Annotated in this window: 49 protein-coding genes (1 of these 49 running past the window's edge); 23 read left to right on the top strand and 26 right to left on the bottom strand. The window is 38.9% G+C overall.

Going from position 1 to position 57,671, the window contains the following annotated elements:
• Window positions 1-358 precede the first annotated feature (358 nt).
• The 7 genes from U859_RS0114805 (at window position 359) to U859_RS0114840 (ending at window position 12,130) form a co-directional block, all read left to right on the top strand.
• Entirely contained in the window at window positions 359-1,432 is a 1,074-nt protein-coding gene (locus tag U859_RS0114805; RefSeq protein ID WP_025144135.1) for a FecR family protein, read from the top strand.
• 186 nt (window positions 1,433-1,618) lie between these two features.
• Window positions 1,619-4,897: a SusC/RagA family TonB-linked outer membrane protein gene (locus U859_RS0114810; protein WP_240183054.1), complete on the top strand. Its 3,279-nt coding sequence runs from the start codon at window positions 1,619-1,621 to the stop codon at window positions 4,895-4,897.
• Window positions 4,898-4,915: 18 nt separating this feature from the next.
• Complete coding sequence (locus tag U859_RS0114815) at window positions 4,916-6,511, top strand: SusD/RagB family nutrient-binding outer membrane lipoprotein (RefSeq protein WP_025144137.1); 1,596 nt, start codon at window positions 4,916-4,918, stop codon at window positions 6,509-6,511.
• A 194-nt stretch (window positions 6,512-6,705) separates the two neighbouring features.
• Window positions 6,706-7,107, top strand: a complete 402-nt coding sequence (locus tag U859_RS0114820) for a hypothetical protein (RefSeq protein ID WP_025144138.1) — start codon at window positions 6,706-6,708, stop codon at window positions 7,105-7,107.
• 523 nt (window positions 7,108-7,630) lie between these two features.
• Window positions 7,631-8,659, top strand: a complete 1,029-nt coding sequence (locus U859_RS0114830; RefSeq protein WP_025144139.1) for a glycosyl hydrolase family 18 protein — start codon at window positions 7,631-7,633, stop codon at window positions 8,657-8,659.
• A 163-nt stretch (window positions 8,660-8,822) separates the two neighbouring features.
• Window positions 8,823-10,382 (top strand): S10 family peptidase, encoded by a 1,560-nt coding sequence (locus tag U859_RS0114835; RefSeq protein WP_025144140.1) that lies wholly within the window; start codon window positions 8,823-8,825, stop codon window positions 10,380-10,382.
• Between the two features lie 785 nt (window positions 10,383-11,167).
• Window positions 11,168-12,130 (top strand): acetyl-CoA carboxylase carboxyltransferase subunit alpha, encoded by a 963-nt coding sequence (locus tag U859_RS0114840; protein ID WP_084153076.1) that lies wholly within the window; start codon window positions 11,168-11,170, stop codon window positions 12,128-12,130.
• Between the two features lie 270 nt (window positions 12,131-12,400).
• On the opposite strand, the gene U859_RS0114845 is transcribed toward U859_RS0114840, so the two are convergent.
• Window positions 12,401-15,448 carry a DUF2723 domain-containing protein gene (locus U859_RS0114845; protein WP_025144142.1) on the bottom strand — a complete coding sequence of 1,016 codons (3,048 nt, stop codon included), beginning with the start codon at window positions 15,446-15,448 and terminating at the stop codon, window positions 12,401-12,403.
• A 217-nt stretch (window positions 15,449-15,665) separates the two neighbouring features.
• Window positions 15,666-18,692 carry a DUF2723 domain-containing protein gene (locus U859_RS0114850; RefSeq protein WP_025144143.1) on the bottom strand — a complete coding sequence of 1,009 codons (3,027 nt, stop codon included), beginning with the start codon at window positions 18,690-18,692 and terminating at the stop codon, window positions 15,666-15,668.
• 370 nt (window positions 18,693-19,062) lie between these two features.
• Here U859_RS0114850 and U859_RS0114860 point away from each other — a divergent pair, with 370 nt between their 5' ends.
• From U859_RS0114860 to pth, 3 genes are all read left to right on the top strand, one after another.
• Window positions 19,063-20,004, top strand: coding sequence for a ribose-phosphate pyrophosphokinase (locus U859_RS0114860; RefSeq protein ID WP_025144144.1), 942 nt, complete (start codon window positions 19,063-19,065; stop codon window positions 20,002-20,004).
• A 150-nt stretch (window positions 20,005-20,154) separates the two neighbouring features.
• On the top strand, window positions 20,155-20,739 hold the full coding sequence (locus U859_RS0114865) for a 50S ribosomal protein L25/general stress protein Ctc (protein ID WP_025144145.1): 585 nt from the start codon (window positions 20,155-20,157) through the stop codon (window positions 20,737-20,739).
• A gap of 208 nt (window positions 20,740-20,947) precedes the next feature.
• Window positions 20,948-21,508 carry an aminoacyl-tRNA hydrolase gene (gene pth / locus U859_RS0114870; RefSeq protein WP_025144146.1) on the top strand — a complete coding sequence of 187 codons (561 nt, stop codon included), beginning with the start codon at window positions 20,948-20,950 and terminating at the stop codon, window positions 21,506-21,508.
• A 532-nt stretch (window positions 21,509-22,040) separates the two neighbouring features.
• On the opposite strand, the gene U859_RS0114880 is transcribed toward pth, so the two are convergent.
• Both U859_RS0114880 and U859_RS0114885 read right to left on the bottom strand, forming a co-directional pair.
• Entirely contained in the window at window positions 22,041-22,706 is a 666-nt protein-coding gene (locus U859_RS0114880; protein ID WP_025144148.1) for a tetratricopeptide repeat protein, read from the bottom strand.
• A gap of 124 nt (window positions 22,707-22,830) precedes the next feature.
• Window positions 22,831-23,238 carry a hypothetical protein gene (locus U859_RS0114885; RefSeq protein ID WP_025144149.1) on the bottom strand — a complete coding sequence of 136 codons (408 nt, stop codon included), beginning with the start codon at window positions 23,236-23,238 and terminating at the stop codon, window positions 22,831-22,833.
• 108 nt (window positions 23,239-23,346) lie between these two features.
• On the opposite strand from U859_RS0114885, the gene recF reads away from it, so the two are divergent.
• Window positions 23,347-24,450, top strand: a complete 1,104-nt coding sequence (gene recF, locus U859_RS0114890) for a DNA replication/repair protein RecF (protein ID WP_025144150.1) — start codon at window positions 23,347-23,349, stop codon at window positions 24,448-24,450.
• Complete coding sequence (locus U859_RS0114895) at window positions 24,443-24,733, top strand: DUF721 domain-containing protein (RefSeq protein WP_025144151.1); 291 nt, start codon at window positions 24,443-24,445, stop codon at window positions 24,731-24,733. Before recF ends, U859_RS0114895 begins: the two co-directional genes overlap by 8 nt.
• Window positions 24,734-24,926: 193 nt before the next feature.
• Here U859_RS0114895 and U859_RS32215 read toward each other — a convergent pair whose 3' ends face one another.
• The 3 genes from U859_RS32215 to U859_RS0114910 form a co-directional block, all read right to left on the bottom strand.
• Window positions 24,927-25,103 (bottom strand): hypothetical protein, encoded by a 177-nt coding sequence (locus U859_RS32215; protein WP_187592959.1) that lies wholly within the window; start codon window positions 25,101-25,103, stop codon window positions 24,927-24,929.
• A 309-nt stretch (window positions 25,104-25,412) separates the two neighbouring features.
• On the bottom strand, window positions 25,413-26,186 hold the full coding sequence (locus tag U859_RS0114905; RefSeq protein ID WP_029985798.1) for an FKBP-type peptidyl-prolyl cis-trans isomerase: 774 nt from the start codon (window positions 26,184-26,186) through the stop codon (window positions 25,413-25,415).
• A 107-nt stretch (window positions 26,187-26,293) separates the two neighbouring features.
• Window positions 26,294-26,713 carry a nucleoside-diphosphate kinase gene (locus tag U859_RS0114910; protein ID WP_025144153.1) on the bottom strand — a complete coding sequence of 140 codons (420 nt, stop codon included), beginning with the start codon at window positions 26,711-26,713 and terminating at the stop codon, window positions 26,294-26,296.
• A gap of 243 nt (window positions 26,714-26,956) precedes the next feature.
• Between U859_RS0114910 and U859_RS0114915 the strand changes: the two genes are divergently transcribed.
• The 3 genes from U859_RS0114915 (at window position 26,957) to U859_RS0114925 (ending at window position 30,176) form a co-directional block, all read left to right on the top strand.
• The gene (locus tag U859_RS0114915; RefSeq protein WP_025144154.1) at window positions 26,957-27,967 is read left to right on the top strand and encodes a DHH family phosphoesterase; all 1,011 of its coding nucleotides are present in this window, start codon (window positions 26,957-26,959) and stop codon (window positions 27,965-27,967) included.
• A gap of 44 nt (window positions 27,968-28,011) precedes the next feature.
• Complete coding sequence (locus U859_RS0114920; RefSeq protein WP_025144155.1) at window positions 28,012-29,010, top strand: FKBP-type peptidyl-prolyl cis-trans isomerase; 999 nt, start codon at window positions 28,012-28,014, stop codon at window positions 29,008-29,010.
• Between the two features lie 197 nt (window positions 29,011-29,207).
• Window positions 29,208-30,176 carry an FKBP-type peptidyl-prolyl cis-trans isomerase gene (locus U859_RS0114925; protein ID WP_025144156.1) on the top strand — a complete coding sequence of 323 codons (969 nt, stop codon included), beginning with the start codon at window positions 29,208-29,210 and terminating at the stop codon, window positions 30,174-30,176.
• A gap of 91 nt (window positions 30,177-30,267) precedes the next feature.
• On the opposite strand, the gene U859_RS0114930 is transcribed toward U859_RS0114925, so the two are convergent.
• The 11 genes from U859_RS0114930 to yiaA all read right to left on the bottom strand — a co-directional run bounded on the left by U859_RS0114930 (window position 30,268) and on the right by yiaA (window position 41,845).
• Window positions 30,268-30,684: an SH3 domain-containing protein gene (locus tag U859_RS0114930; RefSeq protein ID WP_025144157.1), complete on the bottom strand. Its 417-nt coding sequence runs from the start codon at window positions 30,682-30,684 to the stop codon at window positions 30,268-30,270.
• Window positions 30,685-30,692: 8 nt separating this feature from the next.
• A complete protein-coding gene (locus U859_RS0114935; RefSeq protein WP_025144158.1) occupies window positions 30,693-31,157 on the bottom strand; it encodes a BON domain-containing protein in 465 nt (154 codons plus the stop codon).
• A 451-nt stretch (window positions 31,158-31,608) separates the two neighbouring features.
• Complete coding sequence (locus U859_RS0114940; RefSeq protein ID WP_025144159.1) at window positions 31,609-32,079, bottom strand: CYTH domain-containing protein; 471 nt, start codon at window positions 32,077-32,079, stop codon at window positions 31,609-31,611.
• A 50-nt stretch (window positions 32,080-32,129) separates the two neighbouring features.
• Window positions 32,130-34,079, bottom strand: coding sequence for a beta-N-acetylhexosaminidase (locus U859_RS0114945; RefSeq protein WP_025144160.1), 1,950 nt, complete (start codon window positions 34,077-34,079; stop codon window positions 32,130-32,132).
• 448 nt (window positions 34,080-34,527) lie between these two features.
• Window positions 34,528-34,917 (bottom strand): STAS/SEC14 domain-containing protein, encoded by a 390-nt coding sequence (locus U859_RS0114950; protein ID WP_025144161.1) that lies wholly within the window; start codon window positions 34,915-34,917, stop codon window positions 34,528-34,530.
• Between the two features lie 3 nt (window positions 34,918-34,920).
• Complete coding sequence (locus U859_RS0114955; protein ID WP_025144162.1) at window positions 34,921-36,285, bottom strand: aldehyde dehydrogenase family protein; 1,365 nt, start codon at window positions 36,283-36,285, stop codon at window positions 34,921-34,923.
• 27 nt (window positions 36,286-36,312) lie between these two features.
• Window positions 36,313-37,032, bottom strand: a complete 720-nt coding sequence (locus U859_RS0114960; RefSeq protein ID WP_025144163.1) for a gamma-glutamyl-gamma-aminobutyrate hydrolase family protein — start codon at window positions 37,030-37,032, stop codon at window positions 36,313-36,315.
• 120 nt (window positions 37,033-37,152) lie between these two features.
• Window positions 37,153-38,301, bottom strand: coding sequence for an iron-containing alcohol dehydrogenase (locus U859_RS0114965; RefSeq protein ID WP_025144164.1), 1,149 nt, complete (start codon window positions 38,299-38,301; stop codon window positions 37,153-37,155).
• 266 nt (window positions 38,302-38,567) lie between these two features.
• Window positions 38,568-39,929: a glutamine synthetase family protein gene (locus U859_RS0114970; RefSeq protein ID WP_025144165.1), complete on the bottom strand. Its 1,362-nt coding sequence runs from the start codon at window positions 39,927-39,929 to the stop codon at window positions 38,568-38,570.
• Window positions 39,929-41,242 carry an ethanolamine permease gene (gene eat / locus U859_RS0114975; RefSeq protein WP_025144166.1) on the bottom strand — a complete coding sequence of 438 codons (1,314 nt, stop codon included), beginning with the start codon at window positions 41,240-41,242 and terminating at the stop codon, window positions 39,929-39,931. The genes U859_RS0114970 and eat overlap by 1 nt, the downstream gene beginning before the upstream one ends.
• Window positions 41,243-41,437: 195 nt before the next feature.
• A complete protein-coding gene (gene yiaA / locus U859_RS0114980; protein WP_025144167.1) occupies window positions 41,438-41,845 on the bottom strand; it encodes an inner membrane protein YiaA in 408 nt (135 codons plus the stop codon).
• Between the two features lie 196 nt (window positions 41,846-42,041).
• On the opposite strand from yiaA, the gene U859_RS0114985 reads away from it, so the two are divergent.
• Complete coding sequence (locus U859_RS0114985) at window positions 42,042-43,538, top strand: bifunctional ADP-dependent NAD(P)H-hydrate dehydratase/NAD(P)H-hydrate epimerase (RefSeq protein ID WP_025144168.1); 1,497 nt, start codon at window positions 42,042-42,044, stop codon at window positions 43,536-43,538.
• A 116-nt stretch (window positions 43,539-43,654) separates the two neighbouring features.
• Window positions 43,655-44,356, top strand: coding sequence for an AIM24 family protein (locus tag U859_RS0114990; RefSeq protein ID WP_025144169.1), 702 nt, complete (start codon window positions 43,655-43,657; stop codon window positions 44,354-44,356).
• Window positions 44,357-44,851: 495 nt separating this feature from the next.
• Here U859_RS0114990 and U859_RS0114995 read toward each other — a convergent pair whose 3' ends face one another.
• Together U859_RS0114995 and U859_RS0115000 are read right to left on the bottom strand one after the other, a co-directional pair.
• Entirely contained in the window at window positions 44,852-45,709 is an 858-nt protein-coding gene (locus U859_RS0114995) for an anti-sigma factor domain-containing protein (RefSeq protein ID WP_029985800.1), read from the bottom strand.
• 2 nt (window positions 45,710-45,711) lie between these two features.
• Window positions 45,712-46,263 carry an RNA polymerase sigma factor gene (locus U859_RS0115000; protein ID WP_025144171.1) on the bottom strand — a complete coding sequence of 184 codons (552 nt, stop codon included), beginning with the start codon at window positions 46,261-46,263 and terminating at the stop codon, window positions 45,712-45,714.
• Window positions 46,264-46,494: 231 nt separating this feature from the next.
• Between U859_RS0115000 and U859_RS0115005 the strand changes: the two genes are divergently transcribed.
• A complete protein-coding gene (locus U859_RS0115005) occupies window positions 46,495-48,054 on the top strand; it encodes a TlpA family protein disulfide reductase (protein ID WP_025144172.1) in 1,560 nt (519 codons plus the stop codon).
• Window positions 48,055-48,204: 150 nt separating this feature from the next.
• On the opposite strand, the gene lipA is transcribed toward U859_RS0115005, so the two are convergent.
• Together lipA and U859_RS0115015 are read right to left on the bottom strand one after the other, a co-directional pair.
• Complete coding sequence (lipA, locus tag U859_RS0115010) at window positions 48,205-49,098, bottom strand: lipoyl synthase (protein ID WP_025144173.1); 894 nt, start codon at window positions 49,096-49,098, stop codon at window positions 48,205-48,207.
• 175 nt (window positions 49,099-49,273) lie between these two features.
• Window positions 49,274-49,705 (bottom strand): GNAT family N-acetyltransferase, encoded by a 432-nt coding sequence (locus tag U859_RS0115015; RefSeq protein ID WP_025144174.1) that lies wholly within the window; start codon window positions 49,703-49,705, stop codon window positions 49,274-49,276.
• Window positions 49,706-50,082: 377 nt separating this feature from the next.
• On the opposite strand from U859_RS0115015, the gene cysS reads away from it, so the two are divergent.
• The 4 genes from cysS to U859_RS0115040 all read left to right on the top strand — a co-directional run bounded on the left by cysS (window position 50,083) and on the right by U859_RS0115040 (window position 53,007).
• Window positions 50,083-51,543, top strand: coding sequence for a cysteine--tRNA ligase (cysS, locus tag U859_RS0115025; RefSeq protein WP_025144176.1), 1,461 nt, complete (start codon window positions 50,083-50,085; stop codon window positions 51,541-51,543).
• Window positions 51,544-51,592: 49 nt separating this feature from the next.
• Window positions 51,593-52,273, top strand: coding sequence for an aspartate/glutamate racemase family protein (locus U859_RS0115030; protein ID WP_025144177.1), 681 nt, complete (start codon window positions 51,593-51,595; stop codon window positions 52,271-52,273).
• A 102-nt stretch (window positions 52,274-52,375) separates the two neighbouring features.
• The gene (locus U859_RS0115035) at window positions 52,376-52,726 is read left to right on the top strand and encodes a hypothetical protein (protein WP_162799939.1); all 351 of its coding nucleotides are present in this window, start codon (window positions 52,376-52,378) and stop codon (window positions 52,724-52,726) included.
• 92 nt (window positions 52,727-52,818) lie between these two features.
• The gene (locus tag U859_RS0115040; RefSeq protein ID WP_025144179.1) at window positions 52,819-53,007 is read left to right on the top strand and encodes a hypothetical protein; all 189 of its coding nucleotides are present in this window, start codon (window positions 52,819-52,821) and stop codon (window positions 53,005-53,007) included.
• 53 nt (window positions 53,008-53,060) lie between these two features.
• Here U859_RS0115040 and U859_RS0115045 read toward each other — a convergent pair whose 3' ends face one another.
• The 4 genes from U859_RS0115045 to tilS all read right to left on the bottom strand — a co-directional run bounded on the left by U859_RS0115045 (window position 53,061) and on the right by tilS (window position 56,809).
• Window positions 53,061-53,507 carry a KTSC domain-containing protein gene (locus U859_RS0115045; RefSeq protein ID WP_025144180.1) on the bottom strand — a complete coding sequence of 149 codons (447 nt, stop codon included), beginning with the start codon at window positions 53,505-53,507 and terminating at the stop codon, window positions 53,061-53,063.
• A 221-nt stretch (window positions 53,508-53,728) separates the two neighbouring features.
• Window positions 53,729-54,871, bottom strand: a complete 1,143-nt coding sequence (gene bshA, locus U859_RS0115050; protein ID WP_025144181.1) for an N-acetyl-alpha-D-glucosaminyl L-malate synthase BshA — start codon at window positions 54,869-54,871, stop codon at window positions 53,729-53,731.
• A gap of 117 nt (window positions 54,872-54,988) precedes the next feature.
• Window positions 54,989-55,477 carry a hypothetical protein gene (locus U859_RS0115055; protein ID WP_025144182.1) on the bottom strand — a complete coding sequence of 163 codons (489 nt, stop codon included), beginning with the start codon at window positions 55,475-55,477 and terminating at the stop codon, window positions 54,989-54,991.
• On the bottom strand, window positions 55,478-56,809 hold the full coding sequence (tilS, locus tag U859_RS0115060; protein WP_025144183.1) for a tRNA lysidine(34) synthetase TilS: 1,332 nt from the start codon (window positions 56,807-56,809) through the stop codon (window positions 55,478-55,480).
• 65 nt (window positions 56,810-56,874) lie between these two features.
• On the opposite strand from tilS, the gene U859_RS0115065 reads away from it, so the two are divergent.
• Window positions 56,875-57,671: the beginning of an OstA-like protein gene (locus U859_RS0115065; protein ID WP_025144184.1), read on the top strand. 1,549 nt of this gene lie beyond the right edge of the window; only the first 797 of its 2,346 coding nucleotides appear in the window; it begins with the start codon at window positions 56,875-56,877; the stop codon falls past the right edge of the window.

A 57,671-nucleotide genomic window follows, 5' to 3' on the forward strand; every position in this document is an offset into this window, starting at 1 on the left:
CTGACTTTAAGAAGTAAAAAAGGGAGGATAATCCTATCACGTCGACATCTTTAATATTTCGTGTCTAGCAGGACCTCAACTTGCCTCCCTTTTTCTGATTGTTATATTATAAATATAAAGATATGAGCAGGAGCATTTTTTGCTAATTGCTTCTGTTCTTGCTTTCCAAAAAAATGTGCTTAACTATTTTTGAGACTGATAAATCAGCCCTTTTAACTTCGAAATCTGCATTCTTGCAAATTAAATTTCTTCATTCTACTGGCATTCAGGGTATATATTCCGTCGTGTTAAAAAAAAGTTAAAATTTCCTTAGGAAAAAGTAAAGCTTTTGGGCACTGATATATAAAAGGCAAAAAGAATGGTTGATAGAAGTAAATTCAATGCAGAAGACTTTCTTGTTGATAGCACTTTCCAGCAATACTGCGCTGGAACGGATAAGCTATGCATTGGATATTGGGAGAAGTACATTAATGCACACCCTGAACAGGTGGAAGTAATTGCAGAGGCAAAAAAGCTTTATGTGATATTGAGCGGAAACAAACGTCCGCTGGCGAAACAGGTAGAACACTTTAAGGAAAATATGTTTCCAGCCACTGAAGACAAGGTGATTAAACTGAAGCGTTATTTATGGGTAAAAATTGCCGCAGCCATAGTTTTGGTGCTTGGAGGGGTTCTAGTTTATAACACGTATTATAAAAGCACCGGTATAAATAACATTGTACCCGGGGTTTATACTTTCGCTACAAAAAATGGTGAGCGCAAAAAAATTATGTTGCCTGATGGTACCTCGGTGCTGTTAAATGCCATGAGTGTTTTAACCCTTGCTAAAGATTTTAATGATAAATATCGCGAAGTTACTTTAACCGGTGAAGCATTTTTTGATGTAAAACACAATAAGGAAAGACCTTTTAAAGTACATACCAACGATTTTAACATCAATGTACTGGGTACCGCTTTTAATGTAAAAGCTTATCCGGATGAAATTAGCTCTGAAGCAACTTTGATCCGCGGTTTAATTACCATGGAAGGGGTAAACGGAAATGGTGGCGTAATTACCTTAAAGCCAAGTCAGAAGGTTACGTTTTACAAAGTTATAGCTCAACAGGAAAAAAACAGGTTGGTTAAGCCTGTAACGCCACAGCCAGAAATAACCATTAACCATTATACCAGAATAAAGGATAGTACCATCGTAGAAACTGCCTGGACGCAAAACCGGATCGAAATTTACGATCAGAATTTTGATGAGATTAAAAACGTGCTCGAGAAATGGTATAACGTAGAGATCAGTTTTACCGATCCGGCATTAGAGAAATACCGTTTTACAGCAACCATTACCAACGAGAGTATTGAAGAAGTATTACACGCATTAAAAGCAACCGAAAATAATTTTAAATATGAGATAAAGGGAAAACAGGTAATCATCTCGAAATAGGAAGAAAAAAGGACGGTGTTGGAGCACCGCCCTCTTGAATTTCTTTTTTGATCAATTAATGGCAGTTTATGCGCAAACAGATTGCTGCCAAGAACTTATGCAACCAAAAAAAACAAAAATATGATTTATTATTACTTACTGCAAGGGCGCCCAAAATATAAAGCGCTCCTAAAATTCATTATGCTAATGAAACTAGCCTGTATTATGGTTTTCATTACCTGCCTTAATGTTTCCGCATCGGTTTTTTCGCAGGAAAAAATTTCTTTAGATGTTAAGAAAACAAAACTGGCCAGGGTTTTACAGATTATTGAGCAGCAAAGCAGTTACCATTTTGTTTACAGCTCTTCTTACGTTCCTGTTAATAAGGATGTGAGCATTACGGTAACCAATACTTTGGTTACCGACGTTTTGGCAGCCATTTTAAACAGAACCAACCTGAAATATTCTGTTTCTGATGGTGGCTTAATTGTCATTAGCAAAAATAAAGAAGTTCCGATTTCCGGAACTGTAAAAGATGCACTTGGAGGTGCTTTGCCTGGCGCAACCGTTAGGGTTAAAGGAACAGGTATCGGCACTTCTACCGATATTAACGGTAAATTTGCCTTAAATGCCCCCGAAAATGCAATTTTGGTGGTTTCTTATGCCGGTTTTCAGACAAAAGAAGTGGCCATCGGCTCTCAGACCAGTATCAACATCGTTTTAACAGAAGATACCAAACAACTTACCGATGTGGTGGTTACGGCTTTGGGCATTAAAAAAGAAAGAAGGGCATTAGGCTATTCGGTTACGCAGGTGAGTGGCGAAACCTTAACCCAGGCCAGGGAAAATAATGTGGCCAACTCGTTAGTAGGAAAAGTGGCTGGTTTAGATATCAGCTCAACATCAGGTGGTGTGGGCGCGGCAACCAGCGTAACCATCCGCGGGGTTTCTAGCTTAAGCCAAACCAATCAACCGTTATACGTAATTAATGGCGTACCCATGGAGAATAAGCCTGTAGGTTTAAATAATCTGAATGGTAATGGCAACTCGGGTAGTCAATATGATAACGCACCCGATTTAGGCGATGCCGTTGGAAACTTAAACCCTGATGATATTGAGAGTATTTCTGTACTAAAAGGTGCTGCTGCCGCTGCTTTATATGGTTACCGTGCAAAAGCCGGGGTGATTCTGATTACCACGAAAAGTGGAAAGGGCAACAGCATCGAATTTAACACCAATTATGTTGCAGAACAGGTAATGGACAGAACCAATTGGCAATATGTTTACGGACAGGGCGCTAATGGGGTAAAACCGACTGATGCTGCTGCCGCTGCACAGGTGGGCGGATCGAGCTGGGGTGCAAAATTAGATGGATCCAATGTGGTTCAGTTTGATGGGGTAAGCAGACCTTATAGTGCACAGAAAAATAATATTGAAGATTTTTACCGCACAGGGGGCACATGGTCTAATACCCTCGCTTTAAACAAAAGTTTTGATGGCGGTACCATCCGTTTATCTGCCAACGATGTACACAATACTTCAGTTGTGCCAAATTCTGGTTTAAACAGACAATCTTTTAACCTGGTAGGTACCTTTAATCCAATTAAACGGTTAACCATTGATGCCCGCATGAACTATATTTTAGAGCAGGCTAAAAACAGACCGATGGTATCAGATGGTGCAGGTAATGCCAATTATAATGTGGCTTTTCTACCAACCAGTGTAAGTGTAAAAAACCTCGATCCATGGAAAGATGCCAATGGAAATGAAATTCAGTACAATAAAGGTAATGCTTATGCAACCAACCCCTGGTTTGCAGCAAACGAATTTGTAAACGATACCAAACGCGATCGTTTGATCAGTTCTTTTAATGCCCGCTATACTTTTGATAATGGTTTGTTTGTACAAGGACGTGCTGGTCGCGATGCTTATAACGACACCTATAAAAATGTGGTGCCATCAGGTACAGCTTATTATGCTCCTGGTAAAATTGTAGAGCAGGCCACCAAATTTGCAGATGTTAATGTCGATGTATTAATCGGTAAGCCTTTTAAAGTAGATGAAGATTTCTCTATCACCCCTAATATTGGTGCCAGTTACCGCAGAACAAGTGTAACTCAAACCACCAACAGCGGATCTGATTTTGCCGTATTCGGCGTTTATAATATTCTAAATGCTAAAAATAAATCGGTGGCTTATGTGGCATCCGAAGCCGAAACACAATCGGTATATGGTACTTTAGAACTTGCCTATAAAGATATTTTATATTTAACCGGTAGCGGACGTACCGACTGGTTTTCTACTCTCGCTACCCCAGGGAAAAACAATGATTTAGATGTGATTTATCCTTCCATTAGCGGTTCATTTGTTTTCTCAGAACTTTGGAAACCATCTTTCTTAAGTTTTGGTAAAGTTAGAGCTGGTTATGCAGTGGTTGGCCAGGCAACAGATCCTTATCAAACTTTGTTAACCTATAGCTTAAGAAGTGAAGTTTTAAACGGATTGCCATTGGGTACCATCTCGAACGTAAACATCCCTAATTCTGCATTAAGAGCTTCAAAAGCATCCGAATTGGAAATCGGAACAGAAATGCGCTTCTTAGGAGATCGTTTAAATCTCGATTTTACCTGGTACAAAAAGATATCTAAAGATGAAATTACTTTTGTAACCACATCTACATCAACTGGTTATAGTGGTGCGGTTTTGAACTCTGGTAAAATTCAAAATAAGGGAGTAGAGTTGTTGTTATCGGGTCAGGTGGTAAAAAACAAAGATTTCGTATGGACTTCTTCTTTAAACGGATCATATAACGACAATAAAGTAATCTCACTTGCTGATGATGTTACCTCAAATCTTATTGCCACTTCAAGATCTGGCGTTGGCTTTTTACAGAATATCCCGGGCAAAGCCGCCTCTCAGGTAATGGCTTACGATTATAAATATGATGCTTCAGGAAATGTTATGCTGGGTGCAAATAACGCTCCACAGCGTGGCGACCTGGTTGCTTATGGTTCTGCTTATAACAAATGGTTTGCGGGCTGGAACAACGAGTTCAATTATAAAGGTGCAACCCTGTCTTTCCTGATTGACGGTAAGTGGGGTGGAAAAGTATTTTCTGCAACTGATTATTATGGTTATGTATTCGGTTTACACCAGGCTACGCTCGAAAACCGCGAGGCATTGGGTAACACCGCCGCAACTTACTATCAGCTATCGGCAGATAATGTGTCTAATAAATTTGTGCAGGATGCAAGTTTTATCAAGTTCAGGCAGATGACCCTGGGTTATAACTTTCCTGCAAAAATGTTCAACAACAAAATACATGGCTTAAATGTGAGTCTTGTAGGCAGGAACCTATTTATCCTGATGAAAAAAACGGATAATATCGATCCTGAATCGAGTTATAACGCAACTTTTCCGGGATTGGAACTGGGTGGCGTGCCTCCGGTTAGAACATTTGGTGTAAACCTTAGTGTGAAGCTTTAATTTTAAACAGACAGAACAATGAAAACGAACATATTAAAAAAATATAGCCTGTTACTTTGTACCGGCATGTTAATGATCTCGGCTTGTACCAAAAATTTCGAGGATATCAATACCAACCCATCTGCTTATGGTGCAGCAACTTTTGATCCCAATTATACGTTAACCACTGCTCAGCTTACCTATACCGGCAGTATCGATTTTGCTTACGATACCTGGAGGGGAAATTTAATATATTCTTCTACCATGATGCAGGGACTTTCTACCGTGGTAAGTTATTGGGCAGGAGATAAATATTTACTAAACGAAGGATATACCGCAGCCTACTGGGGCAGCACAACCGTAGGTGCTTACGTAGAACAGGTTAAACCGATTGTAGATATTGTTGAATTTACAAAAGGATCTCCTAAATATAATAATGTACGCCAGGTGGCCCGTTTATGGAAAGCACTGATCTTTGAACGTATTACGGATTTATATGGCGATGCACCGTATTCGGAAGCAGGACAAGGTTATTATACCGGTAATCTGGCACCAAAATATGATAAACAACAGGCCATTTATACCGATTTATTAAAAGAAGTAGAAGAAGCCACCAATGCATTGGATGTGAATGGTGATAAAGTTACCGGCGATGCCATTTACAAAGGCGATATCAACAAATGGAAACGTTTTGGGAATACCCTTTTGTTGCGTATTGCGATGCGTTTGACCAAAGTGGATGAAAACACGGCCAAAGCCTACGCCCAAAAAGTGATCGGTAAAACCATGCTCAGTAACGATGATAATGCTTTTGTGAAACATGATGTATCTGGTGCAAGGGTAACGCAGAACAGAAACAGCCAGGTATTGGCGGGCGATGGTGGTCAGGAAAATTATTATGTTAAATGGTCGCAAACTTTTATCAATAAATTAAAAACGGCGAACGACCCGCGTTTAGCAAAAGTTGCTGTTACAGGCCTTTATCTGGATGAAAACAGTAAAACACAAAATCCCAATTACAGTGCCGATCCGCTTCTGCAAAAAGGAATGCCTAATGGAAAAGACTTAAGCGGTATTGCGGGCAGAGATGTGAGGCAAGATGCTTCTTACACTACGTTTCCGGCTTACTCTTCGCCTAACCCGGCAATGATTAAAAAGGACGGGGTTACTTTTATTTTAACCTATGCCGAAAGCGAATTTTTATTGGCAGAGGCTGCGCAAAGATGGGCAATAGGCGGTTCAGCTGCTACCCATTATGCCAGTGGATTATCTGCAGGTATTACTTTCTTATCACAGTATGATGTCAGTTTAGCCATTTCGGGCACCGTAGCTGATGCTTATGCAGCAGCCAATCCTTATGTTGCTGCCAATGGTTTAGAAATGATTAATACCCAATATTGGTTGCATACCTGTACCATGCTCGATTTTTATGAAACATGGTCTAACTGGCGCCGATCCGGATTTCCGGCTTTAACTCCAGTGGTTTATCCAGGTAACGCCACTAATGGTACCATTCCGCGCCGTTTCCCATACCCGGTAGAAGAAGCGGCTAAAAATAACGCCAATTACAAAGCAGCCTCTTCAGCTGTACCTGGTGGTGATAACCTCACTGGCAGGGTTTGGTGGGATAAGTAAAAATAAATCATCCCGATTTATACCTGGCCGGCAGTGCAACATGCATTGTCGGCCTTTTTTATAACCTGATTTTCAAGCAAACGTTTGCGCAGTATTTCTCCTAAAAAACTGATATTGAAAATATTAACTTCGCTATCACAGTGGCATCCTAACCAAAACCATTGTGTAAATCTTAACCTGTTTAACCAAAGAAAATGAAAAAATCAATCAGCCTATTGGTGGCAACACTTACTTTTGCCGTTTGCCTGTTCAGTAGTTTTACACCTGCTAAAATTACTGCGGTTCTAAAAAAGACTGCCCTTAAAGGCGTAGTTACAGTTACTAAAAACTTTACAACCAGCAATGGTCTGCCAGCTACTGCAACACTTACCTACACTACCGGGCAGGTTTACTCTGGTATTACGGTAACTATTCAGGGTGAGGGCAATGTTCCGTTAACCAGCGTTTCCCACTCAACCGGTACCATTTATGCCGATCGTTTTGAAGGTTATAAAGCTGGCTCTTACTACGAATATTTTGTTGACCTATTGGTAACCGGCAACCCATCCATAGGCTGGCAGATTGCAGAGGCAAGTGCCGAAGCTGTTGTTATTTAATTATTTATTATAGGTCTACTGCTTCATTTGCAGCAGTTTTTTGCAGAACCGGCATTGCCAAAAGCTTTGCTGGTTTTTTTATGGTAATGACGAATGAAATTCGTTGTTAAAAAAGCCAAAGATTAGCGGATAGTGTCTAATCTGCAAATCTTTAGCAGCCAGAATAAAAATTTGTAGAGCAGAAAGTGTGGAACTGAAGGCGCATGGATTAAGCTTAACGAATGACGTCAATGGTTACACTGGTTTAATAAAAACAGGCAATTTAATTAATGCCCCCACGTTAAGGGGTTTAATTTCTACAGCTTGTAGATAATTTTCCCCAAATCCAATTGCAGCCAAATCTCTTTGTTTTTTACTTTCAAAAGCAAATTTTTTTTCTTTATGAATAAAGATAGTGCTTCTAATTGGCTTGGGAGCTATATTTAGTCGGTGCTCTTAAAATCAGTAGTGATGTAAACTGAAATTATTCTCGCTGGCATTGTATTTGGCTTAGTCTTAAAATACCTAACTAAATACTTTAAATATGAAAAAAATTATCGAAATCTTTAAAAAACCAATTTTGATCATTCTGGCCATGGCCATGATCATTAATTTGAGCAGTTGTAAAAAAAATGCTGCTGAGATTGAACAGGAAAATCAGGTATCGTTAAAAAATAAACAGTCTGCTTTATCATCCGGAGTGAACCTACAGAGCCTGATTGCTTATAAAAAAAGTGATCATCAGATAACGGCAGGCTTTTACCGTACCTGGCGTGATAGATCAGTAAGCGGAAATGCCAATGATCCGATTATGACTGAATTGCCTGATAGCTTGGATGTAGTAATTGTGTTTCCGGACTACACCCCAGCTGATTCTCCTTTTTGGACAAAGCTAAAAGATGTTTATATTCCATACCTGCGTGCAAGAGGAACGAAGGTTCTCATTACAGGGTCTTTAACTATGCCAGCAGGTGCAAGCCAAAATGCTGCTGGGTACGCCGCCGCAGCTAAATCAATAATGGATAACACGGTTAATAAATATGGCTTAGATGGCTACGATATCGATATTGAACACAATGTTGCGGGAGCTGAGTTAACAGAGAAGACAGGGATTTATACAGCGTTATCTTCCTATCTTGGCCCAAAATCTAAAACAGGAAAATTACTTACCTACGATACTAACCAAAATGGCACTACTGCTTTTTTTAGAAATGTATCTACTATGATTGATTATGTTTGGTTTCAAACTTATGGTAGTGGCACATCTAGGTTTCAAACTGTATGGAATACTTATTCACCTTATATACCATCCAAAAAATTTGTACCTGGATTTTCTTTTTATGAGGAAAATGGCTATCCAGGTAATTATTGGAATGATGTTACTTATCCTCAGAACGGGACAGGGCGTGCATATGATTATGCAAGATGGCAACCATCAACAGGGCCTAAAAAAGGAGGGGTTTTTAGCTATGCCATTGATAGGGATGCCCCGCTTACTTCAACAAACGACAATACAATTATTCACCCAAATTTTAAAGTTACCAAAGATTTGATTAAAATTATGAACCCGTAATACTGGAAGTACAGCCAGCATTAGAGATCTTGGTAAAATAATAGTGTTAACTCCATGCCTGCCTTGCTAAAAGCAAGGCAGGCTTTTTTATGGTAACATTTCTAATCAGTTTTTTGATTAACGCCACATTAATTTGATATTTATAGATCAAACCAAACTTTCAATGAAATTCAAATTTATACTTACCACGTTTTTGTGTGCAGGTTTCTTTGTACATGCACAACAGGGGCCGAAAAAGAATCAATCTAAAGAAACCGTAACCACCACCCAGGTTACTGTTAAAGATGAACCCAAATCATCAGCAAACGAAAGAAGCATAAAAGTAGAAAGCTCGGTTGTTACCAACCATTCGGTAACTATTGATGGAAAAGTCGTTCCATATAAAGCCACTACTGGTACACTTCCGGTTTGGGATGAAGACGGAAAACCCATAGCAGGCTTATTTTATACCTATTATGAACGCAGTGATGTGCAAAACCGTGATAAAAGGCCCTTGGTAATTTCTTTTAACGGCGGACCAGGTTCTGCATCAGTTTGGATGCATATTGCCTATACTGGCCCGGTAGTGCTCAATATCGATGATGAAGGTTATCCGGTTCAGCCTTACGGTTATAAAGAAAATCCATACTCTATTTTAGACGTTGCCGATATTGTGTACATCGATCCCGTAAATACCGGTTATTCGAGGGCGGTGAGCAAGGATATTCCAACCAATAAATTCTTCGGTGTACGCGCCGATATTAAATACCTTGCCGAGTGGATCAATACCTTTGTAACCCGCAACAACCGCTGGGCTTCGCCAAAATTTTTAATCGGAGAAAGCTATGGTACCACCCGTGTTTCGGGCCTGGCGCTTGAACTGCAGAACAGTCAGTGGATGTATTTAAATGGTGTGGTACTCGTATCGCCAACCGAACTGGGCATTGAGCGTAGTGGCCCGGTTGATGCCGCTTTGCGTTTACCTTACTTTGCAGCTACCGCCTGGTACCACAAAGCTTTAGCAGCCGATTTACAGGGCAAAGATTTAACCGCCATGTTGCCCGAAGTAGAAAGTTTTACCATTAATGAATTGATTCCGGCCATTTCGCAGGGTGGAATGTTAAGCGCCGATAAAAAGAAAGCCATAGCAACAAAAATGGCGCGTTATTCTGGACTTTCGGAAAAAGTAATTTTAGATTATAACCTCAATGTACCTACTGATTTCTTTTGGAAAGAACTATTGAGGGATAAAGGTTTTACTGTTGGGCGCTTAGATTCGCGCTACCGCGGCATCGACAAAATGAGTGCTGGCGAAGGGCCAGATTATAATGCAGAACTAACTTCCTGGTTGCATTCGTTTACCCCGGCCATTAATATGTACATCCGCAACGAGCTAAACTACAAAACCGATTTAAAATATAATATGTTCGGCGCTGTGTATCCCTGGGATAAAACAGGAGATCAAACAGGTGATAACCTCCGTCAGGCCATGGCACAGAATCCGTACCTGCATTTATTGGTACAATCGGGCTATTATGATGGTGCCTGCGATTATTTCAATGCCAAATACAGCATGTGGCAGTTAGATGCAGCGGGTAAACTGCAGGATAGAATGAGCTGGGAAGGTTACCGCAGCGGGCACATGATGTATCTGCGTAAAGATGACCTGAAAACGGCAAATAGCCACATCCGCGAGTTTATTAAAAAAGCATTGCCAAAGCCAGGCGAGGCCGCTAGATTCTAAGATTTTAGAGTTGAGAAGTTTACTATGCACATTGATATTAATTTGTTAACTCTCCTCGCCAAGGTCCGTGTCTTCACGGACCTCTTTTTTTGATTCAAGTGTTCTGCGTTTTTTATTTTTTTGGAGCGCAGAGGCTGTACAATGATTAAAGGTTCGTCCTGCTTTACATTACAAGTCCTCACTCGTGCCTCGTTTGCGGGCTTTTCATTTCAATCAGGGCTAGGTAGGTAGGGTGTGGCACGGAAACCCCTCATTATTGAATTAAATACGTTTCTTTTTTGGAAAAATGAAACGTTCCTACGGAACGAAAAACATGAAATGGTTTTTTCTGCTACCTATGACACGTCCCTGTGGGACGTTTTGGGGACCCGTGGTAAAAACGGTTAAATTAATCGTCCCAGTGAGACGATTCCTGGGTAGCCAATTGTATAATTGGCGTTTACGTTCCGTTAGGAACGTTTGGTTATAATCCGGTAATAATCCTTTTGTCAGGGTTCTTGTTTTCACGAACTTCTTTTAGGCAATGGCACGGAAACCCCTCATAGTGGCAAGAACAGTTGTAATTTAAACCTGATCGGACAGATCCCGATTTTTCATCGGGAGGAGGAAGAGCAGGACGGAACCCAACCTAATAACCACTGAAACTGCTTTCCAAAAAAAAGAAATAAATCGCATTTATAACGCTCGTTTATCTGTAAAGCCATAGCAATTTCCCTCTCCAAAAACGTAAACGAAAAACTGTTGGTTACAAACTAAAAATAATTACTTATTTTTGTGGTTCAATTATGCAGCAGATAAAAACATCATTCGATTTTGAGAAACCTATTGCCGATTTAGTTCAGCAGATAGAAAAGGTTAAGCAAGTTGCCGAAAAAACCAAGGTAGATATGTCTGCCACGTTAGATGAGCTTGATGGTAAATTAGAAGAAACTACCAATAACTTATATAAAAATTTGACCGGTTGGAACAAGGTTCAGATGAGCCGTCACCCTGATCGTCCACAAACCCTTGATTATATTAACATGATCTGCGATGATTTTATCGAGATGCATGGTGATAGAACGGTTAAGGATGACAAGGCGATTATCGGTGGTTTTGCTTCCATCAATGGTCAAACCGTTATGGTTATCGGTCACCAAAAAGGTAAAAATACCAAAGAGCGTCAGTTCCGTAATTTCGGGATGGCTAACCCGGAAGGTTACCGCAAAGCTTTACGTTTAATGCGTTTAGCCGAAAAATTTAACAAACCAGTAGTTTCTTTTATTGATACGATGGGTGCTTACCCAGGTTTAGAGGCAGAAGAACGTGGACAAGGTGAAGCAATTGCCAGAAACCTGTTGGAAATGTCGGTATTACGTGTGCCGATTATTTGTATCGTGGTTGGTGAAGGTGCTTCTGGTGGGGCTTTGGGTATCGGTATCGGCGACAAAGTATATATGTTAGAGCATACCTGGTATTCGGTAATCTCACCTGAATCGTGCTCATCTATTTTATGGAGAAGCTGGGATTTTAAAGAGAAAGCCGCTGAATGTTTGAAGTTAACGTCTGACGATATGTTTGGTAACAAATTAATCGATGGCATTATACCTGAACCGCTTGGTGGTGCACACCAGGACCCGGAATTAATGGGCAGAACTTTAAAAGATTATATCATTAAAGATTTGGCCGCCTTGGGTAAACTAAAAACTGATAAACTGATCGAACAAAGAATTGATAAATTCTGTGCGATGGGTGTTGTAAACGAATAATTATAAAAAAAATAAAATTGGAATCCTGTTCGGCAATGCTGAACAGGATTTTTTTGTGTCAGATAATTAAATTAAAATCTTAAAGTTCTTATCTTAATTTTATTTGGCGAACGTCATTCCCGCGCAGGCGGGAATCTTAGTGCATATGCTAGGTGTTAAGATTCCCAATCAAGTTGGGAATGACGACTTATCTAAATAGAATTTGGTAGATAAACAAAAAAGCAGCTACAAATTAATGTAGCTGCTTTACAATCTATTTTCAAAATCCGCTTATTGCTGCGGACCTTGCTGTTGCGGGAAGAAAGCCGAAAGACGGCTCTCTAAAGCATTGAATGTTTTCTGAAGCTTATCGCTCAACTTATCCTGACCAGCTGCTTTACTCGTTTTGATCATTCTGTCTAAATAGTATAAGCCTGTTTGAATATTCTGAGATCCGGTTAAACCTTTTGATTGTGAAATATCGGCAAGGTAGGTAAGTTCTTTATTGATATAATCTCCGGATTTATCCATAATATCATTCGCTCTCGCCGTTTCGCCCAATTTATATAAGTTTTCGGCCATGTAGAACTTCACTACAACGGTACGGATGCCAAAGAATTTATCAGTTGGCATTACCGCAAAATATTTATCTACAACTTTTTTAGCTTCATCAATTTTACCATCTTTAATCAGGCTGCCGGTTAAGCTGCTGAAAATGTTAGTGAAAATAAAAGTATCATCTGATGATTGTGGATCTAAATATTTAGCGGTTTTCATATTGCCCCACTTAAATTTAGTCATCACGTTGTTGTACATTGCAGGGGTGTTCAACTGCTCTGGTTTATCTTCTGATGCTGTTGTATCAGCTTTTAGCGGCAATAAACGTAAAGCTAAACCTTCGCTATATAAATACTTGTCTAAACCATTGTATTGCTCAGAAGGTACGGTAGAAGCAAAATAAATAGGACGTTTCCAGTTATTGTGTGCAAGAATATCGAACATGGCTAATGTGCCTTTGGTTACATAACCTTTGTTAAACTTCCAATCCATTTCTGTTGCTATTTTCGAAGCATCAGCTGCCGGAACCGTTCCGGTACTTACCACTTGTTGCGGATCTACCGTAATTTTAAGGTTTTTGGTTGGCAGGAAGTTAGATTTTGTGCCATCCTGCATCGGTACTTTATCACTCTCATCGTTTGATAGTAATAAATCAACTACATTTTTAAGCTCAATACTACCCGCAATTTTATAATCATCGTACGGCATTACATCTCTTTCGCCCTGTACATATTGCTCAGGTTTCATCGTGATTGGCAATGGTGCCGATTCATTTTGTTTTTGTCTTAAACCATTAATGTACCAATCTGTATCGAATAAACTTAAGTTTACAATACGCACATCCGGACGCACATTTTCTACCTCCTGGATGTACCAAAGTGGGTAGGTATCATTATCGCCATAAGTAAATAAGATGGCGTTTGGCGCGCACGATTGCAGGTAATCCAATGCAATATCATGTGGAACCAACTTGGTCGAGCGGTCGTGGTCATCCCAGCCTTGCTCGGCCATAATTACCGGAGCAGCCAATAAACCGATAACCGTTGCACCAATGGCGCCTGTGGTTGGGGTTAATTTTTTAAATAGCCATTCTTTAATGGCGAGTGCCCCGAGGCCTATCCATATCGCAAAGGCATAAAATGATCCTACATAAGCGTAATCCCTTTCACGAGGTTCTAATGGTTTTTGATTTAAATACAATACAATGGCGATACCGGTAAAGAAGAATAATAAAGCTACTACACCAGCATCTTTCTGGTTGCGTTTAAAATGCCAAAGCGCACCGATAATCCCCATTATTAAAGGTAAGAAGAAGAAACGGTTATAGGCTTTATTGTCTATAGTTGATGGCGGTAAATGACTTTGATCGCCTCTCAACATGGCGTCAATCGGTTTAATACCGCTAATCCATTCGCCTTCAAAACCACTTCCCTGACCTTGTTCGTCATTCTGACGGCCAACAAAGTTCCAGAAGAAATAACGCATATACATGTAACCGATCTGGTAACTGGCCAAAAAGCCAACATTATCAACCAGGTTAGGATTTTTTGAATCATCTAAATGCATCCATTCTTTGTAAAAACTCGCATGTCTAGCATCATCACTGTACATACGTGGCAACAAAGTATTGTTGTTATACTCATAGTCGGTTTTTTTACCTGCTACTTCATATTTGTCTTTACCTTTTCTCCAGATGGTTTTTCCTTCGGTTACACCTGTTCTTTCTGAGTTGTAATTAGGACCGTAACCTAGTGGCCTATCGCCATATTGTTCACGGTTGAGGTAACTTAAGAAAGAGAAGGCATCTTTAGGAGCACTGTTATTTAAGTTTGGATCAGCTTTGGCCCTGATGATGATCATCGAGAATGAGGCATAACCGAAAATGATCAATACAACAGAAAGTAAACCTAAGTTTAATAATTTCTTTTGGTGTTTGATGGAATAACGGATCCCCCAAACCAGGGCACCGATTAATAAAATAGCGAAGAATAAAACGCCGGTTCCAAAACCAAGACCTAAGGTGTTTACAAAGAAAAGATCAAAATAAGCACCGAATGAAACCAAATATTGGATAATACCATATTGGATTACCGCCAGGATCAGGATACCCACAATAAGGGTTTTGAAAATACCCGCTGTGGTTGCTTTATCTGTTCTTTTAAAATAATAGATAAAAGCAAGTGCCGGGATGGTTAATAAGTTTAATAAGTGGATACCGATTGATAAACCCATGATATAGGCAATAAACAATAGCCAGCGATCGGCCCGTGGCTCATCAGCATGTGCTTCCCATTTAAGGATGGCCCAGAAAACAATTGCGGTAAATAACGACGATTGCGCATAAACCTCTGATTCAACAGCCGAAAACCAGAAACTATCAGAGAAAGTATAAGCCAGCGCACCAACGGCACCTGCACCCATAATACTGATTAATTTACCGGTAGTTAGTTCCTCGCCAGCTTTTAATATTGTTTTTTTAGCCAATGCAGTGATTGTCCAAAATAAGAATAAGATAGTTGCCCCGCTTGATACGGCCGAACCTACGTTCATCCAGTAAGCAATTCTGGTTAAATCTCCGGTTGCGAAGATAGAGAAGAAACGCTGGATCATTAAGAATAAAGGTGCACCTGGCTGGTGAACAACCTGCATCCTGAATGCCGATGCGATAAATTCGCCACAGTCCCAAAAACTTGCAGAAGGCTCTAAGGTTAAAACGTAAGTTATTGTAGCAATTAAAAAGCAGATCCAGCCTACTATATTATTAACTTTTGAATAATTCATTGGTTTGTTTAATGATATTAAAAATTGTTTTCACATAAAAATGCTGCCGAAATTAACTATTCTAGTCGATAAAACAGGTAAATTTTTGGATTGATTTAACAATTTTTAACGGCCTAAGCCTGTTAACATAAAGGATTTAAAGCTATTTAGAAAGTAAAAACCCATAAGCAGAAATCTTAAAATCTGCTCATGGGTTAAAATTTAGAATGTTTTAGGCTTAGCCTGCTGCATAAGGTGCGAAACGGGCAAACAGGTCATTATATTGTTTTTCGAGGCTTTTGCTCAGCTCAGTTTGCTTAAATACTCCGGTTAATTTTGCCATTTGACCTAAATAACCAAGGTAGAAACGCACGTTCTGCTCGGCTGCCAACTGGTTTTTACTTTCCGAAACATCGGCAAGGTGGGTGAGTTCTTTGCCAACATAATCGGCTGTTTTTTTAATCATTGCATTGGCGCGGTTCAGTTCGTTTAAGCGGTAAAGGCTTTCGGTAAAATAATAGGTGCTCATTACCTGTCGCATACTGTAAAATTTAGCTGGGATTACCGCAACAAACTTATCTGCTACTTTTTTGCTCTCCGCAATTTTACCTTCGTTGATCATGCTGTTTAATAAACCGTTAAACATATTCGATAACATGGTTACATCATCGGCAGATTGCCTGTCTAAATGATTGGCATTTTTAATGTTACCAAATCCATAAACATTCATCAGGTTATTATACAATGGTTTAATATTGATTCTATCATAGTCTTCGGTAATAGCCGTATCGGGTTTTAATGGAAGCAGCCTTTTGTTCAATCCTTCCGAATAGAGGTATTTGTTCAGTCCCACATATTGCTCATCGGGCATGGCTCCGGTAAAATAAATGGGTCGTTCCCAGTTGTTGTGTGCTAAAATATCGAATAAAGCAAGGGTTCCTTTGGTTACGTAATTTTGGTTAAAGGTCCATTCCATACTATTAGCAATTTTACCCGCATCTTCTTTGGGTACCGTACCCGTATCTAAAACCTGTTGCGGATTTACCGCAAGTTTCAGATTCTTTGTAGGTAATACATTGTATTTCGAGCCATCGTTCATGGTTACCTTATCTTCATCGTGATCGGAGAGAAGGATATCTAAAATTTGCTGTAACTCGATATGCTGAGCAACTTTATAATCCTGATAATACATAATGTCCCTTGTGCCCTCCACATATTGCTCAGGTTTTAAGGTGATGGGAAGTGGTGCTGATTCATTTTGCTTTCTCCGCATCCCATCAATATACCAATCTGCTGTAAATAAACTCAGATTTACCACCCGCACATCCGGACGTACATTTTCTACTTCCTGCGCATACCAAACAGGGTAGGTATCGTTATCGCCGTAAGTAAACAAGATAGCGTTGGGCGCACATGATTTAAGGTAATTGACCGACATATCCCTGGCTACATGACTATCAGAACGGTCGTGATCATCCCAGCCCTGGTTGGCCATAATAACGGGCGCACCAAACAAAGCAATAACCGAAGCAAAAATACTGGCACGTGCTGGCGTTAATTTTTTAAATACCCAGTCCTTCAGTCCAAATACCCCTAATCCTATCCAGATGGCGAAGGCATAAAATGAGCCTACATAGGCATAATCCCTTTCGCGGGGTTCAATCGGCACAGAATTTAAGTAAACAACAATCGCAATTCCGGTAAAAACGAATAATAAACCGATAATGCCAGCGTCTTTTTGGTTACGTTTAAAGTGCCAAACTGCACCGATCAGGCCGATAATTAAAGGCAAAAAGAAAAACCTGTTGTACGCTTTGTTCTCTACAATGGATGGTGGCAGATTTTTTTGACTGCCAAGCCTGATGGCATCTACTGGTTTAATACCGCTAAGCCAATTGCCGTCTTTACCTCCAAATTGTCCATCTTCGTTATCCTGCCTGCCCACAAAATTCCACATAAAATAACGCATGTACATCTGCCCGGTCTGAAAAGAGAACAGGTACTTTAAATTATCGATAAGCGTAGGTTTATGTGCATCATCAAAACCCATATAATTTTTATAAAAGCGTACATGCTCAGGTTTATCGCTGTACATCCGCGGCATTAAAGTTTGATCAGCAAAAACATAAGCCGATTTTGTTCCCGCCGATTCATATTTTTTATCGCCTTTGCGAAATATTTTGCCTGTTTCTTTAATATCGATTTTTTCTGAATTGTAATTCTCCCCATAAAGTAAAGGCCTGTCGCCATATTGGTCGCGGCCCAGGTACCTCGAAAGTGAGAATACATTATCCACATTATAATTATTCAGGTTAGGTTTGGCCTGCGCCCTGATAACCAACAACGAAAAAGAACTGTATCCAAATAAAAGCAGTACGGTAAATAACAGGATTAGGTTTAAAGCCCTTTTGTTTTTAAGGATGGAATAACGGATGCCATAAACTAAGCCTCCGATTAATAAAACAGCAAAAAATAATATTCCCGAACCAAAGCCAAGGTTCATGGTATTTACAAAAAAGTAATCGAAGCTTGCCGCAAGCGATACCACATATTGGATGATGCCAAATTGAACCACAGCCAAAGTTGCAATGGAAACAAAAAATATTTTTAGAATACCTTGCCAGCTTGGCGATGGATTCTTTTTAAAATAATAAACAAATATTAATGCAGGAATAGTAAGCAGGTTTAAAATATGCACACCGATAGAAAGCCCCATAATATAGGCTACAAAAAGTAACCAACGGTCTGCTTTTGGTTCATCAGCCTGTGATTCCCATTTTAAAATACCCCAAAATACAATCGCACTGCAAAGCGACGACATGGCGTAAACCTCAGCCTCTACCGCCGAAAACCAGAAACTGTCAGAAAAAGCATAAGCCAAAGCGCCAACCAAACCGGCACCCATAATGCCAATGATTTGCTGTTTGCTGATTTCTTCACCTTTTTTAATCACGGTTTTCTTAGCCAAAGCGGTAATTGTCCAGAATAAAAATAAAATGGTTCCTGCGCTTGCAAGTGCCGAAGCAATATTGATAAAGTAAGCTACCTTGGTTTTATCGCCAAAAGCCAGGGCAGAGAATAATCTTTGGATCATAGAGACAATGGGAGCGCCAGGCTGGTGCACTACCTCCATTCGGAAGGCCGAAGAGATGAATTCGCCACAGTCCCAGAAACTTACAGATTGATCTAAAGTTAAAATGTACGTGAGTGCGGCAACGGTAAAACAGAGCCAGCCTCCAATGGTGTTGATCCTTGAGTAATTCATAGTAAAAATTTAGTCTTTGATAATAAATGATTTAAGTGGTTCGCAGTAAAAAAAGTCGTAGAAAAAAATAAAATGTTGCATCAGATATGATCATTTTTTTATCTTTGCATCGCAAACAAAGAACAGCAGGAAAGAAATTAAAAATATTTTAAAATCACTCTTGCATATTTAAAATAAGGTTCCTACATTTGCATTCCCTTTCGAGGAGAATATCCTTGAGAATTTTTGTCCGATAGTATAAGGGTAGTACAACGGTTTTTGGTACCGTTTGTCTTGGTTCGAATCCAGGTCGGACAACGAAAATTTAACGTCGGATCATGTTTTAAACAGACATGATCCGATTTTTTTTAACCGTAAACTACGCGAACCCATGCCATTGCAGTTTAACCCGGTAAAGCTTTTTTCCGGAACAGGTTCTAAGGGATTATCACTGAAGATTGCCGAACATTACGGCAAACCACTTGGTAACGTAACCATTCACAAATTCAGTGATGGAGAGTTTCAGCCTTCCTTTGATGAGTCAATTCGTGGTAGTGATGTTTTTCTAATCCAGTCTACTTATCAGCCAAGCGATAACTTAATGGAACTTTTGCTAATGGTTGATGCCGCTAAAAGAGCATCTGCACATTACATTACAGCAGTTGTTCCCTATTATGGTTTAGCCCGTCAGGACAGGAAAGACAAACCGCGTGTAGCAATCGGTGCCAAATTGGTGGCTAATTTATTAAAGTCGGCAGGTATCCACCGCATTATGACGATGGATTTACATGCTGCACAGATACAGGGTTTCTTCGATATTCCGGTTGATCACTTAGATGGATCGGTAATCTTTGTTCCTTATATCAAAAGCTTAGGCTTAAAAAACTTGACCATTGCATCGCCTGATATGGGCGGCTCGTACAGGGCACGTACTTTTGCCAAGTTTTTTAACGCAGAAGTAATTATTTGCGATAAACGCCGTAAACGTGCCAACGAAATCGAATCAATGTCGATTATTGGGGATGTTACCGGACAGGATGTAGTATTGATTGATGATATTTGCGATACTGCCGGAACCCTATCAAAAGCTGCGGCCTTGATTATGGAAAACGGTGCGGCAAGTGTGAGAGCAGTTTGTACACATGCGGTATTATCAGGCAAAGCGATTGAAACAGTAGAAACTTCGGTGTTAACTGAGTTAATTGTTACCGATACAATCCCGTTAAAACAGGAAAGTTCGAAAATAAGGGTGCTAAGCACAGCAAGTTTATTTGCAAGGGCAATTGCCAATGTAAACGAACACGGATCGATTAGTGACCTGTTTAGGGTGTAGCGTTAAGCGCATTGCGATGAGCGCTTAAAACGCCGAACGCTTAGCGCTAAACAAAAAGGAGTTTAAATAAGGTTGAAGGTAAAAAGTTGAAGGCTTAAAGTCTTGATACCGATACCTGATACTTACTACTAATAATTAAATAAATAAAAAATGAAAACAATCGCAATTAGCGGTTCTCCAAGAGAGAACGTAGGGAAACGCGATGCCAAGGAACTTCGTTACGAAGGTAAAGTTCCGGCGGTATTGTATGGTGGAAAAGAGCAAAAACACTTAGCTGTAGTTATTGCTGATTTAAGAGATGTTATTTATACCCCGGAAGTTAACTTTGTGGAAATTGATGTTAATGGTGTTAAAACCAAAGCTATCGTAAAAGATACTCAATATCACCCACTTACCGACGTATTAATGCACATCGATTTTCTTCAGTTATTCGACGAGAAAGAAATCGTTATGGAGATCCCCGTTAAATTAACAGGAACTTCTCCAGGTGTTAAAATGGGTGGTAAATTAATCCAGAAATTACGTAAACTACGTGTTAAAGCATTACCAGCTGATATGCCACAAAACGTAGAAGTAAGCTTAGAGAAATTAGAAGTTGGTAGCTTGTTCCGTGTTCGCGATCTTCAAGGTCAAAAATACGTGATCACTAACACTCCTGAAGATACTATCGTTTCTGTTGCAATGTCTAGAGCATTAAAACAAGCAGAAACTGAAGCTGCTAAAGGTAAAAAATAGTACACTGATATCACAGATTAATGTGATTACACAGATTTTAAAAGCGGTGCAAAAGCAATTTTGTACCGCTTTTTTTATTTATATGAGATTAAATCCGCTAATCGCCCCGCCATTCATTAAAAACTGTTTGAAAATGAATGAATTAAATTCGTGGTATGAACTCCCGACTTCGGACTCCTGACTTCGGACTTTTTTTTATCTTTGCCCCATGAAATATCTTATAGTTGGCTTAGGGAATATCGGACCGGATTATGCACATACCCGGCATAATATTGGTTTTGATATTGCCGATGAACTGGTTAAAGGTTTAGGTGGTAGTTTCGATAATATCCGTCTGGCATATTACGCTGAGGTGGGTTTTAAAGGTAAAAAGCTGCATGTAATTAAACCTACTACCTTTATGAACCTGAGCGGTAAAGCGGTTAACTATTGGATGAAGGAATTAAAAATAGCGCCAGAAAATGTACTGGTTATTGTTGATGATCTTGCGTTGCCATTGGGTAAGTTGAGGTTAAAATTACAAGGCTCCAGCGCAGGGCATAACGGCTTAAAAAGTATAGAGGAGGTTTGTGGCGGACAAAACTATGCGCGCCTCCGCTTCGGTATTGGTAACGATTATCCAAAAGGCCGGCAGGTAGATTTTGTTTTAGGTTTATTCGATAAAAACGAACAATTGGAATTGCCTGCACTCATTGATAAAAGTGTAGAACTGATTAAAAGTTTCGTTACCATTGGGCCAGCGCATACCATGACAGCTTTTAATAAATAAGGTTGGTTAACTGGTTAATTGTTTAAACCGGTTAATTGAATAGTTAAATCGTTATTTGGACCGCAGTGGATCAATTTGCAATTGACAGGCTGCCGGAATCGTAATTGCGAGGAGAAACGACAGCCTGTCCCGATTTCTCGGGGAAGCAATCTTAAGCAATCGCTAATCCATGGTCTTTGTCCTCACAGGCCATTTGAAGAAAACTTCTCTGCACCCTGCAACCCAAAACAGCATAACTATCCATGCCACCTAAACCCGATCGCAGTGATTCCGATGCTTTATCGATAAATTACCATACCAGATCAATCCGCATCGGAAAAAACGGAGAGCGGGGCTGCACCACCCTAAAAGCATCTGTCTCTGATTTCCAAAAAGAAAGTGAGAATTTTATTTTTTTGGTAAGTCACCATGTAGGTGAAAGGTCTGTATATAGATCTCTCCATTTCGCTGCGCTTCAGTCGAGATGACGGAGCCTTAAACAAAAAAAGACCATCTTTCGATGATCTTTTAATAAAATATAGTTAGTTAATGATTATTTAACTTTTTCCTGAGCTCTTGCAATATAAGCATCAATTAATTGCGCTTCTGCACTCTCAGGATATTGTGTTTTTACTTTAGTATAGGCATCAACAGCACCTTTAAAATCATTTTGACTTTCGTTAACCAATCCTAATTTCTTTAAGAACATTGGCGAAGTAAATTTACTTGCTTTATCAGCCGCTTTTTTATAGTAAGTAGCTGCTTGTTTGTAGTCTTTCAACTCGCTGTAAGCATCACCCAATAAACCTAAAGCCAATGGATCTGCAACCGGGCTACCAGTAGCGCTATATTTGCTTAACGATTCGATAGCTTGTTTGTACTCGCCTTTACGTAAGTAAATACCACCTAAATAAAGGTTAGCTAAGTTTGCCGATTTAGTGTTGTCGTATTCTTTAGCAATTTGCTCTAAGCCTGGATAACCACCTTCGCCTTTAACTGCTCTGTTTGATAATGAATCTACCCCAACAAATTGTTCTGCTTTGTACATTTTGCTAGCGGCTTCTTCAGCGCGACCTTTTAAATACACGCCTTGATACCAAAGATATATTAAAACTAATAAAACTACAGCACCTGCTATAAACAGTAAGCTCTTATTATTCTCTTGTAAAAATGAACCTTTTTTAGTTGGTTGAATTGTCTGGTTATCTGTTGTAGACATGTTTGTTTAAAAAATTTAAGAACGCAAAAATACATTTTTCAATCAAAGTATCAACCTTTATTTTGAAGTATTTGATTAAACATTAGTTATTTAGGGATGCAGAACTATAAAATGGCCATCACAATTAGCGTAGTAAGCTAATTAATGTATTAAACCACGTTTGGTTGTCGCTAAAAATGCCGGTGTGGTTAATTACCAGGTACACCGTTTGGCTTTCTGAACGGCTTATGGCCGATCTGATTCTGATTGGTTGCCAGAATAATCCGAAGTTTTTTGCAGATGATGCAGGAAAAACGTCGTCGAAACCCATATAAACTTCTTCTATATTGGATAATGGGAGTTCTAATTGTTCGTCGCCGGTAATAAAAAGACCATTTGATGCCAACAGAATATTACCTTCATGACTATGAAGCGGTTTTAAGAACGAAAATAAACCGGCGATTTTTTTGATCCAGCCTGAACTTTTTTCATCGGTTAGTTCGTGGTCGTACGACCATAGAACATTTCCCTCTAACATTTTTTGTGCTACCATCTAAATTTTTTCCTTGCTATGAAAGTACAATTTTTTTAAATGTAATTAACGTTAATTTTAAACAATGGATGTTAAGAGGCTAAAAAACGGTAAATTTGTGACATATTTATGTGGTTAAAAAACATTACCCTTCTAAATTTTAAGAACTATAGCGATGCAGATCTCCATTTCTCGGAAACTGTAAACGTTTTTACGGGTAACAACGGTTCGGGCAAAACCAATATGCTCGATGCCATCCATTACCTCTGTCTATGTAAAAGTTACTTTAACCCTATAGATAGTCAGCAGATAAAAACCAGCGAAGAGGTTTTTATGATTCAGGGCGATTTCGACCGCAATGAAAAAAATGAAAAAATCTCCTGTGGTGTAAAACGTAATCAGAAAAAGCAGTTTAAACGCAATAAAAAGGAATACGATAAACTGGCCGATCACATCGGACTTTTCCCGGTGGTAATGGTTTCACCCTATGATGTAAACCTGATTATGGAAGGCAGTGAGGAGCGGAGGAAATTTATCGATAACGTGATTTCGCAAACCGACGCCCATTACCTTGATCAGCTGATTACCTACAACCGCATACTCTTAAACCGTAATGCCTTATTAAAACAGATTGCGATTACCCGAAAATACGATCCAACACTGCTCGAAATATTGGATGAGCAATTGGTTATTGCGGGTAAGAAGATTTTTGCAATCCGTAAAGCCTTTATGGATGAGTTTATTCCGTTGTTTAGTCAATATTATACTTACCTTACCGAAAACAAGGAAATTGTTGAGCTGAACTATCAATCGCAATTGAATGATGCTACTTTTGAAGAACTGTTGAAGAAATCAGTTGAAAAAGACCGGGTATTGGAGCGGACTACCACGGGGATTCATAAAGATGAACTTGCTTTTGTAATTAGTGGTATGCCTTTAAAGAAGTTTGGCTCCCAAGGCCAGCAGAAATCATTTTTAATCGCGTTAAAAATTGCTCAATATGCTTACCTCGCCAAAAACAAAGGATTTAAACCCTTGCTGTTATTGGATGATATTTTTGATAAGCTGGATGATCACCGTGTTCAAAAACTAATGCAAATGGTTTCCCACCATGATTTTGGGCAGATATTTATTACAGATACCGGAAAAGAAAGGGTAAAATCAATTTTTGAAAAAATAGAAGTTGATGTAACTTTGTTTGAAGTTGATAACGGAATGATACAAAATGCGTAAACCCAATGATGTTACCGTAAAAGATGCCATCAGCAAAATGCTGGATGTATACCGTTTGCGCCGGAAGTTTGATGAAACTTCGATCTTATCCATCTGGCCAGAGATTATGGGTACGGCAATAGCTAACCGTACCAAACAGATTTATATCCACGATAAAAAACTGTTTCTTCGAATAGAATCATCTGTAATCAAAAACGAACTGATTATGGTACGCCAGGGGATTATCCAGAAATTAAATGAACATGCCGGTACCCAGGTAATTACCGAAATGGTATTTTTATAATTATATAATAAAAGAGGCTTTATCATAAATATAGAGTTTGTCATCCTGAGCTTGTCGAAGGACTTGTCTAAATATTAGCTCAAGCGTTTCGACAAGCTCAACGTGACAAATTCTAATCTAATTAATTTTATAATACAATCTCTTATATTTTAATAGGGATTAAGACTCCCGACTAAGAACTGTAGACTTCGGACTAACTCCTGCCTCCGCCAAATATCTTTGCCAAAATCCAGATTACCAGCGCAACTACTACTACAACTACAAGTACGCCTACCCAAACGCCGGCTTTAAATATACCTTCTACTAGTTCACAACTACTTAAGGTAGTGCATAAAAATGCGATCAGTGCTAAAGGGAATGCTTTTTTCATATTTATGTTAATTTGTAATAGCTAACATCGAATATTAAAGAAAGTTTTAGCAATAGGTTAATTTAGCTCGATTCTAAAGAAATTTTTCGGGTTGTTGGGTGTTATCATCTGATTGAATCAGTAGATTTCTCGACTTCGTTGCACCCGATAACTATCGGCTCCGCTCGAAATGACGGACTTAGGATTATTCTAAAAAAAATCGTCATCTCGACTGGAACGCAGTGGAATGGAGAGATCTGCCTAGATAGATTTCTCCACTTCGTTGCACCCGATAGCTATCGGGTCCGCTCGAAATGACGAATAGAGTTTTTATTTTCCGTTAACCTTCAAAAGCTCAACTTCGAAAATCAAAGTGCTATAAGGAGGAATGTCTGCTCCTGCACCGCGTTCGCCGTAAGCCAGGTTATAAGGAATAAAGAATTTGTATTTAGAACCAGCAGGCATTAACTGCACGCCTTCTGTCCAGCCTTTAATTACCTGGTTTAAAGGGAAAGAAATCGGCTCGCCTCTGTCGTAAGAGCTATCAAATTGTTTTCCACTTAATAATGTGCCTTTGTAATGAACCAGTACCGAATCGGTAGCCTGTGGTTTAACGCCTGTTCCGGCGGTTAAAACTTCGTATTGTAAACCGCTTGCAGTTGTTTGTACACCTGCGCGTTTTTTGTTCTGATCTAAGAAATCCTGTCCTTCTTTCATAGTTGGTGCGTATTTAATTTTATTTGCTTCAGCTTCTGCTTTGTTTTTTACTAATGATGCCTTAGATAATGCCTCGTTGATACATTGTTGTGCCTGTTGTTGGGTTAAAATGACCTTACCGCCCGTAAAAGCATCTTTTAAGCCTTTTAATAATACATCATAGTTTAAGGTAGATAAACCGGTTGTTTTTAAACCTGCACCAATAGAGGTACCAAAGGCATAACTGGTAGAATCTAAGGTAGATTGTAGACCGGCAGCTTTAACTGTTGATGTTTTAGTGGCTGTGGTCGGTTTTTTTGCAGCAGGTTTTTTAGCTGCTGTTTTGGTTTGTGCGTAAGAGGCAACAGCGATACCCGATAAACATACCGCTAAGAAAATTCTTTTCATTATTTATTTTATAGTGTTGATTATTTTAAGGCCGAAAGATACAAAATAGATAAAACAATAAAACCCCGAAAATTCGGGGTTTTATGTAGATGTTTTGTGCTCCAGAACTAGAAACGTTCGTCTGCTTTGAAGAAGAAGTTACCTTCAATTTCTGCATTCTCATCAGAATCTGAACCGTGAACCGCGTTAGCATCGATAGATTTTGCATATTTCTGACGGATTGTACCTTCAGCTGCTTCAGCTGGGTTGGTTGCGCCGATCAATTTTCTGAAATCTTCAATCGCGTTGTCTTTTTCTAAAATAGCCGCAACAATTGGTCCTGAAGACATAAAGCTTACTAAATCTTTGTAGAATGGACGCTCAGCGTGTACTGCGTAAAACTGACCAGCAGTTTCATCAGTAAGTTTAGTATATTTTAATGCAATGATTTTAAAACCTGCATTGGTAATGTCGTTAATGATTGATCCGATATGGCCGTTTGCTACTGCATCTGGCTTAATCATGGTAAAAGTTCTGTTAGTGCTCATTGTGCTTGATATCAAATTTTCTGCAAAAATACGTTTTAATTGATGAATAATCAATAAGCATTGTTTTTCAGTCGAGAATGGAAGGCTAAATAGGTTAAAATAGGTTGTTAAGCTTGTTTTTTGAGGTAATTCAGCTAATGGTATTATCCATATACCCAATCTCTTTTAAAACTATGATCCTGCTAATCCTAAAATCTTTAAATCCTAATCAAAATTTACTTAGCTTTGCAGCTCGAAAAATATATGCTTACACTAACTGAATTAAAAACATTATTGGCTACGCCACAACGGATTGTGATCACTACGCATCATAAACCCGACGGCGATGCGATGGGTTCATCGCTGGGATTATATGGATATTTAATTCAGAAAGGCCATCATGTAAGGGTAATTACCCCAACCGATTATCCGACTTTTTTACACTGGATGCCGAACAACGGGGATGTAATTATCTTCACCGAACAGCAGGAACAGGCTGCCAAACTGGTGGATGAGGCTTCTATTATTTTCTGTCTAGATTTTAATACCTTAAGCCGTATTAATGAACTGGGCGAACTGGTAAGGGCAGCAGGTGCCAAAAAAGTAATGATCGATCATCACCTCGAGCCGGAAGATTTTGACGATTATCGTCATTGGGATATCAATGCCTGTGCAGCGGCCCAATTGGTTTATGATTTTATTGTGAACCAGCTGGAAGATAAAGCCGGAATTAATAAAGATGTGGCTTCTTGCCTGTACACGGGTATCATGACTGATTCCGGATCGTTCCGTTTCGAGTCTGCCACATCAGAAGTTTACCGCATTGCCGCAAACCTGATTGATTTGGGTGCCGAGCATTGGAAAATCCATCAATTGGTATATGATAATGCCAGCGAAAACCGTTTACGCTTTTTAGGTTATTGCCTGTCAAACAAATTAGAAGTATTAAGAGAATATAATACCGCTATAATTTCGGTGACTAAAGAAGAATTAGCCCAATACCACAGTATAACCGGCGATACCGAAGGTGTTGTAAACTATGCTTTATCTATTAATGGTATCCGTTTAGCTGCATTGATTATAGAACGTACCGATAAAGTAAAATTATCGGTGAGGTCTACCGGAGATTTCCCTGCAAACGAAATTTGCAAAAAATATTTTAACGGTGGCGGACATAGAAATGCGGCCGGTGGCGCAGCAGAAAAACCATTAGCTGATGTAGTTAACGAATTTAAATCGATATTAGCAGAATATAAAGAACAATTGATCGCCTAAGGGCAAGAAATAAACAATAAAAACTTAAAAAGTCAAATTAATAAATGAAAAAGGGAATTATTATTCTAGCAGCAGCTACTTTAGGCTTAGCGGCATGTAAACAAGAAAAAAAGGGAGCTGGTGGCTTATTATATACCATCCACCACTCGGCAGGTAACGAAAAAATCAAAGAAGGTGATATCGTTAAAATGAATTTTGTTCAGAAAAATGATAAAGATTCAGTTTTATCAAGCACTTTTGATAGCGAAACTCCTGCAGTATTTCCTGCACAGAAAAAAATGTACGCTGGCGATATGAACGATGTATTAACCTTGTTCGGAGAAGGCGATAGTGCTACTTTTAAAGTGAATTTGGATACTATGGCTTTCCATAGCAAACAACCAAAACCAGAGCAGTTTAAAAATGATAAATACATCACTTTTACTGTAAAAATCGAAAAAGTATTTAAGAAAAAAGCTGGCGAGGCTGATTCTACTTTCAACAAAAGAGCAACAGAATTTTTCCAGGCTGATTATAAAGCTGCTTCAGAAAAAAAGAAAGCTGCAGAACCTGCTAAACTTAAAGCTTATTTAGAAGATACCAAATTGGCAACCAAAACTACTGCCAGTGGTTTACATTACATTATCGAAACACCAGGTAGTGCAGAAAAACCAGCTTTAGGCGATACTGTATTAATTGATTATACAGGTAGAGTAACTAAAAAAGGTAAAGATGGTAAATACAAAATCTTCGATACTAGTGATGAGAAACTAGCTAAAGCAGAAAACGAATTTAAAGCAGGTAAACCTTACGGACCTCAAAAAATGCCAGTTGGTGGTACTATCCCAGGATTTACCGAAGCTTTACAATTAATTGGTAAAGGTGGTAAAATCAAGGTAATTATTCCTTCTAACTTAGGTTATGGCGAGCAAGGTGCACCACAAGTTGGTATCATGCCTTTCAGCCCAATTGCTTTTGATCTTGAAATTAAAGACATTATCAAAGGAAAACCAGCAGCAGCAGTTCCTGCTCCGGTTCAAATGCCAGCTCCGGTTAAAAAATAATTTCTTAACTGATATTAAAAATCCTGCTTATTCAGTTAAGCAGGATTTTTTTTGTTTAATTTTTTTGACGCAGAACCAAGAAATAAAACTTTGCAAAAATTCGTAAAAACTTATTATAACCTATCTTTGTATGATCTAATAAAATAGCCCAACACCCCAAAATGGATTAAAGGCTGATTTTTAAATTAATAAGTTAAATGAAAAAAGGAATAATTATTCTCTTGGCAGCAGCATTAGGACTATCTGCCTGTAACAAATTCGAAAAGGGTGAAGGAGATATGACTTACAAGATCTATAAGAGTGACGGTAAGCCAAAAATTCAGGATGGTGATTATGTAAAGTTAAACGGTGTTCAAACGGTAGAAACCAATACCAATCCCGATTCGGTGATGGTAAACACCTACGATAATGAGCGCCCTGCTTTTTTTGCCATCAGTAAATCGATGTTTAAAGGTGACCTGGCTTCTGGCTTGAAATTGCTTGGCGAAGGCGATAGTGCCGTTTTTAAATTGAATTTGGATTCGATGGAGAAATATTCTGGTCAGCCGAAACCTAAGGGATTAAAATCAAACATCGCTTCTTTTACCATCAAAATTGAGAAGGTATTACACAAAGGAAAAGATCCGGATTCTATTTTTGAAGCAAAGAAAAGACTTTTTTTCGAAGCAGAATACAAAGCTTTAAACGAGAAAAACAAAACGGTAGAACCTGCTAAAATAGCTAAATACGTTGCTGATAACGATTTGAAAGTGACGACTGCACCATCTGGTTTGCAATATGTAATTTCTGCACCAGGAAATTCAGAAAGGGCTACTTTAACCGATACGGTATTGATGGACTATACCGGTCAGTTTACCAATAAAAAATCTAACGGAGCATTAAATGTTTTTGATACTTCGGACGCCAAAATCGCAAAAGAAGCAGGAATTTTCTCTGAAAGCGTACAATATGTACCACGTAGTTTACCATTGGGGCAATTGCCACAGGGTGTTATTCAGGGCATTCAGCTCATTGGGGTAGGTGGTAAGATTAAAATGATTTTACCGTCGAAATTAGGCTTCGGTGAAAATGGTGGCGGACCAATTAATCCATTTACGCCATTGGTATTTGATGTAGAATTAAAAGGAATCATTAAGCCAAATGCAGGTTTGCCATTGGCTAAGTAAGTTATTCATAAACCTTATAGGTATCAAAAACCTGTAAGGTCTGTAAATCTTTTTATAAAACCCCGCAGATTAAAACCTGCGGGGTTCTTTTTTATGCCTGTGCCTCCAGGTATTGTGCATAACAATACCCCTCTTCACCATCCTTGGTTCGTACCAGCCACCACAAATCGTTGCTTCTGTTTACCAAAGTAATCACTTCGCCATGCGCCGCTTTACCTACAATTGGCTGATCGGTACCCGGACCTTTACGGATATTTAAATTACTGCTTTCTGTAATCACCTTTGCATGTGTTACGGCCGCATCAATTGCTACATTTACGTTTAGTACCAAATCGCCTGAAGTAAAGTTTGGATCAATCTGGTTGTAAACTTCCCAAAGGTGATCTTTCGTTGCGCCATCAGCTGCAGTACCATCAATATATAATATGCCATCAATTTCTCTTATAGCCAGGTCCGAAATTCCTGATGTTGCATCTATTAATGCCTTATATTTATCTCTTAATGCCATAGCTAGGTTTATTTAACGGTTAGCTTATTGTCGATTTTTTTTGGTTTTAATGCACTTAGATGTTGCATCAAAGTAATTAACGAAGCTTTTTTGATCTCGCCTGTTAATAAAATCACACCATCTTTAACTTCGGCTTTTACCGTTGGAAAATCTTTTGTGGCATCAGTAACATTTTTAATTAAAGCCGCGTTATCTGCAATTACAACTGGTAAACTTGCTGGTTTAACTGTTAAATTGTTGATTACAGATTTTACGCCTTTTTCTGCTTTTGCAATTTCTTCCGCTTTGGTTTTTATAGCCTCATCCTCCACTTCACCAGTTAAGGTTACATCACCTTTGGTAACAGCCACAGTAATACCTGCTGCTTCTTTGGTTTGAATTGCAGCCTGAATTGCCGCGTCATTCGGTTTACAGCCTACACAAAACAGCGTAGCCGCAATAATCGTACTCATTAAAAATTTACTTGTTTTCATCCTTTTGGTTTTATAATTGATATTATTTGAATTTGCAAACCACAGAAATTGGGATCATTTCTTTTTTGCTATCGATAGGATGAATTCGATGAGGCTAATATAGGAAATGAGTTTAATTAGGAAAGAAAAACCTGTAGAAAAATTAAATAAATTTTGAATAGAGGCTTAAACCTTGCAAGTTTAATTCGGGTTATTAATGTTTTCATAGGTCTCATTGAGGGCTGCGCCGTTTCAAAACCTGCGAGGTAGGTAAGAGAACTGATAACTGAAAATTATAAACCGCTAACTGAGAACTGTAAACTGATTACTGAGAACTGTAAACTGATGTGGGCGTTCCCCAGGGGGCGGGCTTTTCAGGGCTGCGCTTCGCTCCGGTACCAATGAATAATCGGTACTGAACCCTTACAATCCCTAATGCAAACCCAACTATGATTAAACAGACTTTGAAAACTTAAACCCAATCTTTAAAAGGTTTAACCGTGAGGTTAGAATTGTAATATTTTGCCTCTTCGGTAACTTCAGTGCTTACCCAATCCGGTAAATCGAAATGTTCATCTTCGCTTTCCAGTTCAATTTCGGCAACTATTAAGCCTTTATTATCGCCTAAAAATACATCTACTTCCCAAAGTTTGCCGTTAAATTTAATCTCATATCGTATTTTAGAAAGTTCAGAAATCGCAAAATTATCCAATAATTCTGTTGCTTCAATTACGGGAATTTCATATTCATATTCCATCCGCGTGGCGCCAATGGTTTGACCTTTTATGGTTAAAAATCCTTTGCTTTCAGTTGCCCTTACCCTTATGGTTTTATCTTTATCCGTGAGTAAATAACCCTGCCTAAAAAGTTTTCCTTCCGGTTTGTTCAGGTTGTCCCACTTTTGCTGATCGATTAAAAATTTGCGCTCTATTTCTTTTCCCATGGTAGATCTTTCGTCTTTCCCGCAAAAGCGGGAATCTTAATACTGATTGGTTAACGTGCCCTTTTCTGTAAATCTGCAACAGGCATACTGATCAATCTTCCGATCGGTTGCTTACCACGATAGGTAATTACGCGCAACATACTGGCATCTTTTGGTACCTGCAGTGCTGTGGTGTATTTTGGATAAAAACGATCTGGTGTAGAGTTATCAAAACTATAATAAATGTCCAAACCATCAATCTCTGGTGTAAGCTCTATCATTAATTGCTTATCAGCACTGCGTTTCACCGTAAAAACCGGATCGTAAATGGCTGGTGAATATTTGATCTCTGCTAAATCCAGACGTTTAAAATGTTGTTGTGTACGATCAACAAAATTTGTCCAGTTTTTCTTTTCAATTGGGCTCCATATTGATTCCGCAATGGCAAATGCACGTGGATAAACCATATATTCAACCTGGCGGAAGGTGAAAATCTGTTCTGTCCAAAGATTGGCTTGTGCCCCGATAACATACTGTGCATTTACGCCGGCCGGAACAGGGTTAAACTGATAAGCTTTGTTTAACCTTAATGAGGCATAAACCTTTGGTTCGGTTATCGGATCCGCTTGCATGTAATCCAAATAGGCAAAATCGGTTGGGCTCATTACCACATTGTGTTTATCATTAGCAGCCTGAATGCCATATTTCATTCCCCTCCAGCTCATTACTGCAGCTGTTGGCGATACGCCACCCTCAAGAATTTCGTCCCAGCCCATAAATTTTTTGCCTTTCGAAATCACAATCTGTTCTACACGTTTTTCAAAATATGCCTGGACCTGTGGAATGGTTTTTAAGCCTTCGCGGAGCATTAAAGCTTTAACCTGATCGTTCTTTTCCCAGAAATTATGAGGCGCTTCATCACCACCCATGTGAATGTATTCGAAAGGGAAAAGTTTAGCTACCTGAGTAAGTACCGAGTCTAAAAAGACATAAACTTTTTCGTTTGCCGGGCAAAGGGTATTATCAACCAAAGCTGTTGGTGGTGCACCGCGACTCCAATCCATAATTTTTTCGCCCGAACGGACTTTATAATTCACCGCATCTGGCGTACATGACAATTCGGGATAAGAAGCGATAATGGCTAAACTATGCCCTGGTACATCAATTTCGGGTAAAATGTTTACAAAACGATCCTGGGCATATTGAACAAGCTCTTTAATATCTTCCTGTGTGTAAAAACCGCCATAAGTACGGGGCTCATCAGGGGTTGGTGGGGTAAAATCGCCAAAGGTTCCGGTTTTTTTAACGCTCCATGCACCAACTTCAGTTAATTTAGGCAAACCTTTAATTTCAATTCTCCATCCTTCATCATCCGCTAAATGTAAATGCAACAGGTTAAATTTATAACGGACCATGTCATCAATAAACTGTTTTACTTCTTGTTTAGTGAAAAAGTGACGGGCCACATCGAACATTAAACCTCTCCAGCCTAATTTTGGATAATCTACGACATCAACACAAGGAGCTTTCCATTTAATGTCGTTTACCAGTTCTTTGCTCTCTATTTCGGCAGGAAAAAGCTGAAGTAAAGATTGTACACCATAAAAAATACCTGCCGGCTGGTTTGCGGTGATCACCACCTGTGTGGGGTTTACATTTAGTTTGTAACCTTCTTTACCGAGTTGGGTATCTTCCTGCGTATTTAAAATCAGTTTAATGGTTGGATGACTTGAATTACTCACTGTGCTTACAAATTTCCCTGTAGCTGTGGTAATCCGTTCTGATAAGTAAGCTACTGATTGCTTTAACTCACCGCTTCTAATTGCCTGTACAATTACATTTTCGGGTAATGTAAAGGTTCCGGCTTTTTTTACCAATGAAACTGGCTCTGGAATAATGGCAATCGGTGTTTGTGCAGCCGCACTTTCAGCATCGCCGATTTCAGTTTCTGTAACGATAGATTGAGCGAAAGTATTGGCTGTAAAGAAACAGCAGGAGATAATCAGAAATAATTTTTTCATTAAAATAATTAAAACGGGTTAACCGGATAAGTATAATCCGCAATTTATTAAAAAAGATTTAATTAGAGCAGTGAGAAATGAGCAAATGGCAAAGCGTTGAGCGTATAGCGTTTGGAGCTGGGATAAAACTTATAAAGTTAATCTGTTTCATTATTAAAGATTTGTCAGTCTGAGCGTAGTCGAAGACTTAACAGCAAAATCTGTAATACAAGATTCTTCATTGCATTACCAATGACGGATTTAAAAAAATCGATCGTCATTGCGAGGCACGAAGCAATCTTAAAGCGCACGCTAGTAGCGATCGTTGTAAGATTGCTTCGTCGGCTGAAAAAGCCTTCTCGCAATGACGATTCCTCGTAGCTTATCAATTCACTAAAACTCCACTGTCATCTATATTGACTTTTATGCAATAAATTAAACCTCAGGATAACATCTTTTTTGATTTAAATTACAAAAACTGCGTCAACCATTCCATCGCTTTTTTATCATCCGTAAATGATTTCATCGGTATAGGCGGAATTTGAAACTTAAAAAGAATTTTCATAATCAATTGCGCCAAACCAGGTTTAGAAACCATGGCCATTGCGGTATAAATTTGGGGCAGTTGTTCGGTCGAAAATTTTCTTGTTTCTTTATCTGGAACCGGCGAGTTTTTCAAATAAATTAACAGTGGGACTTTTTTATTCCCTGTAATTTTTTTCACCAGTGCAACATTGGCCGAAATATTTTCTACAGTACGTAAAATGCTTTTGCTGTACGAAATCAGTATTCCGGTATCTGTTAATAAATAATCGGCAATCTCGCCTTCGATAAGGTTGTTATCTCTATCATTACCCATATTTTATCCCCTTAAATGATAACCTTTTGGTTTGGTAAAAGCCCTTAATCCCTGGTGGGATAAAGTAGCACCGATACCTGAATATTTTCTTCCGCTCCAGGGTAATGCTGCACTCACCCGATCGCAACAGTTCCAATAACCCGAACCTGCATCAAGCTGAGACAATATTTTTTCAGCCTTTGTCTGATCGGCTGTGTAAACTGAAGCGGTTAAGCCATAATCGGTATCTTTCATCATCTCTAATGCTTCAGCATCGTCTTTCACCTTCATAATGCCGATGATAGGGCCGAAACTTTCTTCCTGCATCACCAGCATATCATTGGTTACACCCGTTAGCACTGTTGGCTCGAAATAATAGCCTTTTCCTACAAGCGCTTTACCTCCGGTTAACAATTCAGCACCTTTATCTAAAGCATCTTTCACCTGGTTTTCCAACAGCGCTATTTGTTCTTTTCTTGCTAATGGGCCAATATAAATGCCATCGGTTGTGGGCAAACCACTTTTCCAGCTCTTAACTTCGGTAATAAAGGCATTTAAATAATCGTCATAATTTTTCTCGTGTACGTAAATGCGCTCAACGGAGCAACAGCTTTGTCCGTTATTGTAAAAAGCGCCATCAGCTGTACCCACAGCAGCAGCAGCTACATCGGCTACATCATCGGCAATATACAAGGGATCTTTGCCGCCTAACTCCAACTGACATGGAACCATTTTTGCAGCCACTTTTCCGTAGATCAATTTTCCTGTTTTGTAAGAGCCTGTAAAGAAATAGCCATTAAAGTCCATTTCTAACAAGGTTGCACCGGTTTCTTTGGCTCCAATGGCGATATGGAAAACATCATCGGGCACCCCCGCTTTTTTTAACAGTTTTTCGATCTGTAGTCCGGTTAAAGTGGCATGTTCTGAAGGTTTGTACATCACTGCATTACCACTTAAAAGTGCCGGAATAAAAACATTTACACCAACCAGGTAGGGGTAGTTCCAGGCCGAAATGTTGCAGACCACACCTAAAGGTTCATATTTAATAACCTCTTTCAAACCCGGTTCATCAACCATCACCTCATCAGCCAGATATTTTTCGGCATTAGCCAGCATCCATTTAATGCGTGCCCTTGCACCGTTAATTTCATTACGCGATTGCTGTAAAGGTTTGCCCACTTCGCTGGTTAATACCGGCGCCAGTTTTTCTATTTCAGCTTCCAGTAAATCACTGAACTTAGCGATCACTAAAATCCTTTCCTGAAGGGTTTTATTTGCCCATAGCGGCTGCGCTTCTTTTAAAGTATCAAATTTTAGCTGAAGCGTGGATGAATTGTCCTCCTCCAAACTGGTAATAATTTCTTCTGTTGCCGGGTTGATGATCTGCATTTTAAAATGATTTGTAGATTAAAGCAATTATACAGATTGAAGTTTTATTTGCGAATTGATTGCATGAATAAATGCCTCGTGTATATTTTTGCTAAATGGACTGTGCCGATTTTTTAAACGTTCAGGATGCCATTGTACGAATAATAAAAAGGATTTTCCTTCGGGCTCTAATCGTTCCATGGCTTCGGTAACCCCATCAGGAGAAATTGCGCTCACTACAAGCCCTTTTCCTGTTCTATCGGTACTTTGGTGGTGGTTACTATTTACCAATCCTTTATCCGTATTTACAATCTGATTGAGCCATGAAGACGGATTCACCAAAATTTCGTGATAGCGGTCTGATTTATCGTGCATTTTAGAATGATCAAATTTCCCCCAGGTTGCGATGTCGGGGATTAAAGTGCCACCGAAAAATACATTGCCTACCTGCATGCCGCGGCATATACCTAAAACCGGGATTGAATGGGCTTCGGTATAGGTTAAAACCTTAAATTCAAATTCATCGCGTTTTTCATCGATATCATCCTCATAACAATAAGGATAATACTCGGGCTGATTATAAAACTTAGGATGTACGTCTTCACCACCGGTTAAAACAATACCGTCGCATTTTTTGACCTCTTTAAAATTGTCAAGCTTATATCCGAGCTGGATTACCTCTACGTTTTCGTTGCAGGATAAAACCCAATCCCGGTAAATGGCGTACTTACTGCAATCGGTAACGCCAATAATTATTTTATCAGACATAGTCCATTATGTTTTTACCACAGATTTTCACAGATAAACACAGATTTGGATTGTGATTTTATTTAAGTAACACCACCTTTTATCTGTGTTCATCCTCTTTATCTGTGGTTAATGATTACTTTAAAGAGCACTTAAGTACAATTGTTTAAAATCTTCTCTGCTTACCGGTTTAGGGTTATTTGGATGTGCAAAATCTGCAAATGCTAAGTCGGCAAGTGTTTCTATGTGTTCATTTTTAACGCCAATATCACTCAATTTATGCGGAATATTGACTTTTGTATTCAAATCGAACAGATATTTTACAACCGCATCGCCACTTTCATCTTTAAGCTCGAGTGCTCGGGCAATTTTTTTAAACCGGTCTTCAAAACCAGCAATGTTGAACTGCATGCCATAAGGAATATTTACGGCATTGGCTAAGCCATGATGAGTATCTAAAAGAGAAGAAAGGGGGTGCGCTAACGAGTGGACTACGCCTAAACCTTTTTGAAAAGCAATGGCCCCCATCATCGAAGCCATTAACATTTTACTGCGGCTTTCTAAATCGGGGCTGTTGGTTGCCCGTTCTAAGGAATCTTTGATCAACGAAATACCTTCTAAAGCAATACCATCACACATGGGGTGGAAATTTTTGGCCAGATAGGCTTCCATATTGTGCGTAAGGGCGTCCATACCTGTTGCAGCGGTGATAAATGGTGGTAAATCCATGGTTAACTCCGGATCTGCAAAAACGATCTGTGCCATTAATTTTGGTGAAAACAGGATTTTTTTCTGATGACTTTCATCGTCTGCGATAATGGCGCTGCGCCCCACCTCACTTCCGGTACCTGATGTGGTTGGTATGGTAATAAAATGGGGAACCTCATTGGTGACGTAAATATCACCACCGATTAAATCATCATATTTAAATAAATCTTCGCGATGGTTAACACGCAGGACAATGGCACGGGCAACATCCAAAGCGGCACCTCCTCCAATACCAATAATGCTATCGCGATGGGTAGCATCCCAGGCATCAGTACCTTTGTAAACATCGCTTTTTACAGGGTTTTTGTGTATGTCGCTAAAAACCTCAACAGAAATGTTTTTAGCCTTTAAATCTTCAATAATTCTTTTAAAAAACGGAAGCTGTGCAATAGTAGGGTCGGTAACAATTAAGGGCGCTTTTAAATTGTTCTTAATTAGGTATGCTGGCAATTCTTTTACCGAACCTGCACCAAAACGGATGGTTGTAGGAAAATTAAACTGATGGATTTTATCAAATATCATGATATTCTTATTTTACTGTTTTAGGTATTTAGGACCCATTCTTCATAATTTATTTTACCACCTAAGGCTGTGTTATTATCTTATTATATTATGAACCTGACAGTCGACGATTAACTACGGTGTTCTAAGGTGGCTTAGGTGGTCAACATTTTAGCATGTTCTATTTATTTACCACCTTAGGCACCTGAGCCCACCTAAGGTTAGATGTTAAAAAATATTCCCCTAAGTCATTAGGGTTCCCAATCAAGTTGGGAATGACGACTCTACTAAATAATTTCTAAATACCTTTTCAACTCCCAATCGGTTACTACTTTGGCATATTGCTTACATTCCCATTCGCGTGTCATGGTAAAATGATTAACGAAATCTTCGCCCAATAATGTTGCAGCAAGATCAGAATTTTTCATCTTTTGTGTAGCCTCGAATAAATTGCGTGATAATGTACCATTGGATAAATCAGTATATCCGTTTCCTTTTGTAGCAGGCTGTTCCAATTTAAGGTTGTTTTTAACGCCATATATTCCGGCAGCCAGGCAAGCCGAAAGTGCTAAGTACGGATTGGTATCAGATCCTACTATTCTGGTTTCTAAACGCGAAGCCTTTTTGCTTCCAGGCAACGCCCGTAATGCCGTAGTGCGGTTATCAATCCCCCAGGTTACTGTAGTTGGTGCCCATGCGCCCTCAACCAAACGTTTATAACTGTTTATGGTAGGGGCAATCATCGGTAAGAGGTATGGCAGGCAATGCAGCTGACCAGCGATATAACTTTTCATTGTTTCACTCATTTTATTTGCATCTCGATCATCATAAAAAAGGTTGATCTTATTGTTGCTGTCCCATAAACTTTGATGCACATGGCCGCTGCAACCAGGTAAGGTTTCGCTTATTTTAGCCATAAAAGTTGCCAGGATACCATGTTTATAGGCAATTTCTTTTACGGCTGTTTTAAATAAAATAGCCTGATCGGCAGCTTTTAGTGCAGGAGCGTATTTTATAGCAGCTTCGTAAACCCCCGGACCGGTTTCGGTATGCAAACCTTCAATGGGGATATCGAATTTATTAAGCAATTCGAACAGGTCGCTCATAAATTCATTCCGGTAAGTGCTTCTCAAAATGGAATAACCAAACATACCCGGACTTAAAGGTTTCAAATTGGCAAAACCCTTTTCATGGATGGTTTCTGGTGTTTCTGAAAAATTGAACCACTCAAATTCCTGTGCAAAAAGCGGTGAGAAGCCTTCATTTTCACATTCTGTAATCAGTTTTTTTAATAATTGCCTCGGGCAAACAAAATTTGGTTCGTCCTGATCATCAATAAAATCTCCAAGAAAGAATGGTACGTCATTTTCCCATGGAATTTTCCGAAAAGTTGAGAGATCGATTTTCACCTGAGCATCTGGATAACCCGTATGCCAACCTGTATATTTCCCGTTTTCGTAAGCCACATCGCCCGCATCCCAGCCGAAAGTAACATCACAGAAGCTCAGGCGACCTTCAACCAAAGAAGCAAATTTTTCGGCAGCTACATATTTTCCTCTTAAAATGCCGTCGATATCGGCAACGGCTAATTTTACTTTTCCAGACGGATGATTTTTTACATAATCAAGAATTTCTTTGCTCGTACTCATTAATCTGCCTTTTTAAAAATTTTATATAGAAGAAATATGCCTAAAACGATGCTGGTGTAAATTAAACCTAATTTAAGATTATAAATCAGCATTGCGATGAAAGAAACACAGGAAATAATTAATGCAATAATGGGAAATAGCGGGTAAACAGGCGTTTTAAAAGGTCTTGCCATTTCAGGACTGTTTTTTCGGAGTACCATTACCGAAACCATCGATATGATGTATAAAGTTAAGGCGCCAAACACAGAAATGATAATAATCTCAGCAGTTTTACCAGATAAAAGTGCAATGATACCAATCACCATATTACCAATCAGCGCATTAGCAGGGGTTTGAAATTTTGGAGAAATTTTGCCCAAAATAGCAGGGATGCTTTTTACCCTGCCCATTTCGTAGGTAGACCTGCCAGCTGCTAAAACCAATCCATGGAATGAGGCGACCAAACCAAATAAGCCAACGGTAATGAGTAAGTGGTACATTAAATGATTATCTCCGGTTATCATCGAAAGTGCGAGGGGAAGAGGTGAATCGGAAGTTTCGCCCGATTTGCCGTTTTTATACACGATGGCTTCCCAGCCGCCAATGCCAATGGTAGAAATAAAAACCAGTACACATAATACAACCAGGGTAAATATGCCCCAGCCAAAACCTTTGCTGATGTCTTGTTGTGGATTTTTGGTCTCTTCGGCTACATTTGCGACCCCTTCAATACCCAGAAAAAACCAGATGGCAAAAGGGATAGCTGCGAAAATACCACTCCAGCCATTAGGGAAACTATTGTGTGTCAGATTTTCTGTATGAAATTTCGGCAGTGTAATCCCTGAGAACAAGAGTAGTTCGCCAACAGCTAAAACGGTAATAATGACTTCAAAAGTGGCCGCAGCCTTTATACCATAAACATTTAAAGCGGTGAAAATAAAATAAACAGCAATGGCGCTTGTAAGGACGGGAACCTGCGGGAAAAACGCATTAAAATAAGCACCAATGGCAAATGCAATGGCTGGCGGAGCAAATATAAATTCGACCATTTGAGCAATACCAGCAATAAAACCGATGTTTTTGCCCAGGGCCGTATTCGCATAATCGAAAACTCCACCTGCCTTTGGTATGGCGCAGGCCAATTCGGCATAACTGAAACTAAAGGTTACATACATTACCATGATGGCAACCGTAGCGATGGCCATACCCAGGGTGCCACCTTTTTCGAGGCCTAAATTCCAGCCGAAATACATTCCCGAAATTACATAACCAACACCAAGCCCCCACAGCATAAACGGGGTAAGTGTTTTCTTTAAGCCATCTTTTTGTTCCATTTTAAGGATTTATAAGATTTAAATAGGTTTATATGATTTGCTCGAAAATGATAAACTATTAGCCTCGGTATCTGATGTTTAAAGTAGTAATTATTTTTTGGTTAAGGAGATAATATATTTCATTTCTGATTAAAATAAAAAAAACCAATGCCTGAGCATTGGTTTCAATAAATTTGTTAAGAATAGGCTATGCGACTATTCCGAATTACGGTTTTTATTTACAATCTGGCTGTCTCTCGTGTTTTTCTGCACCGTAATGGCACCAAATAGAGAGAGTAAAAAGGCAAAGGCATAAAACCCTTTTTCGCTGGGTAACAATGTGGCATTCCACAAACCAATTACCAGTAAGGTGATGGTTAATAGCGTAGAAAACCAGCTGATACCGTAATAAATTTCAGTAACAGGAATTCCTTCCAGTTTATCGCGAACAGCTTTTTGTAAAGAGATTACGGCGAAAAGGCCAAACATCAATACCGTAAAATAATATCCTTTTTCGTTAAGAAGCATATCAGAACGCCACAAGCCTACAATAAAGCCGATCATTCCGATACCTAATGCCATCCAGGCCGCAGCCACGAATGCATTCGATGGTTTTTGATTCATTGTTTTGAGATTTAATTTATTTCAATAGAAAACGTTAAAGATTTCTGAATGTTATTATTTGTCTAATATATAAATTGCTTGCAAATAAGGACTAATTTAAATCGACGCGTTTTTACTTTAACTTATTTTGACAGGATAGATAAAAACATTATCCGTGCTTTAGGGTTAATCATTTTAAACACTTTATCTTAGTAAGATGCGAACGTTGCTAACTTCTGCCCAAATGCGCAGTGCCGATCAGTTTACCATTGCCAATAAACCAATTGCTTCTATTGATCTGATGGAAAAAGCCGCCAGGGCCTTTGTTCAAAGTTTTTTGAGAGATGAATTTGATACCAGTAAAAGTGTTGCTATTTTTTGTGGAAAGGGAAATAATGGCGGCGATGGACTAGCTATTGCCCATTTGCTGTTGGCTAATGGTTATCAAAATATAAAAGTTTATATCATCAACGTCAGTAACAAGCAAAGTGATGATTTTGCCATTAACCTGCAACGGATGGACGAATCGCGCTGTAAAAAAGTAGTAATTAACCAACCTTCGGATCTGAAAAGCCTGAAAGCAGATTTAGTGATCGATGCCATTTTAGGTTCGGGTTTAAATAAAACGCTAACAGGCGATTATGAAGAACTGGTTCAGTTTATCAACAAGCAGCATAAAAAGGTGTATGCTGTTGATGTACCTACTGGTTTTTTTGCTGAAGGAAAATTACCTGAAGTGTATAACGGAATAAAAGCCTATAAAACAATCTCATTTCAACGTCCAAAGATTAACTTTTTCTTTCCCGAATCTGCAGTTGCAACCGAAAAATTTGAAGTAGTGGAAATTGACTTGGATGAAGGGTTTATTCAAAAACAGGATGCCGATTTTCAGTTGATTGAAGAAAGTGATATTCAAAACATCCTTCGGCCCCGGAAATTGTTTAGCCATAAAGGTACTTATGGCCATGGATTGATTATAGCGGGCAATACCGATACCATGGGTGCGGCTTTACTCTCTTCAATGGCTTGTTTGCATACTGGTGCAGGTTTAACTACCGCTTGCATTCCACAGAGTGGATTAACAGCATTAAATACCAGCTTACCCGAAGTGATGGCATTGCCAAGAGACGAATATACGAGGATTGAAGACCCTAAAAAATATCAGGCCATAGCTATTGGACCAGGTTTAGGGACCGATCCTGAAAATGAAAAATTACTGGAAAGTTTGATACTCGCCAAACAACCTTTAATCATTGATGCAGATGCGTTGAATATACTGGGCGAAAGAAGGGATCTGATCGATAAACTTTCCCCCAATGCCATTCTTACACCCCATATGAAAGAGTTTGATCGATTATTCGGCGAACATGAAAGCTGGTGGGATAGGGTGCAATCGGCCAGAGAAAATGCGAAAAAATTAAAGATTGTTATCGTGCTTAAAAATCAATATACTTTCATTTGTCTGCCAACAGGTAAAATACTGATCAATCCAACTGGTAATCCGGCAATGGCACAAGGGGGGATGGGTGATATCTTAACCGGAATTATTGCAGGCTTTGTGGCTCAGCAATATACGGCAACAGATGCTGCTATTTTAGCCTGTTACATTCATGGAAAGGCTGGTGATGAGCTGGCTCATGAACACTTTGTGGTTACCGCTTCGCAAGTGGCTAAAAGAATATCAAGAGAAATTAAAATACTCATCTCCAGATAGTTTTAATTTATGCATGTGGAAAAAAAATGATGATGTTCTACTATCTTTCTAGTTAATAATTTATAGTTTAAGGGAATATTTTAATCAGATATCTTAAAACGGAAAACTAAATTATTATGGCACAAAAAGAGTACACGCTGAACGAACTCATTAAGGAATCAGCAGAAAACCCGGCAGAAAACGATTTTTTTGAACTGGAAAAACCTGCCATGCTCGAAGTTAACCTGAAAAATCAAAAGATTTTAGCCAAAGCCGGTTCCATGGTGGCTTACATCGGCAATATCGATTTTAAAAGAGAAGGTTTATTAAGCAAGGGTTTGGGCGGTTTATTAAAGAAAGCCATCTCTGGCGAAGGTACCTCGCTCATGCATGCCACAGGAACAGGTAAGCTGTATCTAGCCGACGAAGGCAAGAAAGTTAAAATTATCAAACTACAAAACGAATCGGTTTTTGTAAACGGAAATGATGTACTCGCCTTGGAAGAGAACATCAAAAACGAAATTAAAATGTTGAAAAGCATTGCAGGAATGATGAGTGGCGGTTTATTTCAGGTAAAACTATCGGGCAGTGGTTATATTGCCATTACCACCCACGGCGAACCGATCTTATTGAGGGTTTCGGCCAACCAACCTGTATATACAGATCCTAATGCTACGGTGGCCTGGTCTGAAAATTTAACGCCAAATATCAAAACCAATTTAACTTTCGGTTCTTTTATCGGGAGGGGAAGTGGTGAATCTTTTCAATTGGAGTTTTTTGGTGAAGGCTGGGTACTGGTACAGCCTTATGAAGAGGTGAAATACGCAGCGAAGTCTTAGTAGATTTGGTTCGTGGAGACACAAACCAAGACAATAGATAAGGGAAGTAGTATAAAAACTATGGGTCTTAGCGAGACGCTAAGACCAGTAAAGTATACAAGCGTTTTTTTGGAAAGCAGTTGCAAAAGCGTTTGGGTTTACGGAGTCCTGCCATCCGCTTTATCCCGATGAAAAATCGGGATGCCCGCTATTGTCAGGTTTAGACGGCACGGGCTGTATTACTATTGAGAGTTGCAGTGCGCAAACCTCTGCCTTAAACGGCTATCCTCTTATTTGCAAGAGGCAATCGGTTTTGGTACGGCGGTATGAGGAAGTAAAGTACGCGGCGAAATCTTAATATAGTAGCATCGTCATTCCCAACTTGATTGGGAATCGTAATGCAATAGGCTTTAAGATTCCCGCCTGCGCGGGAATGACGGTGTACTGCTTGCAAAAAGCAAAAATCCCGGCATTTTTCAATGTCGGGATTTTTTATATTGATTAAATAATTTCTAACTATACGCCGCCCATTACGGTTAATTTATCCATAGTTGGGTTAACACTTCCGCCCATAGGCTCCAAGGTTACAGCAAATGCCTGTGCCTCCTGAATGGTTTGCATTTTCACCAGGGCTTCGTTATTAGTCGAATCTGTTTTTCCGAAAACACCTAAACTTACCGGTTTTCCATTTACCAAAGCCCATAACTGATATTCATGCTCGGCATCTGTTTTTGGTAAATCCATTGCCACATAGTTAATCAGCACACTTTTATCTTTTTTGTTCCAATATACCTTCATTTTAGAAGTTGGACTAAAAGCCTGTCCTGCCATTCTGATGGTTGCCCATTCTTTGCTATCGGCCATTGCGGCCATATTATCTAATCCCTGGTTCTCAAATTCCAGTTTGCTTACCACACCGGCAAATTTTTGTTTATCCAGGTTTAAACTGGCAATCTGGTCGTGCGCAGCATTCAGTTTATTATAAGTAATAAACAATGCCGCGGTACTTACTACCAATAAAGCTATACAAGCAACTAAGGCGTAACGTAAAGTTCTCACTTTAGCATCACTTCCATCCAAACGTATAATTCTTGGTTCTTCTGTATAAATTGGTTCGGGTTGAACATTCACATTCTCTTCAACCTCACTTAATCCCAACTTTTCGAATAATCTTGTTTCTACATCTGCAGATGGTTCTACAGCATTTTGCATAGCATATTGCTCCATAGCTTGCTCAATGGCCGCTATTTCATCTCTTACCTCAGGGTTTTGAGATGCCATTTCCTCAACCTGCAACGTTTCTTCAGGTGATAAATCACCTAAAACGTACAGTTCGAGTACTCCAGATTCGATATATGCTTTTAAATTTTCCACGCTCAATTAAAATTCCTTCTCAATTCAATAATAGCCAACCGGATCCGGGTTTTCACCGTACCTAATGGCAGATCTAACTTTTCTGCGGCTTCCACATGTGTGAAACCCTTGTAATAAACTAAATCAAGAACTGCTTGTAAATCCGGTTTAAGGTTTTCTACAAGTTGCTTAACACCAAGAACATCAGGATTAAACGTAACCTTGTTTTGTTCATCAACGAAACTTACGTTATTTTCTATATCTTGGTTTTTGAGTGAATTCTTAAAATCTTTAGAACGTAGTTTGTCGATCGATAAATTGCGGGCAATATTCATCATCCACGTAAACAAACGTCCTTTTGTATGATCATAGTGTGTTGCAGACTGCCAGATTTTTACAAAAGTTTCTTGTAAAACATCTTCTGCAAGCTCTGTGTGGGTAATAATGCGTGAAATAACGCCATAAAGCGCCGACGAATACATGCTGTACAGTGTTTTTAGTACCGCTGGATCTTTCGATTGCAGTGCTTGAACAAGTTCAGGCTCGGTTAGGGTTAATTTTTTTAATGCAGTCACTATTGGTCACTAAGATACAATACAGAACACTAAAAGCAAAAAAATGTTTTAAAAATGCATTCCGCTTAGGAGTGCGATTAATTAACTTGTTTTCCAATAAGTGTTAATGGTTTAACATTTATTTTTTTTAATCATTTATTCTAAAGCCTTAAGCTTGAAAAAGTTTAACGATTTTTAACTTCTGTTTACATCAGATTGTACTATTTTAGTTTAACTAAATATAACATCTAAATGAATACAGCTCTTAAATATGGGGTACTTATAATTACCCTACTTTTCGGTACACCGATTTTTGCCCAAAAAAACAGCAATCCAAATAGCGAAGAAGACATGTTGGCCAGTTTTGGTAAACAAGGTACTTTCGTACTAAAAGGTAAAGCGAAAAATTTAAAAGATAAATTCTTTGAATTTGGCATGACAACCTATATGTACAATAATGAAAGTTATTTTGTAGATTTTAACAAAGATGGATCATTTGAAAAATCTTTTCCAATTATTAACAGCCAGCAGTTGCATCTTTATTTAAATGATGATGCGATAACCATTACTGTTGCCGACGGTGATACCATTTTGTTGAACTGGGATGAAAAGAATTTTGAGCAATCATTTAGTTTAAATGCAAGTGTAGCCAGTAGAGCTGAAATTTTAAAAACGGAATGGGAAATTTATAAAAATTTTAGAAAACCTGAATCGGAATTGAGGGATCAGTTTTATAAAGAACGTGAAACTTTGTCTGCTAAGGCAAAATTTGATCTGCTGAATAATCTATACAGTAAAAAAGTAAAATTCATTTTGTCTAAAGATACGGACCATGCCAATTCATCTACATCATATTTGCTTTCTAACAACTATTTTTCTTATGCATCCTGGCTTAGAGATGCTAAATTATTGGATCGGTTTTCCCTCAAGGTAGTAGAAGATAGTGTTTTTAAACTGCCAATGCTTGAAGGAAAAGTAAACGGTAAGCCTTCAAAATTTTTAAAATATGGTATTCTGGATGGTAGTGATAATTATAAAACTTCTAATGAAAGGTATTTAATAGATCTGCCTGAGTACAGGGAGTTTATGTTCAACTATATCCGTTTTGCCTCTCCAATTAACAGATATGTAGAAGAAACCCGGAAAAGCAGCCCGACTAATTTTAGTTTTAAAGATTATTATATGGCCAAAGCAGCTTTGCGATCAACGTTTGTGGAAGACTGGTTTATCACCAACTGCCTTATGTTTGGTTTCGACTACTATCCATTTAAAGATGTTGAGGAAGTATACAATCATTATTTACCCCAGGCAAAAACGCCCTATTTTAAAAAAGCCCTGGCAGAAAAATACGATCTGGCCAAAAATTTAAAACCTGGTTTACAGGCACCTAATTTCTCATTGCCTGATGATAAAGGAAAAAGCGTTTCGCTTAGCGATTTTAAAGGTAAAGTGGTGTATATCGATTTTTGGGGAGTAGGCTGCGGACCTTGTATTTATGATATTGAGAACTATGAAGCAAAACTGCATGAGGGTTATAAAGATAAAGATGTTGTTTTTATCAATATTTGTGTGGATAGCGGAGAAAAAGCCTGGAAAAATGCGATAAAGGAATATAAACTAACAGGTGTAAACTTAATTGCTGAAGGCTGGACCAAAAATCCGGTTTGTAAAACCTATGGCGTTAGCGGGATCCCGCATTATGTAATTATCAATAAAGATGGTACTATGGCGAATAATAATGCACCACGCATGGATGAGCTATCAGGGAATATTGGGAAAAGCGAACTGGACGCAGCGCTGAGAAAAAACTAAGTGTCTGAACTTTTTCTGTCACACTGAGCTTGTCGAAGTACCTTCTTTATATTAAAAATGGGGTCTTCGACAGGCTCAGACAGACATATTAATTATTTTTACTGATTTAAATATCCTCTACGAAGATTTAAAATCTTTAAATAATCTGAATTATGCTATTCCTTCAATAGGGAAAAGATGTTTTTCGGCGTGGTAAGATGAACGTACCAGCGGACCACTTTCTACATATTTTAAGCCTTTTGCCAAACCAGCTTCTTTGTACATGGCAAAGGTGTCAGGATGAATCCAATCAACCACAGGGTGGTGGTTGCGGGTTGGCTGTAAATATTGTCCTAAGGTTAGGATGTGAACACCATTGGCCACTAAATCGTCCATGGCTTCGAAAATATCTTCTTCCGTTTCGCCCAAACCAAGCATAATGCCTGTTTTAGTTCTTAAACCAAATTCCGAAATTCTTTTTAAAGCTTCTAAACTTCTGTCGTACTTAGCCTGGATACGCACCTGTCTGGTTAAACGCTTAACGGTTTCCATATTGTGTGAAACCACTTCCGGGCGTTCTTCTAAAACACGGTATAAATTATCCCACTGACCTTTAAAATCGGGGATTAAAGTTTCTAAAGTAGTGATCGGGCTTTCTCTGCGGATAGCCTGTAAGGTTTCAGCCCAGATAATTGAACCACCATCTTTTAAATCATCTCGGTCTACCGAAGTAATTACGCAATGTTTAACGCCCATTAATCTTACGGAATCGGCAATACGGTTAGGTTCGTCAACATCAACAGCCAATGGCCTGCCGGTTGCAACTGCACAGAAAGAACAGCTCCGGGTACAGATATTACCTAAAATCATGAAAGTTGCCGTACCTGCACCCCAACACTCGCCCATATTAGGGCAATTACCGCTTTCGCAGATGGTATGCAGCTTGTGCGTGTCTACTAAACTGCGAACTTGTGCATATTCTTTACCAACGGGCAATTTTACGCGTAACCAATCTGGTTTGCGTTTAACTTCAGTTACAGCAGGTACTACTGGTAAATCAATCATGGTACAAAGTTAATGAATAGGATTGAATTGTTGCAATGCCGAAATGTTTGAGGGTTGTAATAATAGTTTGGTTAACTGGTTAATTGTTTACCCTTCGACTATGCTCAGGGGGTTAACTGGGTATAAAGCCTAATTTTCATCTTGGTGTAAGATATTTCTATCCGACACTGAAAAATTAATCCAGATCCATCTCAAAAGCAATCTGCCGTTTATTTTCTTTAAAACCAACCCGCTCGTAAAATTGATGACTTTCGGTGCGTTTGATATTACACCTTACCTTTAATTTTTTTACCTGGTAATCTTTTGCCCAAAGTTTTACACGATCGATTAGCTGTTTCCCGATTTTTAGGTTGCGGTAAGCTGAATCTACAACCAATCCGCCAATTTCGATAAATGGATCTGATTCTATCCTTAAAGTATAAAAACCATGGATCCAACCGACTACTTTATTTTCGAATACAGCAACATAAGCACAGTTCTCATTACTGTTGTTAATCTGCCTGATCCTGATCTGTGTTTGATCAACATTACTTTGATAACCCAATTGTGTAGATAGCTCCGCCACAATTTCTGCATCTTTTTCGGTTATTGCCCTGATTTCGACCATTGTTAATAAGGTTATTATGTTAAACTAAATTAAGATTAAAAAATTGTTCTAACGTCAGATGGTAACATCTGACTGCACGGAAGCTGTGTGCTTGGCCAACTTCGTAAGTTTAACCTCCAAAAGCACCAGGCCACGCCACTTAAACCCTATTGAAGCGGAAGCCTGAGCCTCTTCGGCGAAGCTACAGCGGAAAGAGGGACTACACTTACTCATAAGCTCTAAAGTACCTTTCCAAATAATAATAAAAAATATTTGCAAGCATTTAGCTATTTGCAAGTGATACCCGATATTGCCTTTCAAATGTTAGCTAAAAATCATAAGCGAAACATTGCAACTTTAAACGTTTTTACTTTCTAACTAAATCTTACATTTGCAATATGGATACTGGCTTACAGCTTTACAATACGCTTTCACGCAAAAAAGAACTTTTTCAACCCTTAAATGCACCCAATGTTGGGATGTATGTTTGCGGTCCTACTGTTTACAGCGATGTGCACCTGGGCAATTGTCGCACATTTATTTCTTTTGATTTAATTTTCAGGTACCTTAAATATGCTGGTTATAAGGTGCGTTATGTGCGTAATATTACTGATGCAGGCCATTTAGAGGGTGATAGGGATGAGGGCGATGATAAATTTGCAAAACGTGCAAAGTTAGAGCAGCTGGAACCAATGGAAATTGTACAGAAGTATACTTTGGGTTTTCATGATGTTTTGCGCATGTTTAATACCCAGCCGCCTAGTATCGAGCCTACCGCAACCGGCCATATTATTGAGCAAATTGAAATGATCAAGGTGATTATTGCCAATGGTTATGGTTATGAAGTGGGTGGCAACGTATATTTTGATGTAGAAAAATATAGTAAAGAATATAATTATACGATTTTAACCAACCGCAACCTGGAAGACATGCTGAACAATACCCGCGAACTGGGTGGACAGGATGAGAAACGCGGAAGGTTGGATTTTGCCCTTTGGATAAAAGCAAAGCCTGAAACTTTAATGCAATGGCAATCGCCATGGGGCATGGGTTTTCCGGGCTGGCATATCGAATGTTCGGCCATGAGCGCCAAATATCTGGGTGCAGAGTTTGATATCCATGGTGGAGGAATGGATTTAGCGGCCACGCACCATACCAACGAAATTGCACAATCTGAAGCTTGCAGCCATAAACAGCCTGCACGCTACTGGATGCACACCAATATGCTTACGGTAAATGGTACACGCATGTCTAAATCGGCCGGAAATGGTTTTCTTCCTTTAGAGTTGTTTACCGGAGATCATCCTTTGCTGAAAAAAGGTTATAGCCCGATGACAGTGAAATTTTTTATGTTGCAGGCGCATTACCGCAGTACTCTGGATTTCTCTAACGATGCATTGGATGCTTCGGAAAAAGGATTCCGTCGTTTAATGTCGGCAATTGGGTTATTGGATAAATTATCCGTTTCTGAACAGAACGATTTCGATATTGATGCATTGAAAGAAAAATGCATTAATGCGATGAATGACGATTTTAACAGCCCGATTCTGGTTGCTGAGTTATTTGAAGCCGTTCGCATTATCAATACCGTTTACGATGGTAAAGGAAAGATCTCAGCAGAAGCCTTAGAAAAACTAAAACAGCTGATCAATGATTTCGTATTCGATATTTTAGGTCTGAAAGATGAAGATGCCGGAGGAAACGACTTAAATGGCGTTTTGGATATGGTGATTAACTTAAGGACTGAAGCAAAAGCCAATAAAGATTATGCAACTTCAGACCGTATTCGTATCGGATTGCAGGAATTGGGTATTCAGCTTAAAGATGGCAAAGAAGGAACAACCTGGAGTAAGGCTTAGTTAAGTTAGTCTTGAGTCTATAGTCCAAAGTCATGAGTCGATTTAAACGATGAGAAAAATTGGTTTAGTAGGAGGCATTAGCTGGGTATCGACAATAGATTATTACCGATTTATAAATGAGGGTGTAAATGAGCGATTGGGTGGATTAAATTTCGCTGAATGTATCGTTTACTCCCTTAATTTTGGAGATGTTCAGGATCATACCTGGGAAGGATCGTTTGATCTTTTGCTTCATGCCTGCCAAAGTTTAAAGCGTAGTGGTGTAGAAGCCATCGTGCTCTGCGCCAATACGGCTCATCTTTTTGCTGATCATCTTCAGGAGGAAATTGGCCTGCCGATCATCCACATCGGTACCGAAACGGCTAAAGCCATAAATGCCACCGGAATTAAAAAGGTAGGACTATTGGGTACCGTATTTACCATGGAGAAAGATTTTTACATCAAAAAACTCGAAGACCATGGATTAAACGTTTTGGTGCCAGCCCAAAAAGAAACCCGCGATTATATACAGTTTACGCTTAAAGAAGAACTGGGTAGGGGAATGATACTGGAAGAAACCAGGGCGCAGTACCTGAAAATAATTAACCACCTGATTGCAGATGGAGCGGAAGGCATTATTTTGGGATGTACAGAAATCCCAATGCTCATTAGTCAGAATGATTTCGAAATCCCAGTATTCGATACCACTAAAATTCATTGCCAGGCCATTGTAGATTATATATTATCCTAGAAGAGTACAATATCAGTTTAAATTTAAAATAGTGCTATTTTTCTTTTGCAGCAATAATGCTACCTTTAGCAAAAGTAAATGGACTGTAAATCAATATATTCAGTGAAACTGCATTCGAAAGGGATAACTTTATTTATCCTGTTTTGGAGCTTGTTTACTTTTTCCAATAACAGCGCAGGTTCGGTTGCTTTTCAATATAATCAATCTTCTCAAACAGAGTGGGTATCTCATAAACGTAAGCATTTTACTACGCCAGTTCTTTTCAGGAAGGCAATAATTAAAACTAGTGTTTCGATAGGCGAATACCTTTTACAGATTTTCACCTTTAACAGGTTACTCGCCGTAAAACTAGCCGAACTCAGCCTGATTTCCCTATCTATTCCCCGCATTTCGCGCTTATTTGTTCAGGAAGCGATCTCGCAATACCCTACAGAAAAAGATCACATAAGCTAATACCGGTTTTGGCCTGATATCCAAAAAGGCCATTCGATTATTGTTTTACAGATCTACTGATTATTCAATCGGGAAATCACCATTGATTTAAAATGAAATATTTCAAAAAAGCCATAAGGCTAATGGGATTGGTATTACTGATCTTTTTAGCTTCTATCGGACTTGGCGGGGGCGTTCCAATTCCTCCATCTAACAGAAAAGAAAATCACATCGAAATAAAAGTAGCCTTAAAAGATGCGGAGGAGGGCGAAAAATTAACCTTATCTGATATTAAGAAATAAAAAAAAGTCCCGATTTTCATCGGGACCTTTCTAAATATTTTAATTAATCGATTTTATGCCGGTTCTGCTACCCTTGCAACGTTACGGTAAGGGAATTCATTAAAAATGTGTCTGCGGGCAAAACGGCCTGGAGAATCGGCATTTACCAGTTTCACATAAATTGCTTTTGGCACATCGAAATATTCGTAAGCACTTCCATCAAAAAACTGGATGTTTAAAACCTGTTGTTTGTATTCGAAATCCTGAATATTAGATAAAGTGGTGGTTTGCGTGTAAGTTTCGATGTTCTGCTCGCGTGTTTCTGGCGCAATGCTCACTAAGAAATGGTAAGCTTCGATAATTTCTTTACTTCTTGCTTCTGCATCCAATTTCTCTTCTTCCTGCTGAAATTTATCAGGGTGACAATCTTTCATCAATGTACGGTACACCGATTTAAGCTCTTTTAACTCAGCATTTTTATCTACGTTCAAAAGCTTTCTGTAATCAACTATTTTTTTCATTGGGCTAACCTCTTTTTTAATTTTGGTGAAACGACTTTAGAAATTTCTATCCGCCAAACCGTTTCAAGGCCGCAAAGATACGATTTATAATCATTTGATTTTGAGAAAGTTTTGTTTTTTCAAATATTAACAATTACCTAACCTAAAGGTAAAATTGGGCAAAAAAAAGTTTTGCAGTATTTACACTGCAAAACTTCATATTAATAAAGGGCAATAAGCCTTTAGTATTTAACCTGTAACGAGTTTTCTATTACTTCTTTATAATAATTGATATACTCCGGAAGGATTTTTTTTAAATCAAAATCCTGTGCTCTTGTGAAGGCATTTTCTTTAAAACGGTTCAGCGTTTCATCATCCTTTAGGATTTCAATAGCATGAGCGGCCATTGCCTCCACATCGCCTACATTGCTCATGTAGCCACAAAATCCATCTACATTAAGCTCTGGTAAACCTCCGGCATTTGTGGTAATGATAGGAACTTTACAAGCCATGGCCTCTAATGCTGCTAAACCGAAACTTTCAGATTCTGAAGGCATCAGGAAAAGATCAGAAACCGATAAAATTTCTTCTACCGCATCCTGTTTGCCTAAAAATCGTACATTTTCGCAGATGTTAAGCGATCTGCATAGTTGCTCGTTATAAACACGTTCTGGTCCATCGCCAACCATTAATAGTTTTGATGGAATTACTGTCTGCACCTTTTCGAAAATTTTGATTACATCTTCTGTGCGTTTTACTTTTCTGAAGTTACTGGTGTGGATTAAAATCCGTTCGTTATTTGGGGCAATTGCTTTTTTAAAGTGATCTTTTGCCTGTAAACTAAACCTGCTAAAATCGATAAAGTTAGGGATGACTTTAATTTCTTTTGTGATTTCGAAGTGGCGATAGGTATCTTCTTTTAAATCTTCCGAAACAGTAGTTACGCCGTCGCTTTGGTTAATAGAGAAAGTTACCACTGGTTTATAGGTTGGATCTTTACCCACCAGGGTAATATCGGTACCGTGCAAAGTAGTTACCACTGGTATATGGATGCCGTAACTGGCCAAAATCTGCTTGGCCATAAAAGCCGCAGAAGCGTGTGGAATGGCGTAATGAACGTGCAATACATCCAGTTGCTCAAAACGGACAACATCTACCAGTTTGCTGGCCAATGCCGATTCGTAGGGCGCATAATCAAAAAGCGGGTAATTCCTTACCGAAACCTCGTGATAAAACAGGTTGGCGGAAAAGAAATCGAGCCTTGCAGGCTGACTATATGTGATAAAGTGAACCTGATGACCCTCGTTAGCAAGAGCCTTACCAAGTTCTGTTGCAACTACTCCACTACCGCCAAAAGTGGGGTAGCAAACAATTCCTATCTTCATTATAAACGTATTGTTGTTATCGCAAATGTACCCGATTTTAATCTATAATGCGTGTCGGCCTATTGCAATAATAAAGACTAGATAATAAGTAGAGATTTCTTTGGTGAACTGAGGTGGTTATTTGAGGTTTCTCATTTCCTCTTTTATCACCAAAAACAGTTCATTAGGTCTTTGTGTGCCAATAAAGTATTCTAAACCATCACGATCGGTTAATACAACCGCATCTTTACCTGATGAATAGAAACGGATGGTACCCTTGGTATGAAGATTATATACCGGATTATTGAAAAAATAACGACTATAAGTTGCTTTGCGCACGTCAACAATACTGTTTAAATCTATTTTAACACGTTTTGTTGTCCAGAGTCCGTCCAATACCATGCTGCCATTATCTACAATAATTTTGTACTGGATCAGAAATAACAGGAGCATAGAAACACCGATAATCCCGAAACCCACTACCAAGAACAGATCTTGCGTATTGTCGCGGTCGCGTTCATAAACATAGGCTGCAAAACAGAAAGCTGCCATAATCAACCGAATAAAAATGCGGACGTAATCGCGGCCAATGTATTGTTTTTCGATATAGGCGTATCTGCTTTCCACTTATTTAATTTTGAGTTCGAATATAGCAACTTTTTTTGTTGCAGTAGTTAATTTATATCGGTTATCCTGTCGCATACCTGCAATCCAAACAATTTCGCCATTTCCGTTTACTAAAATAGGGGTGGTGTTTTTCAAATGTAGCGGAACTTTCTCGTCAATAAAATAATCGCTCACCTTTTTCAGGCTACGCATGCCCAGGGGGACAAATTTATCTCCATTTTGCCAATTCCTCAGTACCAATGGGAAAATCAACTTACCGGCATTTACAAAAGCTTTATTTGCATCGGATTCGAATTTTATTTCTTCCGTAAACGCTAATGTTATTTCGTGATCGGCAAAAACAATGCTTTCGGTAGCAGGGTGGATAAACTGACTGGCGGTAACCAAAACGTTTTTCTCAACGATTACCAAATCATTTCTATTAATAATGGCCTGGTGTGTTGAGCTAAAAAAGTGTGTTCCACTTGGTGATTTTAAACTGTCCAGAATTTCCTGTATTACATGCTCACCAAAACCAAAAGGCTTAAGCAGTTCGTAAAGCAATAGCTTTTGAGGGTTTAATCGTTTAATTTCCGGTAAGGAAATGTAAATTCCATCAAGCCTTTTATTTAAAATTTTATCTGCCAGTTTTTGAACCTGCACATTTAAAAAAGTCTCCAGCTCAGCAAAGCGGGAAATATTTTCGGCAAAGGTTTTTTCAAGGTTGGGGTTAATTTCCTGCAAATGAGGTACAACATGTAACCTGATCTTATTGCGGGTATAGTGGGTGCTGGCATTCGAGCTATCCTCCACAAAATCGATGTTATTGGCCGTTACCAGTTCCTCAATCTGCTGCCGGTTTAAAAATAACAATGGCCTGATTAAACGGCCGCGTTTAGGCAAAATGCCATGCAAACCACTTATTCCTGTGCCGCGGGTAAGATTAATCAATACCGTTTCAACTGCATCATTTTGATGTTGTGCCAGGGCAATGTAATCGTACTGTTCCGAAAGCCTGATTTCTTCAAACCAATGATAACGCAGATCACGTGCAGCCATCTGCGTCGAAATTTTATTTTCGGCAGCATATTTTTTTGTATCAAAATGCGTTACATAAAAAGGTAACCCTAAATTTTTGACCAGTAATGCAACAAAACTTTCATCCCGTTGCGCCTCATCGGCCCTTAAATTAAAATTACAATGTGCTACACCAACATCAACGCCTATTGCTTTAAACAAATGCAACATTAATACCGAATCTTTGCCCCCGCTAACGGCCAAAAGTATCCTGTTACCCTGAACAAATAGCTGTTGCTGTTCAATAAAGTCCTGAAATTGCTGTAAGGGTAACATCCACCAAAAATATTTAATTTTAACTGGTATTCCGAACGTTCGGAACAAAAAACTAACTTTGTAGTGTGCAAAAACTATTTGTCTTTTTATTTCTTCTAATCAGTCCGGTATTTTTATTCGGTCAGCAACCTGCCTCGAAAATTAAAATTGTTTCTTATCGGCATATCTCAGGTGATATTAAAAAGAAAGCAACTTATCTGAATTTTGTTGTTTTTCAACAGGATAATGCCACTTTAGCCTGCGATAGTGCTGTTTTTTACAGCGAGCGGAACTATTTTGAAGCTTATAAAAACGTGCACATTAACCAGCTTACCACCGATATCTATTCAGATCAACTGGAATATGACGGAAATAAAAAGCAGGCACATTTAACGGGGAACGTAAGGATGATCGATCCAACATCGGTCTTAACCACCAATATTTTAGATTATAATACACTCACAAAAATAGGCACTTATACTAGTGGCGGTAAAATTGTAAATAAAGAAGTAACACTAACGAGTAAAAATGGTTATTATTTTAGTCAAAGAAACGTCGCCTATTTTAGATATGATGTTGTAGTAGTCACGCCTCAATCGGTGATCAAATCGGATACGATGAGTTACAATACACAGGATAAATGGACCTACTTTTATGGGCCAACCAATATTAAAGGAAAAGACGATAATCTTTACACTGAAAATGGCCAATATAATACCATGACGGAGGATGCCTTTTTCGGGAAGAAAAATCTTTATACACAAGGTACACGATCTTTAAAGGGAGATAGTTTATATTATTTTGGCAAGCAGGGAGTTGGTAAAGCGGTAAAAAACATCGTTTTTTCTGATACCAAGGATAAAATGAAAATGTTTGGCGATTT

Origin of the sequence: Pedobacter jeongneungensis, assembly GCF_000633455.1 — a bacterium.
In the GTDB taxonomy this organism is placed as follows: domain Bacteria; phylum Bacteroidota; class Bacteroidia; order Sphingobacteriales; family Sphingobacteriaceae; genus Pedobacter; species Pedobacter jeongneungensis_A.

Excerpts from the sequence above, each read along its gene's own strand:
- U859_RS0114805 (WP_025144135.1), top strand. The coding sequence starts at position 359 with ATGGTTGATAGAAGTAAATTCAATGCAGAAGACTTTCTTGTTGATAGC.
- U859_RS0114810 (WP_240183054.1), top strand. The coding sequence starts at position 1,619 with ATGAAACTAGCCTGTATTATGGTTTTCATTACCTGCCTTAATGTTTCC.
- U859_RS0114815 (WP_025144137.1), top strand. The coding sequence starts at position 4,916 with ATGAAAACGAACATATTAAAAAAATATAGCCTGTTACTTTGTACCGGC.
- U859_RS0114820 (WP_025144138.1), top strand. The coding sequence starts at position 6,706 with ATGAAAAAATCAATCAGCCTATTGGTGGCAACACTTACTTTTGCCGTT.
- U859_RS0114830 (WP_025144139.1), top strand. The coding sequence starts at position 7,631 with ATGAAAAAAATTATCGAAATCTTTAAAAAACCAATTTTGATCATTCTG.
- U859_RS0114835 (WP_025144140.1), top strand. The coding sequence starts at position 8,823 with ATGAAATTCAAATTTATACTTACCACGTTTTTGTGTGCAGGTTTCTTT.
- U859_RS0114840 (WP_084153076.1), top strand. The coding sequence starts at position 11,168 with ATGCAGCAGATAAAAACATCATTCGATTTTGAGAAACCTATTGCCGAT.
- U859_RS0114845 (WP_025144142.1), bottom strand. The coding sequence starts at position 15,448 with ATGAATTATTCAAAAGTTAATAATATAGTAGGCTGGATCTGCTTTTTA.
- U859_RS0114850 (WP_025144143.1), bottom strand. The coding sequence starts at position 18,692 with ATGAATTACTCAAGGATCAACACCATTGGAGGCTGGCTCTGTTTTACC.
- U859_RS0114860 (WP_025144144.1), top strand. The coding sequence starts at position 19,063 with ATGCCATTGCAGTTTAACCCGGTAAAGCTTTTTTCCGGAACAGGTTCT.
- U859_RS0114865 (WP_025144145.1), top strand. The coding sequence starts at position 20,155 with ATGAAAACAATCGCAATTAGCGGTTCTCCAAGAGAGAACGTAGGGAAA.
- pth (WP_025144146.1), top strand. The coding sequence starts at position 20,948 with ATGAAATATCTTATAGTTGGCTTAGGGAATATCGGACCGGATTATGCA.
- U859_RS0114880 (WP_025144148.1), bottom strand. The coding sequence starts at position 22,706 with ATGTCTACAACAGATAACCAGACAATTCAACCAACTAAAAAAGGTTCA.
- U859_RS0114885 (WP_025144149.1), bottom strand. The coding sequence starts at position 23,238 with ATGGTAGCACAAAAAATGTTAGAGGGAAATGTTCTATGGTCGTACGAC.
- recF (WP_025144150.1), top strand. The coding sequence starts at position 23,347 with ATGTGGTTAAAAAACATTACCCTTCTAAATTTTAAGAACTATAGCGAT.
- U859_RS0114895 (WP_025144151.1), top strand. The coding sequence starts at position 24,443 with ATGCGTAAACCCAATGATGTTACCGTAAAAGATGCCATCAGCAAAATG.
- U859_RS32215 (WP_187592959.1), bottom strand. The coding sequence starts at position 25,103 with ATGAAAAAAGCATTCCCTTTAGCACTGATCGCATTTTTATGCACTACC.
- U859_RS0114905 (WP_029985798.1), bottom strand. The coding sequence starts at position 26,186 with ATGAAAAGAATTTTCTTAGCGGTATGTTTATCGGGTATCGCTGTTGCC.
- U859_RS0114910 (WP_025144153.1), bottom strand. The coding sequence starts at position 26,713 with ATGAGCACTAACAGAACTTTTACCATGATTAAGCCAGATGCAGTAGCA.
- U859_RS0114915 (WP_025144154.1), top strand. The coding sequence starts at position 26,957 with ATGCTTACACTAACTGAATTAAAAACATTATTGGCTACGCCACAACGG.
- U859_RS0114920 (WP_025144155.1), top strand. The coding sequence starts at position 28,012 with ATGAAAAAGGGAATTATTATTCTAGCAGCAGCTACTTTAGGCTTAGCG.
- U859_RS0114925 (WP_025144156.1), top strand. The coding sequence starts at position 29,208 with ATGAAAAAAGGAATAATTATTCTCTTGGCAGCAGCATTAGGACTATCT.
- U859_RS0114930 (WP_025144157.1), bottom strand. The coding sequence starts at position 30,684 with ATGGCATTAAGAGATAAATATAAGGCATTAATAGATGCAACATCAGGA.
- U859_RS0114935 (WP_025144158.1), bottom strand. The coding sequence starts at position 31,157 with ATGAAAACAAGTAAATTTTTAATGAGTACGATTATTGCGGCTACGCTG.
- U859_RS0114940 (WP_025144159.1), bottom strand. The coding sequence starts at position 32,079 with ATGGGAAAAGAAATAGAGCGCAAATTTTTAATCGATCAGCAAAAGTGG.
- U859_RS0114945 (WP_025144160.1), bottom strand. The coding sequence starts at position 34,079 with ATGAAAAAATTATTTCTGATTATCTCCTGCTGTTTCTTTACAGCCAAT.
- U859_RS0114950 (WP_025144161.1), bottom strand. The coding sequence starts at position 34,917 with ATGGGTAATGATAGAGATAACAACCTTATCGAAGGCGAGATTGCCGAT.
- U859_RS0114955 (WP_025144162.1), bottom strand. The coding sequence starts at position 36,285 with ATGCAGATCATCAACCCGGCAACAGAAGAAATTATTACCAGTTTGGAG.
- U859_RS0114960 (WP_025144163.1), bottom strand. The coding sequence starts at position 37,032 with ATGTCTGATAAAATAATTATTGGCGTTACCGATTGCAGTAAGTACGCC.
- U859_RS0114965 (WP_025144164.1), bottom strand. The coding sequence starts at position 38,301 with ATGATATTTGATAAAATCCATCAGTTTAATTTTCCTACAACCATCCGT.
- U859_RS0114970 (WP_025144165.1), bottom strand. The coding sequence starts at position 39,929 with ATGAGTACGAGCAAAGAAATTCTTGATTATGTAAAAAATCATCCGTCT.
- eat (WP_025144166.1), bottom strand. The coding sequence starts at position 41,242 with ATGGAACAAAAAGATGGCTTAAAGAAAACACTTACCCCGTTTATGCTG.
- yiaA (WP_025144167.1), bottom strand. The coding sequence starts at position 41,845 with ATGAATCAAAAACCATCGAATGCATTCGTGGCTGCGGCCTGGATGGCA.
- U859_RS0114985 (WP_025144168.1), top strand. The coding sequence starts at position 42,042 with ATGCGAACGTTGCTAACTTCTGCCCAAATGCGCAGTGCCGATCAGTTT.
- U859_RS0114990 (WP_025144169.1), top strand. The coding sequence starts at position 43,655 with ATGGCACAAAAAGAGTACACGCTGAACGAACTCATTAAGGAATCAGCA.
- U859_RS0115005 (WP_025144172.1), top strand. The coding sequence starts at position 46,495 with ATGAATACAGCTCTTAAATATGGGGTACTTATAATTACCCTACTTTTC.
- lipA (WP_025144173.1), bottom strand. The coding sequence starts at position 49,098 with ATGATTGATTTACCAGTAGTACCTGCTGTAACTGAAGTTAAACGCAAA.
- U859_RS0115015 (WP_025144174.1), bottom strand. The coding sequence starts at position 49,705 with ATGGTCGAAATCAGGGCAATAACCGAAAAAGATGCAGAAATTGTGGCG.
- cysS (WP_025144176.1), top strand. The coding sequence starts at position 50,083 with ATGGATACTGGCTTACAGCTTTACAATACGCTTTCACGCAAAAAAGAA.
- U859_RS0115030 (WP_025144177.1), top strand. The coding sequence starts at position 51,593 with ATGAGAAAAATTGGTTTAGTAGGAGGCATTAGCTGGGTATCGACAATA.
- U859_RS0115040 (WP_025144179.1), top strand. The coding sequence starts at position 52,819 with ATGAAATATTTCAAAAAAGCCATAAGGCTAATGGGATTGGTATTACTG.
- U859_RS0115045 (WP_025144180.1), bottom strand. The coding sequence starts at position 53,507 with ATGAAAAAAATAGTTGATTACAGAAAGCTTTTGAACGTAGATAAAAAT.
- bshA (WP_025144181.1), bottom strand. The coding sequence starts at position 54,871 with ATGAAGATAGGAATTGTTTGCTACCCCACTTTTGGCGGTAGTGGAGTA.
- tilS (WP_025144183.1), bottom strand. The coding sequence starts at position 56,809 with ATGTTACCCTTACAGCAATTTCAGGACTTTATTGAACAGCAACAGCTA.